The 48,446-nt window shown below is 63.0% G+C and carries 38 protein-coding genes; 26 read left to right on the top strand and 12 right to left on the bottom strand.

Going from position 1 to position 48,446, the window contains the following annotated elements; translation table 11 throughout:
• The 4 genes from CN311_RS04330 to CN311_RS04315 form a co-directional block, all read left to right on the top strand.
• On the top strand, positions 1-731 hold a 731-nt coding region (locus tag CN311_RS04330), incomplete at its 5' end, for a chloride channel protein (RefSeq protein WP_133117131.1).
• A gap of 560 nt (positions 732-1,291) precedes the next feature.
• Entirely contained in the window at positions 1,292-2,308 is a 1,017-nt protein-coding gene (locus CN311_RS04325; protein ID WP_097572159.1) for an aminopeptidase, read from the top strand.
• Between the two features lies 1 nt (position 2,309).
• Positions 2,310-2,516 (top strand): hypothetical protein, encoded by a 207-nt coding sequence (locus tag CN311_RS32880; RefSeq protein WP_245440724.1) that lies wholly within the window; start codon positions 2,310-2,312, stop codon positions 2,514-2,516.
• Between the two features lie 463 nt (positions 2,517-2,979).
• Positions 2,980-6,498, top strand: a complete 3,519-nt coding sequence (locus CN311_RS04315; RefSeq protein ID WP_133117130.1) for a YobI family P-loop NTPase — start codon at positions 2,980-2,982, stop codon at positions 6,496-6,498.
• A gap of 206 nt (positions 6,499-6,704) precedes the next feature.
• Here CN311_RS04315 and CN311_RS04310 read toward each other — a convergent pair whose 3' ends face one another.
• The 8 genes from CN311_RS04310 to CN311_RS04275 form a co-directional block, all read right to left on the bottom strand.
• Entirely contained in the window at positions 6,705-6,950 is a 246-nt protein-coding gene (locus tag CN311_RS04310; RefSeq protein ID WP_097572157.1) for a MoaD/ThiS family protein, read from the bottom strand.
• A gap of 68 nt (positions 6,951-7,018) precedes the next feature.
• Positions 7,019-9,277, bottom strand: a complete 2,259-nt coding sequence (locus CN311_RS04305; protein ID WP_097572156.1) for a xanthine dehydrogenase family protein molybdopterin-binding subunit — start codon at positions 9,275-9,277, stop codon at positions 7,019-7,021.
• 2 nt (positions 9,278-9,279) lie between these two features.
• Positions 9,280-9,756, bottom strand: coding sequence for a (2Fe-2S)-binding protein (locus CN311_RS04300; protein ID WP_097572161.1), 477 nt, complete (start codon positions 9,754-9,756; stop codon positions 9,280-9,282).
• Positions 9,756-10,616 (bottom strand): FAD binding domain-containing protein, encoded by an 861-nt coding sequence (locus CN311_RS04295; protein ID WP_097572155.1) that lies wholly within the window; start codon positions 10,614-10,616, stop codon positions 9,756-9,758. Before CN311_RS04295 ends, CN311_RS04300 begins: the two co-directional genes overlap by 1 nt.
• Before the next feature lie 214 nt (positions 10,617-10,830).
• On the bottom strand, positions 10,831-12,474 hold the full coding sequence (locus tag CN311_RS04290) for an MFS transporter (RefSeq protein WP_097572154.1): 1,644 nt from the start codon (positions 12,472-12,474) through the stop codon (positions 10,831-10,833).
• Positions 12,475-12,622: 148 nt separating this feature from the next.
• Positions 12,623-14,491: an asparagine synthase (glutamine-hydrolyzing) gene (gene asnB, locus CN311_RS04285; RefSeq protein WP_097572153.1), complete on the bottom strand. Its 1,869-nt coding sequence runs from the start codon at positions 14,489-14,491 to the stop codon at positions 12,623-12,625.
• Positions 14,492-14,645: 154 nt separating this feature from the next.
• Positions 14,646-14,993, bottom strand: coding sequence for a flagellar biosynthesis regulator FlaF (gene flaF / locus CN311_RS04280; protein ID WP_097572152.1), 348 nt, complete (start codon positions 14,991-14,993; stop codon positions 14,646-14,648).
• Positions 14,994-15,362: 369 nt separating this feature from the next.
• Positions 15,363-16,394, bottom strand: a complete 1,032-nt coding sequence (locus tag CN311_RS04275; RefSeq protein WP_097572151.1) for a histone deacetylase family protein — start codon at positions 16,392-16,394, stop codon at positions 15,363-15,365.
• Between the two features lie 142 nt (positions 16,395-16,536).
• On the opposite strand from CN311_RS04275, the gene CN311_RS04270 reads away from it, so the two are divergent.
• The 10 genes from CN311_RS04270 to CN311_RS04225 all read left to right on the top strand — a co-directional run bounded on the left by CN311_RS04270 (position 16,537) and on the right by CN311_RS04225 (position 27,944).
• On the top strand, positions 16,537-18,201 hold the full coding sequence (locus CN311_RS04270) for an amidohydrolase (RefSeq protein WP_097572150.1): 1,665 nt from the start codon (positions 16,537-16,539) through the stop codon (positions 18,199-18,201).
• A gap of 125 nt (positions 18,202-18,326) precedes the next feature.
• Positions 18,327-19,421: an ABC transporter ATP-binding protein gene (locus CN311_RS04265; protein WP_097572160.1), complete on the top strand. Its 1,095-nt coding sequence runs from the start codon at positions 18,327-18,329 to the stop codon at positions 19,419-19,421.
• Positions 19,421-20,341 carry an ABC transporter permease gene (locus tag CN311_RS04260; RefSeq protein WP_097572149.1) on the top strand — a complete coding sequence of 307 codons (921 nt, stop codon included), beginning with the start codon at positions 19,421-19,423 and terminating at the stop codon, positions 20,339-20,341. The genes CN311_RS04265 and CN311_RS04260 overlap by 1 nt, the downstream gene beginning before the upstream one ends.
• On the top strand, positions 20,334-21,137 hold the full coding sequence (locus tag CN311_RS04255) for an ABC transporter permease (RefSeq protein WP_097572148.1): 804 nt from the start codon (positions 20,334-20,336) through the stop codon (positions 21,135-21,137). Before CN311_RS04260 ends, CN311_RS04255 begins: the two co-directional genes overlap by 8 nt.
• A 28-nt stretch (positions 21,138-21,165) precedes the next feature.
• Positions 21,166-22,200 carry an ABC transporter substrate-binding protein gene (locus CN311_RS04250; protein WP_097572147.1) on the top strand — a complete coding sequence of 345 codons (1,035 nt, stop codon included), beginning with the start codon at positions 21,166-21,168 and terminating at the stop codon, positions 22,198-22,200.
• 238 nt (positions 22,201-22,438) lie between these two features.
• Positions 22,439-23,635 carry a serine hydrolase domain-containing protein gene (locus CN311_RS04245; protein ID WP_097572146.1) on the top strand — a complete coding sequence of 399 codons (1,197 nt, stop codon included), beginning with the start codon at positions 22,439-22,441 and terminating at the stop codon, positions 23,633-23,635.
• Positions 23,636-23,666: 31 nt separating this feature from the next.
• Positions 23,667-24,854 (top strand): serine hydrolase domain-containing protein, encoded by a 1,188-nt coding sequence (locus tag CN311_RS04240; RefSeq protein ID WP_097572145.1) that lies wholly within the window; start codon positions 23,667-23,669, stop codon positions 24,852-24,854.
• A 121-nt stretch (positions 24,855-24,975) separates the two neighbouring features.
• Positions 24,976-27,294, top strand: coding sequence for a Tex family protein (locus CN311_RS04235; protein ID WP_097572144.1), 2,319 nt, complete (start codon positions 24,976-24,978; stop codon positions 27,292-27,294).
• A gap of 87 nt (positions 27,295-27,381) precedes the next feature.
• On the top strand, positions 27,382-27,660 hold the full coding sequence (locus CN311_RS04230; RefSeq protein WP_097572143.1) for a type II toxin-antitoxin system ParD family antitoxin: 279 nt from the start codon (positions 27,382-27,384) through the stop codon (positions 27,658-27,660).
• Positions 27,660-27,944: a type II toxin-antitoxin system RelE/ParE family toxin gene (locus tag CN311_RS04225; protein ID WP_097572142.1), complete on the top strand. Its 285-nt coding sequence runs from the start codon at positions 27,660-27,662 to the stop codon at positions 27,942-27,944. The genes CN311_RS04230 and CN311_RS04225 overlap by 1 nt, the downstream gene beginning before the upstream one ends.
• Before the next feature lie 53 nt (positions 27,945-27,997).
• On the opposite strand, the gene CN311_RS04220 is transcribed toward CN311_RS04225, so the two are convergent.
• A complete protein-coding gene (locus tag CN311_RS04220) occupies positions 27,998-28,969 on the bottom strand; it encodes an AraC family transcriptional regulator (RefSeq protein WP_097572141.1) in 972 nt (323 codons plus the stop codon).
• 127 nt (positions 28,970-29,096) lie between these two features.
• On the opposite strand from CN311_RS04220, the gene CN311_RS04215 reads away from it, so the two are divergent.
• Entirely contained in the window at positions 29,097-29,990 is an 894-nt protein-coding gene (locus CN311_RS04215; protein WP_097572140.1) for an SDR family oxidoreductase, read from the top strand.
• On the opposite strand, the gene CN311_RS04210 is transcribed toward CN311_RS04215, so the two are convergent.
• Positions 29,975-30,898 carry a LysR family transcriptional regulator gene (locus CN311_RS04210; RefSeq protein WP_097572139.1) on the bottom strand — a complete coding sequence of 308 codons (924 nt, stop codon included), beginning with the start codon at positions 30,896-30,898 and terminating at the stop codon, positions 29,975-29,977. The two genes, CN311_RS04215 and CN311_RS04210, sit on opposite strands and share 16 nt — an antisense overlap.
• A 108-nt stretch (positions 30,899-31,006) precedes the next feature.
• Between CN311_RS04210 and CN311_RS04205 the strand changes: the two genes are divergently transcribed.
• The 8 genes from CN311_RS04205 (at position 31,007) to amaB (ending at position 43,649) form a co-directional block, all read left to right on the top strand.
• Positions 31,007-32,197 carry an acyl-CoA dehydrogenase gene (locus tag CN311_RS04205; RefSeq protein WP_097572138.1) on the top strand — a complete coding sequence of 397 codons (1,191 nt, stop codon included), beginning with the start codon at positions 31,007-31,009 and terminating at the stop codon, positions 32,195-32,197.
• 123 nt (positions 32,198-32,320) lie between these two features.
• Positions 32,321-35,680: a transglutaminase family protein gene (locus CN311_RS04200; RefSeq protein ID WP_097572137.1), complete on the top strand. Its 3,360-nt coding sequence runs from the start codon at positions 32,321-32,323 to the stop codon at positions 35,678-35,680.
• A 6-nt stretch (positions 35,681-35,686) separates the two neighbouring features.
• Positions 35,687-38,098, top strand: a complete 2,412-nt coding sequence (locus CN311_RS04195; RefSeq protein ID WP_097572136.1) for a circularly permuted type 2 ATP-grasp protein — start codon at positions 35,687-35,689, stop codon at positions 38,096-38,098.
• 2 nt (positions 38,099-38,100) lie between these two features.
• Entirely contained in the window at positions 38,101-38,985 is an 885-nt protein-coding gene (locus CN311_RS04190; RefSeq protein WP_097572135.1) for a transglutaminase family protein, read from the top strand.
• A 78-nt stretch (positions 38,986-39,063) separates the two neighbouring features.
• Positions 39,064-40,203, top strand: a complete 1,140-nt coding sequence (locus tag CN311_RS04185) for a DNA topoisomerase IB (RefSeq protein WP_097572134.1) — start codon at positions 39,064-39,066, stop codon at positions 40,201-40,203.
• A gap of 112 nt (positions 40,204-40,315) precedes the next feature.
• A complete protein-coding gene (locus CN311_RS04180; protein WP_097572133.1) occupies positions 40,316-40,690 on the top strand; it encodes a YciI family protein in 375 nt (124 codons plus the stop codon).
• Positions 40,687-41,961: an RNA polymerase sigma factor gene (locus CN311_RS04175; protein WP_097572132.1), complete on the top strand. Its 1,275-nt coding sequence runs from the start codon at positions 40,687-40,689 to the stop codon at positions 41,959-41,961. The genes CN311_RS04180 and CN311_RS04175 overlap by 4 nt, the downstream gene beginning before the upstream one ends.
• A gap of 176 nt (positions 41,962-42,137) precedes the next feature.
• Complete coding sequence (gene amaB, locus CN311_RS04170; RefSeq protein WP_097572131.1) at positions 42,138-43,649, top strand: L-piperidine-6-carboxylate dehydrogenase; 1,512 nt, start codon at positions 42,138-42,140, stop codon at positions 43,647-43,649.
• Here amaB and CN311_RS04165 read toward each other — a convergent pair.
• Complete coding sequence (locus CN311_RS04165) at positions 43,646-45,142, bottom strand: HAL/PAL/TAL family ammonia-lyase (protein ID WP_097572130.1); 1,497 nt, start codon at positions 45,140-45,142, stop codon at positions 43,646-43,648. The two genes, amaB and CN311_RS04165, sit on opposite strands and share 4 nt — an antisense overlap.
• Positions 45,143-45,384: 242 nt before the next feature.
• Positions 45,385-45,612 carry a hypothetical protein gene (locus CN311_RS32155; RefSeq protein ID WP_133117129.1) on the bottom strand — a complete coding sequence of 76 codons (228 nt, stop codon included), beginning with the start codon at positions 45,610-45,612 and terminating at the stop codon, positions 45,385-45,387.
• 186 nt (positions 45,613-45,798) lie between these two features.
• Between CN311_RS32155 and CN311_RS04160 the strand changes: the two genes are divergently transcribed.
• The 3 genes from CN311_RS04160 to CN311_RS04150 all read left to right on the top strand — a co-directional run.
• A complete protein-coding gene (locus tag CN311_RS04160) occupies positions 45,799-47,334 on the top strand; it encodes an FGGY-family carbohydrate kinase (RefSeq protein ID WP_097572129.1) in 1,536 nt (511 codons plus the stop codon).
• Positions 47,331-48,107: a DeoR/GlpR family DNA-binding transcription regulator gene (locus CN311_RS04155; protein WP_097572128.1), complete on the top strand. Its 777-nt coding sequence runs from the start codon at positions 47,331-47,333 to the stop codon at positions 48,105-48,107. The genes CN311_RS04160 and CN311_RS04155 overlap by 4 nt, the downstream gene beginning before the upstream one ends.
• Positions 48,108-48,187: 80 nt before the next feature.
• The coding region (locus CN311_RS04150; RefSeq protein WP_115504233.1) for an FAD-dependent oxidoreductase at positions 48,188-48,446 on the top strand (259 nt) is incomplete at its 3' end.

Genomic DNA, 48,446 nt, shown 5'->3' with positions numbered 1-48,446 from the left:
CCTCGCTGTTCCTTGGCGCCCTGCTCGGCAAAATGTTCGCCGGGGTCATGGCCGTCGCCTCGCCGGCAACCGGCATCGATCCCGCCGTCGCCGCCGTCGTCGGCATGACGTCGCTCGCCGTCGGCGTCGTCGGCGGCCCGCTGACGATGACGTTCCTGGCGCTGGAATCGACCGGCGACCTGACGCTCACCGGCGTGGTGCTGGCGGCCTCGATCATGGCGGCGATCCTGGTGCGCGAAACCTTCGGCTATTCCTTCTCGACATGGCGCTTCCATCTGCGCGGCGAGACGATCCGCAGCGCGCATGACGTCGGCTGGATGCGCAGCCTGACGGTCGGCTCGATGATGCGCAAGGATGTCCGCACCATCGATGCCTCGAAAACGCTGGCCACCTTCCGCAAGGAGGTGCCGCTCGGTTCGGCCCAGCGCGTCATCGCGGTCGATGCCGGGCACTATGTCGGCGTGCTGATCGTCGCCGAACTGCACAGCGACCTGTCCGACGGCGAGACGCCGGTGCTGTCGCTCGCCAAATACAAGGACGCCGTCCTGGTGCCGACCATGAACGTGCAATCGGCGGCCGAGACTTTCCAGCGCGCCGGCGCCGAGGAATTGGCCGTGGTCGAGGATTTCACCGACCGCGTCGTCGTCGGGCTCCTGACCGAAGGTCACCTGATGCGGCGCTACGCCGAAGAGCTCGACAAGGCGCGGCGGGCTCTTTCGGGCGAGGGGTAGGGCGCGTGACAGGCCAGGTCCTGGTCATCGATGGTCGTGAGACTGTTTGTCCAGCTGGCCGCAAGACGCGGCATCAACGCTGCCTCGACACGGCGAAGTCCTCGGCGAAGACGATGAGGCGGAAGAGCCGCTGGCGGTGAATACGGAGCCGACGCTGGGGGCGTAGCAGGACAATCGCATAGGGTGCTCCCCCTCTCCGTCTCGGCTTCGCCGAGCCACCTCTCCCCCATTTCATGGGGGCGAGGAACCCAAGCTTCCCAAGGCCGCGACCTCGACGGTTTGGCGTTTCCTCGCCCCCATGAAATGGGGGAGAGGTGGCTCGGCGAAGCCGAGACGGAGAGGGGGCTGCGCCCTATGCGATTGCCCTGAAAGCGCGAATGAGCGGGACACGCGGCGGCTTAAGGCCGGCGGCGGTTCGATTAGCCGAAGACAACTTGTCCGCTTGACGAAAATCGGTGCGCCTGTTTGAGAGCGGAGGGCGAGACATTTGCTCCATGGGCACGCAAGCAGGGGGTGGGCAAACTGTGAGGCGCGTTCTTCGAATACTGGCCGCGCTGACCATGGCGCTCGCAGTGGCCGGCTGCACAAGCATCTCCTACTACGCGCAGTCGCTGGAGGGACATGCGCGGATCATGGCCGCGCGCAAAAGTGTCGGAAGACTGATCCGTGATCCTTCGACGCCCAAGGCATTGCGCAGCAGATTGACGTCGGCGAGCGCCATAAGACGGTTCGCGACGGATGAACTGGCCCTGCCTGACAACAGCAGCTACCGCTTCTATGTCGACATCCATCGCGACGCTGTGACGTGGGCCGTTTTTGCCACGCCGCAATTCTCGCTCGCGCCACGCACATGGTGCTTTCCGATTTTCGGCTGCGTTCCCTACCGGGGTTACTTCTCCTGGAAATCCGCGACCGAAAGCGCTGTCGAGTTTCAGAGACAGGGGCTCGACGTCTACGTTACAGGCATCACCGCCTATTCCACACTGGGCTGGTCCAGTGACCCGCTGCTCAGCACCATGCTCCGTCAGGACGACACTTATCTCGCAAGCCTTGTCTTCCATGAACTGGCGCACCAGCGCCTCTATGTGAAGGGCGATTCCACATTCAACGAGGCTTTCGCGGTTGCCGTCGAAACCACCGGCACAAGGAAATGGCTCCGCGCCGCCGGCGACCGGGCCGGATTGAGCCGCTACGAAACCGCTCGCAAGCGCAAAGCCGATTTTCTCAAACTGGTGACGCAAACGCGCGACGAGCTGGCCCAGGTCTATGGAAGTCCCCGCACCCCGCGGCAGATGGCGGCCGCCAAGGCAGCCGCGATCGACAGGCTGCGGCTGCGCTACCGGCACATGCGTGACAGGCGCTGGGCCGGATACCGGGGATACGACCGCTGGTTCGATACGCCGATCAACAACGCAAAGCTCGCGGCGACTTCCGTTTACGGCGAACAGGTTCCGGCGTTTCTTCGCTTGTTTGATTTGTGTGGCGGGGATTATCCGAGGTTCTATGCTGCTGTTCGACGGATTGCGGATAAGCCGCACCGTGGAGAAGCGCTGAAGGCGGTGAGGAGCTGTGATTGAGTTGAGCGGGCGCGGCGGGCTGAACATCCTCAACCACCCTAACGCGACCAACCCCAGGCGCGACCCTCTGGTCGACCGACCTGGATCGGCGAGCGTTGGGGTGCACGTCGAGGTGCTTGGCGAGGAGCATGAGGCGGAAGAGGCGCTGGAGGTGAATACCCAGCCGACGTTGGGAGCGGAGGGGGGCGGGGTGCCCTTCGGTATGTGAGGTTCGGCGTCTGAAATCGCATGTGCTTGCAGTGCAGTTCAGGCGGGCATGACGGGCCGCTTTGCGCCCCCTTTTCGGTCCTTCACATCACCCCCTCGCTCTATTGAAAGCGGTCGGTCTCTTGCACCAAATACAGACCTTACCGACTTGCGTCGCCGACCTATCTCTTTTCGCGTTTCCAGCCTGCGATTGACGCGGCAGAAATAAGTTTATGATTTATACTGCGCAACTGGTTTAGCCGGTCTGTCGACGGCCGCGATCATAAAGCCTCAAATATCGCGGGAAAGTTGAAATCTCTATTCAATAAGGCGTTGCCACCTCACCGACTTCCTATACACCTTCTTCAAAGGCCGCACGTTCGCGGCTAGCGATGGGATGTAAACCGAGCCACGGATTTTTTTCAGTGTATTCTTTACTACGCATGTGGAAACGCCACTTCTGGAAGTCTCCTCAGAAAATCCCCGTGAGCAGATTTGTCGATCTGGCGCCGACAAGCAACGCCGATCAGACGGGGATCTACCACGAGGCATTAGAGTTCGCTACGAACAACGACGAGGTGCTGAACATTGCATTAACCGGTCCCTACGGCTCCGGAAAAAGCAGTGTTATCAAGTCTTTCCTGTTGAAATACCCACGACCTAAGCTGGAACTGTCGTTGGCATCCTTCTTGCCGGAAGGCGAGGTTCCTGGGGTGCGGGTCAGCAAACAGGAAATCGAACGAAGCATCCTGCAGCAGATCCTATACGGCGCGGGCGCAAACAAGCTGCCGCTATCGCGCTTCAAGAGGATTCAGATTCCAGAGAAATGGTCCGCAGCCAGTTCTTTGGCAGTATGCCTAGGGGTGTTCTGCCTTTGGTATATCGTCACCAATCAATCCGACGTGATTTCCGGGAAGTTCTTCAAGCCATTCGAGCTGTCCAACTGGTTCAACATCGTATCATTCGCTGTTGCAGCGCTGTTCGTATGGCGGCTGGTTCACACCGCATATTTGAAAAGCCTGGGGCTTTCCCTGAAAAGCATTTCCCTCAAGGACATTCAGATCGCTCCGAAGGCTGCGGACGAGGAATCGATCCTCAATCGGCACCTCGACGAGATTATCTACTTTTTCCAGTCCACCAAATACGACCTGGTCGTCATCGAAGACTTGGATCGGTTCGATAATCCCGACATCTTTGTGACGTTACGCGAAATCAATGCGCTGGTGAATGAGAACGCCGACATACATCGGCGCATTCGATTCCTTTACGCTCTCCGCGACGACATATTCATCAACACGGACAGGACCAAGTTCTTCGAATTCATCGTTCCCGTAATTCCGGTGATCAACCATTCCAATTCAATAGATAAGGTCCTCGAACATACTCAGCGTATCGATCTTGATCGGCGGCTTGACCGACGTTTCGTTCGCGAGGTTTCCCGATATCTGAGTGATCTGAGGCTAATTGCGAATATCTTCAACGAATACGTGATCTACGCGTCCAATCTCCGGGCAGACGGAGATGGCGCATTGGATCCAAACAAGCTGCTCGCCGTTTTGATATACAAGAACGTCATCCCAAAGGACTTCGCTGCGCTGCACCGTCAGGAAGGTGCGCTATCCAAAGTGCTGAACAGGTACGATGAATTCGTTGAGAAGTCGGGAAACAAGATACGCTCTGAGCTGGATCAGATCCAAGCAGACCTAGTCCGCAGCGATGAGCAGTACGCTAGGGATCTCGCTGAACTCCACCGTATCTACGCCATGGCGATCGTAGAACGCGTTCCACAATACTACACACATTTGCACCCAAGTTTCGGCCAGATAGCGCTTGCTGCGCTCCCTCAGCATCCCCAGTTCGAGGCTCTCTTCTCACAACCGCCAGTGAGGGTCACGAATAGCGCTGGCCAACAATCGAGTGTGGATCTTCGTGGGATAGAAGCGGCGGTAGATCCAAATTGGTCCTTCGCCGAACGCAAGACGCAAATCGAGCACAAGTCTACTGAGCATAGGGGGAAGATGGAGAAGAAGGCTCAGGAACTTAAGGCTGAGCTGCCTTTGCTTCGGACAAGAAAATTCCATGTGGTAGTGAGGGAAAGCTCCGCGCTGATAGAAGAGGTTTTTGCAGAGGTCGGCGAAAGCCGGGATCTCCTGAAATTCCTCATTCTGGAAGGCTACCTGGACGATACCTACTATCAGTACACATCACTGTTCCACAGCGGGCGCCTGTCGCGCAAAGACAACAAATTCCTGATTCAGATCCGCAGTTTCAACAATCCTGACCCCGATTTTCAATTGGATAGCATCTCGGAAGTAATTGCCTCTATGCGCGAGGATGATTTCGGGAGAACCTATGTTCTCAACCGATTCATTATGGATGGCTTGCTGGAAAATCCCCAAGAGTACGCGGCCCAAATCACTAGCGCATTCGAATTCATCGCCAGCCACGTCGACGACTGCAAGGACTTTTTCCAAAGCTACTATGCTCGAGGTGCGTATGTGGATCGATTGGTTTCCACCCTGATCCGGAGATGGCCAACTTTCACAGTGGCCGCCTTGAGAAGTGATTTGGCAGTCTCACACGCGGCAAGAATCCTTGCGCACGCTCCAAATGGTGAGATCAAGCAAGGAACTCCCGCTGGCTTCACATTGGCGCGCTTTGCGTCTCAAGAACTGAGCAGGATTCTCGCCGAACGCGTTGAATTCGATCTGGGCATCCTGAAGTCCCTTCAGGTCGAAATAGCCGATATTCGAGTCATCGCTGATCATCAAGATGTGGTCTCGTACGTCGCAGCGGAAGGGCTCTACCGGATTTCCGTTGGCAACATTCGACTTATCATGGAACAGGTTGTTAAGTTCCCAACACTTGGCGATCTGGATACCAATCATTTCTCCTCACTGCGTGAAGCCAACTACAGTCCGCTGCTAAAGCATGTCGGCTCCGGTTTCGAGGCCTACGTCCGAGACGTCTTGCTGAAACTCGAAAACAACACTGCCGAAGATCCGTCCGCGATCATCGAGGTGCTGTCCCACGATGAGGTAGGTATCGAGCTTCGTTCGGAGTTCCTCAGTATGCAGACGGCGACTTTCCCGTCGTTCGAAGGGGTTCCGGCCGCGTTTCACTCCTCTCTGGTTAAGGAACAGAAGATCGGCAGCACTTGGGAGAATTGCTTGGCATTTCTCACCAGCGAGGCTTTCAGCCCCGACGTTCTCACGGCCTTTCTTCAGAGTGAAGCAAGCGAGGCTCTCTCTCGGAAGGCAATCCCGAACGGCAAAAATGCTTTTGCGTTGCGGAAATTCGTGATTGAGAATGACGCGCTGCCGGACGAGATCTATAGGTCTCATGTCCGTCAATTGCCGTTGGCCTTCACGGTTCTGCCGGAGGTTGGACCCACAAAAATCAGGATATTGATCGAGGAGCGCAGAGCTGCTTTCTCAGTCGACAATTTCGTAAAGCTCGAGGATGATGAGCATAAGGCCCTATTCATCGAATTGAATTTCGAGGACTACAGGATCAAGCGAAACGAGTTCTCGATCGACGCCAAAGTCATCGAAAGGTTACTGAATTCCAATCTCGCCGACAGTCAAAAAATGGCAATCATCGGCGATATTGACCCAGACGTTGTTTCAAAAAATCCGTCGCTTGCTACCGCCATCGGTCCTGTCCTCGATCGGTCAAAGATCGTGGCAAAAGATTACGGATCGGATTTCGTTCGCGCGGTCATTCTCAACTCTTACCCTGAATCGCTGCAACTATCGTTGTTCAATAAGTTCCACGCTGTGCTGACCATGGGCGAGGTGCGCGATGTGCTCCGAGGTTTGCCCGTGCCATACCGCGACATAGCCACCTACGGAAAATCTCCAAGAATCGACAGAGATCTGATCAATGAACAATTCGTCTTATGGCTGAGTGAGCGGAGGATTATCTCGTCATTTGCGCCAACGTTGTTTGGTGACGGTATCCGGATCAGCACTTTTAGAAAGGAGCCCTCGACCGATGAGTAAGCAAACCCGTAGGTGCTCGTCGAGATAGTTAGAAGACGATCTGAGCTGAGCTGCGGGCGATGTTGAGCGCCAGTGGATGTTTGGAAGGCCTCGCAGGATTCAAGGTCCACTTTTCGAGCTGTTAGCTTGTCAGCAGACGGTCGGCTTCCGGCCCAATCAACGACGTTCGAGACATTGACGCTAGTTGATGGCGGCGGCTCTCCCACCTACCCCCCCGCCAACCGCGGCAGCAAAAAAATCTCCGCCCCCGGCGGTAGCTCTTTTGACCACGTATCGCGATAGATCGTCCCGTCGATAGCGACGGCAATTCCCTTCTCGATCAAGGGCTCGAGGCCGGGATACTGTTCAGCCAGTTTTCTGAACAGCTCCCGTATGTCCTTGGCCTCGATTTCGACCTTGCTCTTGCCTCCGGCGAGCGCGCCAAGCGATCCCCAGAGCGTCACCTCGACCATCAGCGCGGGGCCCTTATTGGAGCATGATGTTTGTCCGAAAACCGCTGCGCACTTTTCGGCATCATGCTCTAGCGTTCAGCCTCGATCGCCGCCAGGATGCGCGGCGGCGACATCGGGATGTGCGTCATGCGCACGCCGACCGCGTTCGACACCGCGTTGGCGATCGCCGCCAGTGGCGGTACGATCGAGGTCTCGCCGACGCCGCGCACCCCGTAGGGGTGGTTGGGGTTGGGGATCTCGAGGATCTGCGTGTCGATCATCGGCAGGTCCGAGCACACCGGGATGCGGTAGTCGAGAAAGCCGGAGTTCTGCAGGCGCCCGTCCTTGCCGTAGATATACTCCTCGTTGAGCGCCCAGCCGATGCCTTGCGCGGCACCGCCCTGGTACTGGCCCTCGACATAGGTCGGGTGCACCGCCTTGCCGGCGTCCTGCACGACCGTGTAGCGCAGCACTCTGGTGAAGCCGGTCTCGGGATCCACCTCGATATCGCAGATATGGGTGGCGAAGGAGACGCCGGCGCCGTCGGCGACGAGTTCGCTGTGGCCGGCGATGGGTCCGCCCGTCTTGCCCGAGGCGGCCGCGATCTCCTTCAGGGACAGCGCAGCAAGGTTGCCGTACTTCTCGCCCTTGGCAATGGCGTGGCCCTTTTCCCAGACCACGTCGTCGACCGGGATGTCCCACGTCTGCGCGGCGCGCTCGCGCAGGGTCAGAATCGCGTTGCGGGCGGCCGAGATCGTCGCCATTGAGGAGGAGAAGGTGCCGCGGCTGCCGTCGGTCATGTCGTTGTAGCCGAGGCTGGAGGTATCGGCGACCACCGCCTTGAGCTGGGCATAGTCGATGCCGAGCTCCTCTGCCGCCACCAGTGACAGCGACGCGCGCGAACCGCCCACGTCCACCGTGCCGACGGCGAGCGACACCGAGCCGTCCATGCCGATGTTGAGGTCCACGCAGGTCTGGCCGCCGAAGTTGAACCAGAAGCCGCAGGCCATGCCACGGCCCTGGTTCTTGCCGAGCGGCGCCTTCATGTGCGGGTGGCTCTTCACCGCCTCGAGCGTCGGGCCGATGCCGATCGGGCCGTAGACCGGGCCATAGGAGGCTCTGGTGCCTTCCCGCGCGGCGTTCCTGATGCGGAACTCGACCGGGTCCATGCCGATTTCCTTGGCCAACTCGTCGACCGCGCTTTCCACGGCAAAGGCTGCCATGGGGGCAGAGGGCGCGCGATAGGCCGCGGTCTTCGGCCGGTTGACCAGCACTTCGTAGCCGACAGTCTTGACGTTATCGAGCTTGTAGCAGGCAAAGGCGGTCATGGCGCCGAGCTCTGCCCACATGCCGGCATAGGGGCCGCTGGTGTAGCGCAGCGTCGCCTCGGCGGCGGTGATGGTGCCGTCCTTGCGGGCGCCGATCCTGACGTCGATCGAGGTGGCGCTGGTCGGGCCGGAGGCGCGGAACACCTCGTCTCGCGTCATCACCAGCTTGACCGGGCGGCCGGCCTTGCGCGACAGCGCCAGCGCCACCGGCTCGGCCCAGACATGGGTCTTGCCGCCGAAGCCGCCGCCGATCTCCGAGGAGGTGACGCGCAGCTTCGAGGCTTCCAGCCCGAGCAGTTGGGCGCAATGCTGGCGATAGACGAAATGACCTTGCGTGCAGACCCAAAGGTCGGCTGTGCCGTCGGAACTGACATTGGCCACGCAGGCATGCGGCTCGATATAGCCCTGATGCGTCTGCTCGGTCTTGAATGAGCGTTCGACGACGAAATCGGCCTCACCGAAGCCCTGATGGATGTCGCCATGGCCATACTGGGTGCGCTTGGTGACGTTGGAAGGCTTGACGGGCTTTTCCTCAAGCCCCTCGGTGAAGATGGCGTCGTTGATCAAGGGGGCGTGGTGCTTCATCGCCTCGTCGACATCGGTCACATGCGGCAGCACCTCGTAATCGATCTCGATCAGCTTCAGCGCCTGTCTTGCGGTGCGGGCGTCGACCGCGGCCACCGCGGCCACCGCATGGCCGTCATAGAGCGCCTTCTTGCGCGCCATGCAGTTGTCGAGGATGTCGTACATGGCGGAATCGCCATCGGTGAGGTCGGGCAGGTCGGCCGCGGTGATCACCGCCTTCACGCCGGCGAGCTTCTCCGCCTTGGACGTGTCGATCTTCCTGATGAGCGCATGGGCGTGCGGGCTGCGCAACACGCGGCCCACCAGCTGTCCGGCCATGTTGAAGTCCGCGCCGTAGCGTGCGCGGCCCGTCACCTTGTCGACGCCGTCGGGACGGATGGGACGCGTGCCAACCGAGGTGAAATTGCGCCCCGCGAAACGTGGATCGAAATTCATCGTCAAGCTCCCTTCATCACGCCGGCGGCGTCCTGGACGGCGCGCACGATCTTGTCATAGCCGGTGCAGCGGCAGAGGTTCCCGGCGAGGCCGAAGCGGATTTCCTCCTCGGTCGGATCGGGGTTCTTGGCCAAGAGGTCCTTGGCCGCGATCAGGAAACCGGGCGTGCAGATGCCGCATTGCAGGGCTGCGTGCTCTAGGAACTTCTGCTGCAGCGGATGCAGCGTGTCGCCATGCGCCATGCCCTCGATGGTCTCGACGCGCCGGCCCTCGGCCTCGGCGCCGAGCACCAGGCACGAGCACACCAGCCGGTCGTCGAGGATGATGCTGCAGGCGCCGCAGTCGCCGGTGCCGCAGCCTTCCTTGGCGCCGGTCAGTCCCAGGCGATCGCGCAGGACGTCGAGCAACGTCTCATCGGGCTGGCAAAGGTACTCGACGTCGTCGCCGTTGATTGTCGTTGAAACTGCTACACCAGCCATCATTTGCCTCCTGCACGCTTATAGGCGGTGATGGCGGCCCGCTTGGCCAGCACACCCGCAACTTTCCTTCTGAATTCGATGGTGCCCCGTTTGTCGTCGATGGGGCGGCAGGCGCCAGAGCAGACCTTGGCGAGCCTCTCCAATGTGGCTTCGTCAAGCTTGGAGCCAATGAGAACCTCCGCAGCTTCCTCGACCAGAATCACGGTCGCCGCCACGGCGCCCAGCGCCAGTCGGGCCGATTTGACACGACCTTGCTCATCGAGCGTCAGGTTCACGCCGGCGCTCACCACCGCGATATCCATCTCCGTGCGCGGAATGAAACGCAGATACGCATCGCCCGAATGCGGCTGACGCTTGTCGAGCAGGATCGCCTCGATGATCTCGCCCTTGGCCAGCGACGTCTTGCCCGGCGCGGTCGGCACTGCTTCAACGGCGATCGTGCGCCTGCCTCCCGGACCGACGATCACCGCCCTGGCGCCGGCGGCCACCAACGCCGGCACGCTGTCGGCGGCCGGCGAGGCGTTGCATAGATTGCCGACGATGGTGCAGCGTCCCTGCACCTGTTTCGAGCCGATCAGGTTCGCGGCTTCGACGACGCCCGGCCACGCCTTCTTCAGGGCCTTGCTCTCGCCCAGCACGGCGCACGGGACCGCAGCACCTATGCTAAAACCTTCCGACGTTTCCCGGATTTCGCTCAACCCCTCGATCGCCTTGATGTCGACGATCAGGTCAGGTTCGATAAAGCCGCCTTTCATTCTCACCAGGAGGTCGCTGCCTCCGGCAAGTATGGCGGCCGTGCCGGTCGACCCGGCCAGCAGGCCGGCGGCATCTTCAATTGAAAGCGGACGTATGTAACGCATCGTCTCCCCTTGGCGGTGATAATCAGATCGCCCGTTATAAAGGGTCTCTTCATAATGGCCATCCCGTTCGTGCATTTGCGGATTGGGCCAGGTGTCGCAGCTTCAGTCTCAAATCGAACCGGGACTGACGTACGTTCCTGGGGGGCGTAGTGTCCTCCGGATCAATCGTTGTCGTCCAGCCATTTGGTCGTCCGACCGAACGCGCCGCTGGCCTCTAGTGCTCAATGGGCCCTTTCGGCATGACCAAGGCTGTGCCGGCGGTAGTCGGGCGCTCGATCATGCGGCGGACGCGGGGCGGCTCGGCGCCGCTGTGCAGCGCCCTTACGCGCTCTCCGACGACGGCGTCGGCGTGGGTCGCCCGCTTGTTGTGGCGGATATATTCGAGCCATGTCGGCGTGTGGTAGTGCTCGATCCAGACGGATGGGTTCTCAAGGTCCCGCGCGAGCGTCCAGTTGCGGGCGCCGTCCCTGCGGCGGATGCGGCCGCGTTCGGCCATGGCGGCCAGGAATTCCGGCACGTCGTCGTCGCGGATGATGTACTCGATCATGATGGCGATGGGACCGCTGCGCAGCTTGAGGTCAAGCCCGAGATGCGGCTCCTTGAAGCGGTTCAGCGGATCGAGGTTGAGCACCGCATGCTGCGGCAGCGGCAAGAGCAGGCCTATGGCGCCGCCCGCCAGCATCGCCACGCTTGCCGCCATCAGCGCGGTTTCGGCGCCATGCGCATCGGCGACAACGCCCCAGATCCAGCTGCCGAGCGCGATGCCGCCGAAGGTCGCGGTCTGATAGACCGAGAGCACCCGGCCGACCACCCAGCGCGGCGTCGACATCTGCACCGTGACGTTGAAATGCGACAGCGCGAGCACCCAGCAGGCGCCGCCGACAAGCAGCCCGAGCGAGGTCTGCCAGGCATGGTGGCTGATGGCGGCATTGAAGGCGCAGAGCGCGAAACCGGCGAATGCCATGCGCACCATCGTCTCGCTGGATAGGAGCTGGCGCAGCCGGACGCTGATCAGCGCGCCGCCGACCGCGCCGATGCCGAAAGCGCCGAGCATGATGCCGTAGGTCAAGGCATCGCCCTTGACGACGTCGCGCGCCACCAGCGGCAGCAGCGCCAGGACCGCGCCGGCGCTGAAGCCGAACGCCGAACCCCTGACCAGCACCTTGCCGATATTGGGCGACATGGCGACATAGCGCAGGCCGGCGCCCATTGCCGCCCCCAAACTCTCACGCGGCAAGGTCGAGACCGGCAGTTCCGGCTTCCAGCGGGCAAGCACGATGATGAGGCCGATATAGCTCACCGCATTCGCGGCAAAGGCCGCGGCCGCACCTGCGGCGGCGACGATGATGCCGCCTATCGCCGGGCCGACGCTGCGCGTCAGGTTGAAGCCCAGCGAGTTGAGCGCGACGGCCGCCGGCAGCTTGTTGCGCGGCACCATGTCGCCGACGGAAGCCTGCCAGGACGGGTTGTTGAGCGCCGTGCCGCTGTCGATCAGGAAGGTGAAGGCAAGCAGCGTCCACGGCGTTATCAGGCCAAGGTAGGTGAAGACGGTCAGCAGAGCCGAGACGACCAGCATGAAGGTCTGGGCAACCAGCATGACCTTGCGCCGGTTGAAACTGTCGGCGATGGCGCCGGCGACGAGCGCAAACAGCATGATCGGCAAAGTGGTCGAGGCCTGGACCAGCGCGACCTGATAGGACGAAGTAGCAATCGTCGTCATCATCCAGGCGGCGCCGACGCCCTGGATCAGACCGCCGAAATTCGAGACCAGGCTGGCCGACCAGACGGCGCGAAAAATCCCATGCCGGAACGGCGCCAGCGCCGAGACGCGTTCGCTGTCCGGCTCGTCGTCGATCATAAATGCTTTCCCGACTTCAAATGCGCTTCTTCCGGTGAATCGGTCCCCTCACACCGTCCCGTCAAAGTAGAACATCACATCGCAAAGGGCGAACGCATTCTCGAAAAAGATGATGGTCCAACAACAAGATAGCGGAAGGCGGAGCGGGTTAGCCGGCATCCCTGCAGGCTGTGTGAAGGGCTTCAGTGAGGTTCTCAATCTTTTGCCCGCCGACGTGAAGGCGCAGGAAAAGCTCCATGCCGACGAGCCGCAGCCTGGATGGCTCATCGCGCCTCGCCAGGTCGATGAGATCTTCAAGGGAGGATGCCGGCCATTTCATGACATCGCGCAAGAAGCCGCCGTGCAGAAGGGTTTGTGTGCCTGCGGTGAAATCGGACGACATGTCGAAGCCCATTTTCGCCGCATGGACGTTCTGGTGGGGAAGATGTTTTTCCGCGACTTTCTTCAGCAGCCATTTTCCGGTCTTCCTGCGATATTTTTGCTGTCTTGGCAGATGGATCGCGAAGTCGATCAGCCGGTTTTCGAGGAAAGGAACCCTGAGTTCCACCGAAGCCGCCATGCTCAGCCGGTCATGCCTGTGCAACAAGTCCTGCAGGTGCGAATAGAGATCGTAGAGGCAGCTTCCCAGAAAAGCGCGATCGGCCAGCGGTGTTACGGGCTCCAGCCGCTCGAAGATCTTCATCTGCAGGAAATTCAGCTCCGGCGCCAGCGCGCGCAGGACCATGTTGCGGTCCCGCCCATAGCCGTTTGCGAGTGACGTCCTGTAGGGAGCGTAGCGCAGCCGCTCGAATTTCCGGTCGAGCGAGCGCCTGGAGCGGAGCAGGCGCCCCGGCCATGACCAGGGGCGCCACATCCGCATGCTCGTCGCCTGCCAAAGGTAACCGCCAAAAAGCTCGTCGGCGCCTTCACCGGTGAGCAGCACCTTGACGCCATCGGCCCGGCACTGTTCGGCCAGCGCCAGCAGCCCGACCTGGCTGGCATGCCAGCCGTCGCTTTCCAGATGCCAGACCACCCTTGGCCAGAGTTCGAGGAACCGGTTCTTGTCGACCGGCACGCGGCGCAGGTTCACGCCGACATGGCGAGCGGTCCGCTCGGCGTTGGCAGCCTCGCTGCGGCCAAGTTTGGGGTCTACGACATAACCATGGATTTCCGGCCTGAAGCGTTTCGCCAGCGCGGTGATCAGGCCGGAATCGACGCCGCTGCTGCAAGCCGAGGCGATACTGGTGTCGGCGATGCAATGAAGCCCGACACTGTCCTCGAGAAGGGCCTGGAGCGTCGCCAGGTGCTCCGCGTCGGACGATATGTCGCCGGTGATGCGCGCCGGTTCAAGCACGTCGAGGACATGCCAGAAGCAGCGCTTCTCGATGCCGTCCCGGGTGATCTTCCAAAGGCCGGCCGGCGGCAGCCGCTCGATCCCGTCGAACAGGCTGTAGCTCGAATCGCGGCTCTGCCAGGCGAGGCGCAGCGTGAGCTCGCGTGCGTCGACATTACAGGGGAAACCGTCGCAGGCAAGGAGCGCCTTGTCCTCAGACGCGAAAATGAGGCGCTCGCCCGTCTCAGCCACCGACATCGGCTTGATGCCGAGGCGATCGCGGGTAAGCCACAGCGCTTCGTTGCGAGCGTCGAAATAGGCCAGCGAAAACATTCCGTCGAATTGCGGTACGGCTTTTTCGGGCCCCCAATGATGCAAGGCCTGGAGAACCACTTCGGCATCCGAGGCGGTTCGAAAGACCCTGCCTTCCGCCTCGAGGGTCTGGCGCAGCGCTCGGTAATTATAGACCTCGCCATTGTAGACCAGAACGCCTTGGCCACATGCGGTCAGCATCGGCTCGCGGGCGGCCGGCGACGGATCGATGATGGTAAGCCGCCGGTGACCCAAGGCGAGCCGGCCGTTGTTCCAGCTGTCATGGTCGTCCGGGCCGCGGTGCGCCAGCGCCTGCATCATGCGGGCTATATCGGACAGATCAAGCGCGCCGACCGGATTCCGCTTACGCCAGATGCCGGCTATTCCGCACATGGCCCGCCGCTCGGTCTTGCCTTGTTCATGGTCTTCCGAAAAATCATCGAGACGACACGCTGCTCACAATCCAGAGTCTGCAACTTTTCGGGATCATGCTCCAGCCGGAGCCTGCCCGGCCGCAACCTCGACGTTCACCGGTATTCTCAGCCGTTCATTGAATGCCGTCCCTGATTATCGCCGACACTTCGATCAACCCCTCGAAATTGTCCGTGCGGCCCTGGCTGATATCCTCGGTCTCGCGCAGCAGCCACAGGCCAACGGAGAGGAGGTTGGTACGCAATTCCCTGGGCAAGGCATTGTCACTGGAGCCAAGATCCTCGACGAAGGCTGTCCAGACGCTGTTGGTGAAATGCAGCGCTTCGATCGCTTCCGTCGAGCCGTGGCCGGCGAGTGCGGCGGCCGACAGCATATTGATGGAGCGGGTGAGAAGGTGCCTTTCGCGGTTCCTTACTTCGGCCACGGAACCGTTCGGGATGTCGGCGTGGGAGAATTGATACATCGTTGGCGCTCTATCGTTCCGTTGGGAGTTGTCGCGTCAGGTTCATTGCCGCAGACTCGATGCTGATGCCCGGCTGCTGGTGTCGCCCAGCGGCCTGACCCGAATACGCATCACTTTCACGAAGGCACACGCAAAGACACGGGACCGCGTCCAATCGGACCCTTTCAGGGAACGCGAAGCTATCCGCATCCGGCCCCGGAATGGCTCCGAGGCATAAGACTTTGGGTGTTCGCCGCGCCCCCCGAGGAACGGCTGATTCGGGTACAATCTAGCCGCAGACGAATCCGACTTCAAACGCGATTTAACACAGCGGGTTCTTGTGGGTTCACGGCTGACCGAACGGCTGATCGCGAGCCGGTGGGTTTCTTCCTACCGGTCCTCGAAGCCGGTCAGCACACCGACGGCGTTGACGCCGATCTCCTCGACGGCATAGCCGCCTTCCATGACAAACAGCGTTGGCAAGCCAAGCCTGGCGATGCGGCGGCCGATCTTGGGATAGTCGGCGCTTTTCAGCTTGAACTGGCTGATCGGGTCCTTCTCGAAGGTGTCGACGCCGAGCGAGACGACGACGACATCGGGTGCGTAAGCGGTCAGCTTCGCACAGCCATCTTCCAGCGAGGCGTTCCAGCCATCCCATGAGGTGCCGAACGGCATGGGATAGTTGAGGTTGAAGCCTTCGCCGGGGCCGGCGCCGCGCTCGTCGGCATGGCCGAGGAAGAACGGATATTCGGTCATCGGATCGGCATGCAGGTTGATGACCTGGATGTCGCCGCGGCTATAGAAGATCTCCTGCGTGCCGTTGCCGTGATGGTAGTCGACATCGAGGATCGAGACACGCCTGGCGCCCTGGTCGCGAAACCATTGCGCAACGACGGCAGCGTTGTTGATGAAGCAATAGCCGCCCATGAAGGCCGCACCTGCATGGTGTCCAGGCGGTCGGCAGAGCGCGAAGGCCGACGGCTCGCCGGCCTTGACCAGGGCCGCCGCCGTCAGCGCCACGTCAAAGGAGGACTTGATCGCCTCCCAGGTGCCTTTGACGAAAGTCGCGCCGCCGTCGAAGGAGTAGAAGCCAAGCTGTGCGTCGATGGTTCTCGGGCGCACATCACCGCGCAGGCCGCGCGTCGGCCAGGTGAAGGGCATCGCCGAACCGGTCCGGCCCGATGCTTCCCAGAGCGGCCACACCGTCGGCAGGAAATCGATGTAATCGCCCGAATGCACCTTTTTCACGGCAGCCAGATCGTGGCTCTCTGGCGGCAGGATCGGGCCGAGCTTCTCGCTTTCCACGCGGGCCTTGATGAACTCCGCGCGCGACGGCTTTTCGAAGGCGGGCACAATGGCACCCGAAATCAGTTCCACATTGCCGGCGTGGCCGGCGTGAAGCGGCGAAAAAACAGTCTTCATGAAAATCCTTCCGTGGCGAAACGGAGCGACCGTAACCATGTGGCGCTATCTTTCACAAGTCGCTGGGCCAAGCGGCTACGGCTTGCTGGCACGGTGGCTGGTCGTCTAGCGTGCCGGAATTGCAGTCAACCCGCAGGCAATCATGAGTTCAACCGCCGATCTGATCGTCATCAATGGCCGCGTTTTGACCATGGATGAGGACGACCCGGTGGCTGAGGCGGTTGCGATCGGCGGTGGCGTGATCCTAGCGGTCGGCGAGCGCAAAAAGATCGAGGCCCTGAGGGGCTCCTCCACCAGGATTGTCGATGCGCAGGGTGGCTCGGTCGTGCCGGGCTTCATCGAAGCGCATATGCATCTGTTTTCGGGCGCGGCTGAACTTGCCCATCTGCAACTCGCCGGCGTTGCCGGTTTCGATGCGCTGCAAAAAGCGATCCGCGCCTATGCGCAATCCCGGCCTGACGCAAGAATGCTGGTCGGGCAAGGCGTCGACTATACCGTGCTCGGCTCCGAGCGCGTGACGCGCCATCATCTCGACGCCATCCTGCCCGATCGCCCCTTCTGCATGGCGGCGCCCGACCATCACACGATGTGGGCCAACACCAGGGCGCTGGAGATGGCCGGCATCCTGCAGGGGCGTGTGCTCGGTCCAGGCAACGAGATCGTCATGGGTGCCGATGGGCTGGCCGAAGGCGAATTGCGCGAGGGCGAGGCGTTCGGTCCGGTGCTCGATCTTGCCGGCGAAAGCCGGGTCCGGTTGGGGCTGGCGACCGGAGGCGAGCCGGATCCGATGCCGACGCCGGCCGAACGCGCGGCCGATCGCGACATCATGCGGTGCGGGCTCGCCTGGTGCGCGCGTCACGGCATCACCTCGATCCAGAACATGGACGGCAATCTTTACCAGCTCGAACTGCTTGCCGAGATCGAAGCCGAGGAAGGCCTGCCCTGTCGTGTGAAGGTGCCGTTCCACTACAAGAACTTCATGACGCATGACATGCTCGACAAGGCGTCGGTCATGACCGAACGCTATCAGGGCGAATGGCTGTCGTCGGGCATGGTCAAGGTGTTCTATGACGGCGTGCTCGATTCATGGACGGCTGTCATGGTCGAACCCTATGCCGATCGGCCGGATTGGGTGGGCGAGCCGCTGTTCACACCGCAACAGTTCGCCGACCTCGCCGTGGCGGTTGACAAGCGTGGGTTGCAGATCGCGGTGCACGCGATCGGCGACGGCGCGGTGCGCGCCGTGCTCGACGGCTATGAAGCGGCGATCACGAAAAATGGCGGACGCGACAGCCGGCATCGAATCGAGCACATCGAAGTCATTACCGCTGCCGACGTGCCGCGTTTCGCCGAGCTAGGCGTCATAGCATCCATGCAGCCGCCGCATCCGCCGGGCGCGATGGACTTTCCCCTGGAGCCGACCATATCGCGCATCGGGCCTGCGCGCTGGCCGTTGAGCTATGCCTGGCGGACGCTGAAGAATGCCGGCGCGCGCGTCGTCTTTGCTTCGGACTGGCCAGTGGCGCCGATCGATCCGATCCTAGGCATGCAGGCGGCGATCTTGCGCAAACCTTGGGCAGAAGGCGATCCCGACCAGAGTTTCTCGCTGCATGAAGCGCTCGCCGGCTACACGATCGAGGGCGCCCATGCGGAATTCACAGAACATCGCAAGGGCCGCCTGAAGTCAGGCTACCTCGCCGATCTGGTGGTGCTCTCCGCCGATATCGAGACGACCGAGTCGGAAGCGCTGGATAGGGTACGGCCGGTGACGACCATCTGTGGCGGCAAGCTCACTTATCAGGCATGATGGTGGCACGGGAATTGCGTTCTGAATCGGGATTCAGATGTATGCTTGCCAAGCTATGCGCCGTGTGCTGACAATTGAGTGGGAACTGGATCCGCCTGAAGAGCGGACGCAAGAATGGGGTAATCGTGCCGGAACAACCGGGTAAAAGTGCAATTGACGTTCGTGGCGTCCGCAAGGTATTCGGTACCGGGGAGTCACAGGTCGCCGCTCTCGACACGGTTTCGGTGTCGATCCGCGAAAATGAGTTCTTCACGCTGCTCGGGCCCTCCGGCTGCGGAAAGACGACGCTGCTTCGGCTGATCGCCGGATTCGATTTCCCGAGCGCCGGCGAGATACTGCTGCATGGCCAGGACATCGCGTCGCTGCCGCCGTTCAAGCGGCCGGTCAACACCGTGTTCCAGTCCTACGCGCTGTTTCCGCACATGACGGTGGCCGAAAATATCGGCTTCGGCCTGGAGATGCTCGGCAAGCCGAAGGCCGAGATCAAGGCGCGCGTCGCCGAGATGCTGAAGCTGGTCAAGATGGAGGCGCTGAGGGGCCGTCGCACCAGCCAGATCTCCGGCGGCCAGCAGCAGCGCGTGGCGCTGGCGCGGGCACTGGCGCCGCAGCCGAAGGTGCTGTTGCTCGACGAGCCGTTGTCGGCGCTCGACTTCAAGCTGCGCAAGGAGATGCAGATCGAGTTGAAGCGGCTGCAGCACGAGACCGGCATCACCTTCATCTTCGTCACCCACGACCAGGAGGAAGCGCTGACGATGTCCGACCGTATCGCAGTGATGTCGTCGGGCAAGATCCTGCAGGTTGGCACGCCCTGGGATATCTACGACAAGCCGGCGGAGCGTTTCGTCGCCGACTTCATCGGCGAGACCAATTTCCTGACCGCTGCCATCGCCAGTATCGGCAAGGGTAAGGTGCGCGCGACGCTCAAATCCGGTGCGACGATCGAAGCAACCGTGGCCGAAGGCTTTCAGCCGAAGGACAATGCTACCGTGGTGGTCAGGCCCGAACATGCCAAGCTGACCAGCGGCAAGGGCGACCTGTCGGGCACCGTCGAAAACATCGTCTATTTCGGCACCGACACGCACATCCATGTTCGCCTGGACAGCAGCGAGGCCTTCACTGTGCGCCAGCAGAACACGCGCAGCGCAGGCTGCGGTTTCGAGCGGGGAGACAAGGTCGGCATTTCGATCGGCAACGATGCCGCACAAGTGCTGAGGGACTGATGGCGAGCGCGGAAGAAGTCGCCAAGGAAGCCGAACGCAGAGATATCCGCGATCGGTGGCTGCTGTCGGCGCCGGCACTGATCATCATCTTTCTGGCCGCGACCGGCCCGCTGCTGATCGTCGTGATCTATTCCTTCCTGACGCCGGGGCCCTATGGCGGCGTGGTGTGGAAATTCTCCACCGATGGCTGGCTGTCGGTGCTGATGCAGCGCGACATCTTCGACGACACTCTGGCCTTCGCCGATGCGCATTTGTCGATCTTCTGGCGTTCGATAAGCCTGTCGTTCTACACCACCGTGCTGACGTTGTTCTTCGGCTTCCCCACAGCCTATTTCATCGCCACGCGACCGCCTAAGACGCGCGAGGTCTGGGTTTTCCTCGTCACCATTCCGTTCTGGACGAATCTCCTGATCCGCACCTTCGCCATGCAGCAGGTGATCCGCAACGAAGGGCTGGTCAACACGGCGCTGATGGCGCTCGGCATCATCAAGCAACCGCTGCAGATCATGAATACCGACGCCGCCATCTTGCTGGGCATGATCTATGTCTACCTGCCTCTGATGGTGCTGCCGATCTACGCCTCGATGGAGAAGCTCGACTTCCGGCTGGTCGAGGCAGGATATGACCTCTACGCCGGTCGCTGGCAGGTTCTGCGCCGCATCATCTTCCCGTTGATCAAGCCCGGCGTCATAGCCGGCTCGATACTGGTCTTCATTCCCTCGCTTGGCGCCTATGTCATTCCGAGGGTGCTGGGCGGCGGCAAGAACATGATGCTCGGCAACCTGATCGAACTTCAGTTCGGCGCGGGCCGTAACTGGCCGCTTGGCGCGGCCATCTCAATTACGCTCATGGTGCTGGTGATGATCGCGCTCCTGTTCTACGTGCGCAACGCATCCGGGTCGGAGGGCGCCCATGGCTAAGCGTCCGTTCGACATCCAGGCGCAACCCGGCTTCGGGTTCATGGCGCTTCTGACCTTCTTCGCGCTCTATCTGCCGATCGCGGCGCTCGTCACCTATTCGTTCAACGCGGCGGATTCGCTTTCGCGCTGGGATGGCGTCTCACTGCGCTGGTTTATTTCGGCCTGGCACAATTCGGCTGTGCAGGACGCCTCCGTCCGCTCGCTCGTGCTGGCGGTCTCGGCCGCCGCGCTGTCGACGATCGCCGCCACTATGGCTGCTCTGGCCACGACTCGCACGCGGTCCTATCCCGGCCTTACCTTCAAATACGCCTTCATCAACCAGCCGCTGATGGTGCCGGAGATAGTCACCGGCGTCGCGCTCCTGATCGTGTTCTCGCGCATCAAGGTCTGGACCGGTTACTCAGGACTCGGTTACCTGATCGCCGCGCACACCGCCTTCTGCATCCCGTTCGCTTACCTGCCGATCCGGGCGCGGCTGGACAGCATGGACCTGACGCTGGAGCGCGCAGCCGCCGACCTATACGCCACGCCCTGGAAAGCCTTCCGTTTCGTGACGCTGCCGCTCTTGAGGCCGGCCATCATCGCGGGCTTCATGCTCGCCTTCGTTATTTCGCTCGACGATGTGGTCATCACCGAATTCGTCAAGTCCGGCGGCCAGGATACGCTGCCCACCTACATGCTCGGCCAGTTGCGGCGCGAAACGAGCCCGGAAATCAATGCGATCGCCACGGTATTCCTGGCGCTGTCGGTGGTGCTCGTAACCGCGTTCTACTTCGTCAATCGGCGCAAGCCATAACCAACGATTGCCAAACGGGAGAATAGCAATGAGATGGAAGACCACGGCTGCCACGGCGGTACTCGCGATGTTTGCCTTTGCGGGCAGCGCGTATGCGGAAGGCGAACTCAACATCTTTAATTGGGGCGACTACACTAGCGCCGAGATGATCAAGAAGTTCGAGGATACCTATAAGGTCAAGGTGACGACCACCGACTACGACTCCAACGACACCGCGCTAGCAAAGGTACGCGCCGGTGGTCATGGCTTCGACATTGTGGTGCCGTCGGCCAACTACGTGCCGATCTGGGTGAAGGAAGGGCTTCTGCTTGAGGCCCGGCCCGACCAGATGGAGAACTTCAAGAATGTCGACGAGCGCTGGGTGAACGTTCCCTGGGATCCGGGCCGTCATTATACGGTTCCGTGGCAGTGGGGCGTGACCGGCATCGGCGTCAACACAAAGGTCTATGACGGCGACATCAACACCTCGGCCATCTTCCTCGATCCGCCGAAGGAACTGGTTGGCAAGATCAATGTCGCGCCGGAAATGAACGACGTGCTGTTCGCCACCATCAAGTATCTGGGCGGCAACTGGTGCACGGACGACAAGGAATTGCTCAAGAAAGTGCGCGACAAGCTGGTGGAGGCCAAACCGAAATGGCTGGCCATGGATTATAGCGTGACCGAGAAGCTACCGGCCGGCGACTATTCGGCCGTCTACTACTGGAACGGCGCCATCATGCGCTCGCGCATCAAGAACCCCGACATCAAGTTCGGCTACCCGAAGGAGGGCTTCCCCTTTTTCATGGACAGTGTTGCCATCCTCAAGGATGCCAAGAATGTCGACAACGCCAAGCTGTTCATGAACTTCATCATGGATCCCGAGAACGCCGCCATGATCTCCGCCTTCGCCAAATATGCCAATGGCATCAAGGGCTCGAAGGCATTCATGCCAGCCGACATGAAGGATGCGCCCGAACTGGTGGTACCGCCAGAACTGGAGAAAGCGGGCGAGTTCCTCACCCCTTGCTCGCCCGAGGTGCAGCAACTCTACACGCGCATCTGGACGGACGTTCAGAAATAGCGGCACTCCGCCTTCTTCCGCGCGAGCGGGAAGACGGCGGGTCAAGGGCCGGATGAGGGGTAGCGCTGAATTCGCAGCGTTCGCGCCGCCCCTCACCTGGCCTGCCGGCACTGCCCTTCGCCATGGCGTCGGGCGTTCGTCACTCGAAAGGCCCAATCGGGGGCTTTTTCGTCCGCTGTGCAGACCGCTCCTCATCCAAGTGAACGGAAGAGCGGCATGCGGCGGCAGGGAAATTCTCATGCAGTCATACCGCAACAGCGAACCGGTGCCGCCGATCATGCATGGCTCGCCGCCCAAGATGGTGCCTCCGAAGCTCGACTGGGACAGGGGCCCCTGGAACCGGTGGGCGTTCCAGCACATCCGCGAAATTCTGCCGACCGTCGAGGTCTGGCGCGGCAACGGTCATCGCCGCCGGCTCGAGCGGGACGAGGTCGATCTCGATCAGCTGCCGGTCAGCGACAGTACCGGGGCGCCGACGACGCTGGCCGGGCTGCTCGATGAAACCTACACGGACGGCTTCCTGGTGCTCCGCGACGGCAAGGTCGCCTATGAGCACTATTTCAACGGCATGACCGAGCGCACCCTGCATTTGTCGCAGTCGATGGCGAAGTCGGTCACCGCATCTGTATTCGGTATATTGGTCGGGCGCGGCCTGATCGATCCGACCTTGCCGGTGACGACCTATCTGCCGGAGCTTGCCGCAACAGGCTGGGCGGGCGCCAGCGTGCAGCATGTGCTCGACATGACGAGCGGGGTGCGTTTTTCCGAGGAATATACCGATCCCTCTTCCGACGTCGGCCAGGTCGACGTCGCCTCCGGCTGGAAGCCGGTGCCGCCAGGCAGCGATCCGGCTTTCCGGTGGCCATCGCACATGTTCGAATTGATCCTAGGACTCAAGGAGACAAGCCGGCCACACGGTGCTGCCTTCGAATATCGCTCGATCGAGACCGACGTGCTGGCCTTCATCATGGAGCGGGTGAGCGGCAAGCGGCTGCCGCAACTGATTTCCGAAGAACTCTGGCAAAAGCTCGGCGCCGACGAAAGCGCCTGCTTCACCGTCGACAGTGCCGGCTATGCGCTGGCCGATGGCGGCTTCAACGCCACGCTGCGCGACTATGGTCGCTTCGGCCAGCTGATCCTCGACAATGGCGGCGGCGTGGTGCCGTCCGACTGGATCGAGGCGACGCGCAACGGCAGGCACGGGCCGGATTTCAACGACAGCCTGCCGGAAGGCAGCTACCGCAACCAGTTCTGGATCGAGGATCCGCGCTCGCGCGCGCTGATGTGCCGGGGCGTGTTCGGGCAATTGATCCATATCGATTGGAACGCGAGAATTGTCATGGTGAAGCTTTCGACCTATCCGGATTTCAGCAACATCGCTTATTCGGTGGCGACGCTGAAGGCCGTGCACGCCATCGCCAAGGCGTTGGCCTGAGTCTCAGACAAAGAAATCCGGAAGGACCATCATGACCGGTAAGACCGCGTTCGAGACAAGATATGGCTTTGCCCGCGACCAGGTGCTGCTTTCCAATTGGCGGGAAAGTCCGTTCAGCCGATGGTCGTTCCAGAATGTCGGCGAGCTGGTGCCGAGCGCGCCGGTTGCAGCGACTGCGGGTGGAGGCGAGGCGCCGGCGCAAGATTTGACAGGGCTGCTCGGCGAGAAGGTCGCCTTGGCGGGCGGACCGGAGAGCGTTGCCGCTTTCCTGAAGCGCTCCAATACCGACGGGCTGACGATCATGAAAGGCGGCAGGATCGTCGGCGACTGGTTCGCGCCGCATATGGATTTCGGCGCCGGCCATATCGTCTTCTCGATCAGCAAGTCGCTCACCGCTATTGTCGCCGGCATATTGGAGGGCGAGGGGATTTTCGATCCGGACGCTCCGGTGACGCAGTACATCCCGGAAGCCACCGGCTCGGCCTACGGTGAGGCCCGTGTGCGACATGTGCTCGACATGAGCGTCAGCCTCGATTTCGAGGAGGCCTATCTCGACCCGGAAAGCGCCTTTGCCCGCTATCGGCGCGCGACGCTGTGGAACCCGGGTGGCGGCAATGAAAGCCTGGCTGCCTTCATCCTGACGCTGCCACGTCTCGCCGAGCCGCACGGCCAGACCTTTCGCTACCGCTCGCCCAATTCCGACCTGCTCGGCATCCTCGTCGAACGCGCGTCCGGTCAACGCTTCCCCGAGCTGATGCGCGAGAAATTGTGGTGGCCGCTCGGTGCGGTGAGCGACGCTTCGGTCACGGTCGATATGGAAGGCACCGCGCGCGCCGCCGGCGGCGTTTCGGTGACGCCGCGCGACCTCGCCCGTGTCGGCGAGATGATGCGGCAAGGCGGTACGGCCAATGGTCGCCGCGTCGTGCCGGAAGCCTGGGTGCGCGACACTGTCGAAACAGGCGGCAGTTCCGAAGCCTGGCGGCGCGGCACGATGGCGTTCCTGTTTCCGCGGGGTCGCTACCGCAACAAATGGTACCAGACGGGCGCTGAAACCGGCGCCTTCTGCGGCATCGGCATTCATGGCCAGTGGCTCTATGTTGATCCAAAGGCCGAGGTCGTTATTGCAAAGATGTCGTCGCAGCCGCTGCCGGTCGACGATCCACTCGACCTCGATATGGTGGCCTTTTTCGAGGCGCTGAGCCGAATGGTCTTACTCTGACGGGCAGCCTGGCAGCACAGCTTTCCTGTGGACCCGCCGCGTTGGTGAAAACGTCGCGGTTGGCGCAGCCATTGTCTGCGCCTATGGTCGCCGCTCTTTTCGGCACAGCGGCAGGAATGACATGGCATCCGACATCAAGCGCATTGCAACGATCATTGCGGCCGAGATCGGTGCCCGGCCCGAGCAGGCCGCAGCGGCGATCGGCCTGCTCGACGAGGGCGCGACGGTGCCGTTCGTGGCGCGCTACCGCAAGGAGGTGACCGGCGGGCTCGACGATACGCAATTGCGCGACCTTGCCGAGCGGCTCGCCTATCTGCGCGAACTCGACGCGCGCCGCGACACCATCCTCGGCTCGATCCGCGAGCAGGGCAAGCTGACCGAAGAGCTTGAAGCCAAGATCGCTGCGGCGGTCACCAAGGCGGAACTCGAGGACATCTATCTGCCCTACAAGCCAAAGCGCCGGACCAAGGCCGAGATCGCGCGTGAGCGTGGGCTGGGACCGCTGGCCGAGGCCATCCTCGCCGACCGCGCATTGGCGCCGGCGGAACTGGCGCTGGCCTATGTCGGCAACGAGATTGCCGACGCCAAGGCGGCGCTCGAAGGCGCGCGCGACATCCTCTCCGAGCAGTTCGCCGAGAATGCCGATCTGGTCGGCAAGCTGCGGAGCTACATGAAGGAACGCGCCTTCCTGCGCGCCCGCGTCGTCGATGGCAAGCAGGAGGCCGGCGCCAAATTCTCCGACTATTTCGACCATGTCGAGCGTTGGGCCACTGTGCCCGGCCATCGCGCGCTGGCGATGCTGCGCGGCCGCAATGAAGAGGTGCTGGCGCTCGACATCGAGGTCGATGCCGACGACGCTTCGCCGGTGAAGCCCGTCGAGCGCATGATCGCCAATGCCTATGCCATTGGCGGCAGCCTGCCGGGCGACCGTTGGCTGATGGAGGTGGCGGGCTGGACCTGGCGCATCAAGCTGTCGTTGCACCTGACGCTCGACCTGATGCGCGACCTGCGCGAGCGGGCCGAGGAGGAGGCAATCCATGTCTTCGCCCGCAATCTGAAGGATTTGCTGCTGGCAGCACCCGCCGGCTCGCGCGCCACGATGGGGCTCGACCCCGGCATCCGCACCGGCGTCAAGGTGGCGGTGGTCGACGGCACCGGCAAGCTGGTGACGACGACGACGGTCTATCCGTTCCCGCCGCGCAACGATGTGCGCGGGACGCAGGCCGAACTGGCGAAGCTCATCCGCCTGCACAAGGTCGAACTGATCTCGATCGGCAACGGCACCGGCAGCCGCGAGACGGAAAGGCTGGTCGCCGACATGCTGTCAGACATGCCGGGGGATGCCGGTCCCAAGCCGCTCAAAGTGATCGTCAGCGAGGCGGGCGCGTCTGTCTATTCGGCCTCAGCGACCGCGGCGGCGGAATTTCCCGGTCTCGACGTGTCGCTGCGCGGCGCCGTGTCGATCGCCCGGCGGCTGCAGGATCCGCTCGCCGAACTGGTCAAGATCGAACCGAAATCGATCGGCGTCGGCCAGTATCAGCACGACGTCGACCAGTACCGGCTCGGCCGCTCGCTGGAGGCGGTGGTGGAGGATGCGGTCAATGCCGTCGGCGTCGACCTCAACACGGCATCGGCGCCGCTGCTGGCACGCGTGTCAGGTCTTGGCGCATCGCTGGCCGAAGCGATCGTTGCGCATCGCGATGCCACCGGACCTTTCGCCAGCAGGAAGGATCTTCTCAAAGTCTCTCGCCTTGGACCTCGCGCGTTCGAGCAATGCGCCGGCTTCCTGCGCATTCCGAATGGCAGCGAACCGCTTGATGCATCGGCGGTACATCCGGAAGCCTATGGCGTGGCCGAGAAGATCGTCACCGCCTGTGGCCGCGATGTGCGCTCGCTGATGGGCGATAGTGCTGCGCTGAAGGCGCTCGATCCGCGCGTTTTCGTCGATGAGCGCTTCGGCCTGCCGACGGTGCGCGACATCCTGGCGGAGCTGGAAAAACCCGGCCGCGATCCGCGTCCCGGTTTCAAGACGGCAACCTTCGCCGACGGCGTCGACGACATCAAGGATTTGAAGCCCGGCATGCTGCTCGAAGGCACCGTCACCAATGTCGCGGCCTTCGGCGCCTTTGTCGATATCGGCGTGCACCAGGATGGGCTGGTGCATGTCTCGCAACTCGCCGACCGTTTCGTCAAGGACGCGCATGAGGTGGTCAAGGCCGGCGACGTGGTCAAGGTGCGTGTCGTCGAAGTCGACATCAAGCGCAAGCGCATCGGTCTGTCGATGCGCAGGGATGGTGACGGTGGTGCTTCGAGAGGCGGGCCACGCGACAATGGTGGCAAACCCGTGCCGCGTTCGCCGGCACCACAGCGTCAGCCGGAGCGGCCGGCGCAGCAAGGCGCGTTCGGCGCCGCACTGGCCGAAGCGTTGAAGCGGAAATAGCCGGAAGACGTCTCGAAGCGATGCGGCACTGTCCTTGCAAACGGTAGTAAGGCTGCCTACCATGTGTACGTAAGGAGACCATACGGTATGGCGAATGTCGAGAAAGTGAGTGTTGCCCTCACCCCTGAAATGGCAACGATGATGCGCGAGGTTGTCGCGGCGGGCGAATACGCTTCTGCGAGTGAAGTGATGCGTGAGGCGTTGCGCGATTGGAAGTTTCGCCGGACGCAGCGTGATCAGGCTATCAACGAATTGGGCCGGCTATGGGATGAAGGCATGGCAAGCGGCGCCGCGGTCGATGGCAGCCAAGCGTTCGCCCGGATCAAAAGCAAGCTCGATGCGAGAATAGCCGAACGCAAGGCGTGATGACGCTGCGCTTACGGCCAGAAGCTGAGAGGGACATCGAGGCTATCGCGCTCTATATCGCCGAAGATAGCCCGTCAGCGGCATTACGCTGGTACGAGGAAATATACGCCCATTGCCAACGCATCGCCGACATGCCGGGAATGGGTGTTGCGCGGCCGGACGTGCGAGCGGATTTACGCACGTTCCCTGCAGGAAATTACCTCATCCTCTATCGCCAGATCGAGGACGGCGCGGAGATCGTGCGCGTCGTTCATGGCGCGCGGCAGTGGCAAGAATTGCTGTAGCTGGATGGGTTTGAGCGGAGGCGGGTTGTTTTCTTGCCCGGCGCAACGAAAAGTCAGCTGGCGATGGGTTCGAGCCGATTGGCGTTGGCTGCTTCCGCCTCGCCATGGGGAGGGGATGCAGAACTGCGGCCACGGCCATATTGCCGTGGCGAACAGCCCATGATCCGCTTGAACGCCGTGCTGAAGGCGCTTTCGGATTCGTAGCCGAGCGAGAGCGCGATGACGGAAACGGGATCGCTGGAATTCGCCAGCCTGTCGCCTGCCAGCAGCATTCGCCAGCGTGTCAGATAGTCCATGGCCGATGTGCCGACCATTTTCTTGAATTTCAGGGCAAAGGTCGATCGCGACATGCCAACGCGCTCTCCCAGTTCCTGCAATGTCCAGCCATGCGCCGGATCGTCGTGCATGGCGCTGATCGCAGCACCCATCTGCCTGTCGGCCAGGGCGAAGAGCCAGCCGACCCGCAACCCTTCCGCCATATGCAGCCGCAGGGCCTCGATCAGGATCATGTGGGCAAGATGTTCCACCACCAGAAAACCGCCCGGTTGCGGCTCGCGCAGTTCCTGCATCATTCGCTCGACGGGCCAGCGCAAGGCGGACCGGTCGGATTCCCGGCGGATATGCACGATGGGCGGCAGCATGCGCAACAGGATGCCGGCATGGTCGCCGGAAAGGGCAAAGCGGCTGCTGACGAGAAGAAAATCGCCGCCGCCATTGTACGCGGTGACGCCACCGGTGCGGGCGGGCGAAAAGATGGTGCGGGCATCGACCGGCGGCAAATTCAAGTCGCTGGCAAGACGGAAAGGCCGCCCGCGCGGCAGCAGGAAGCAGTCGCCCGTGTCCAGGCGCACCGCGTCGGACACACCCTCCATCGACAGCCAGCACTGGCCGGAGACCACCGCGCCGCATTTGATGGCTGCCTGCTGGTCGGGGAACTGGATCGACCAGTCCCCACCTGCCTCCAGGCCAGCGGACAAGTAATTGCGCGGCTTCAGCAGAGCCAGCACGTCTGAGAGTGGATCCATAGTCGTTCCAGGACGATTGCGAAGGTAATACGGACTTTACAGCATAGATCGTATTTCGTCGATCGCTTATCTCCTCCGCCAACGCGGCGGCCGATGCGGCCCTCGCACAAAGCAAGGAGACATTGCGATGCGTGTGTTCGTTACCGGTGCCACCGGTTTTGTCGGCTCCGCCGTTGTGCGGGAGCTCGTTGAGGCGGGCCATCAGGTGCTCGGCCTTGCTCGCTCGGATGCGGGTGTGAAATCCGTTGTCGCCGCAGGTGCTGAGGCGCTGCGCGGTGATCTCGAAGATTTGGAAAGCCTGCGCAGTGGCGCGGCCATGGCCGACGGCGTGATCCACACCGCCTTCAATCACGACTTCTCGAAGTTCGCGCAAAATTGCGAGACGGACCGTCGCGCCATTGAGGTGCTTGGCGCTGTACTCGAAGGCTCCGGGCGGCCATTGCTGGTTACCTCCGGTCTCGCGCTGCTGACAAAGGGCGGTATGGCGACCGAGGACGACGCGCCCGTGCCGCCCTCCGCCTCCTATCCCCGCGCCTCGGAAGTGACGGCCGAAGCGCTGGCGGCGCGTGGCGTGCATGCGTCGGCAGTGCGTCTGTCGCCCTCAGTCCACGGCGACGGCGATCACGGCTTCGTCCCGATGCTGATCGCCATCGCGCGCGAAAAGGGCATTTCGGCCTATGTCGGCGACGGCCTCAATCGCTGGCCGGCGGTGCACCGGCTCGACGCGGCCCGCCTCTTCAGGCTGGCGCTCGAGAGGGGAGCCGGTGGCGCCAGGTATCACGGCGTCGCCGAGCAGGGCGTGCCATGCCGGGAGATCGCCGAAGTCATCGGCCGGCGGCTGAACCTGCCGGTCGTATCCAAAACCCATGAGGAGGCAGCCGGCCATTTCGGCTTTCTCGGGCATTTCTTCAGCATGGACTGGCCGGCCTCGAGCGAGCAGACCCGCGACATGCTGGGGTGGCAGCCGAAACAACCCGGGCTCATTGCCGATCTCGACCGCCCCAGCTACTTCGAAGGCTGAGCGGAAACCGCTTCGCCCTTCTCGCTGATACTTGTGAGCAGCCAATCGCGAAAACTGGCGACCGGCGGATGGCCAAGCTTGTCGTGCGGCACGACCAGATAATAGGCGCTGCGGCTCTGCATCGGCCGGCCTGGCGCCGGCACGAGCTGACCGCGCAGCAACTCGCCGGCGATGAGGATCAGCGGCAGCAGGGCGACGCCAAGCCCGGCCATGCAGGCTTGGGCGGCGGTGCCGAACTGCTCGAATTGCATGCCGGGTCCGGTCGGCGCGCTCAGGCCCTGGTGCTCGAACCATTCGGTCCAGGCGCCGGGCCGCGTCGTCATGTGCAGCAGCGGCAGGCGGCCGATGTCTGCCGGTGAGGCAATGGCGCGGCCGGCCAGGAATTCGGGCGAGACGACAGGCGCCACTGTCTCGCGCACCAGCAGCGTGGAGTCGGCCTCCGGCCAGTCGGGCAGGCCGTAATGGATCGCGGCGTCGAGCCTCTCGCGCGCGAAGTCGAAGCGGCCGACGCGGGTGACGAAGTTGATGGTGATATCAGGGTTGTTTTCGACGAAATCGGGAATGAGCGGCATCAGCCAGCGCGTGCCGAAGGTCGGCAATATGGCGAGGTTCAATATGCCACTATGCCGATTGCTCATCAATCCGAGCGCCGCGTCGCGCAACTGGCCAAGAGCTGAACGCACCGCTTCGGCATAGATATCGCCAGCCGTTGAAAGCCTGACATTGCGGCTATCGCGTTCGAACAGCCGTCTCCCGAATTGCTCTTCCAGCAATGCTATCTGCCGGCTGACCGCACCTTGGGTCAGATCGAGCTCGCGCGCCGCGGCGGTGAAGGAGCCGAGACGCGCCACCGCCTCGAAGGCGGCAAGGGCGCCGATGTTCGGCAGGAGGCGGCGCTGGACACTCATGACCTATTACTAACGCTCATTGATCCGGGATGCAATTTCGTTTGATTTTTTCGAGGCGGGGGTCGATAAGCCGGACACTTCAAGATTTTATTGTGGGAACCGAGAGCCATGGCCGCCGAAAAGAACGTTTTCGTCTGGAACGATCCTTTCCTGATCGAGGACCAGCTTTCCGAGGACGAGCGCATGGTGCGCGACGGCGCGGCGGCGTTTGCCGCCGACAAGCTCGCGCCGAGGATCGAGGAAGCCTATCTCGAGGAAAAGACCGACGTCGGCATCTTTCGCGAGATGGGCGAGGCCGGTCTGCTCGGCATCACCATCCCCGAGGAATATGGCGGGCTTGGCGCCAACTATGTCACCTACGGGCTGGTGGCGCGCGAAGTCGAGCGCATCGATTCCGGCTATCGCTCGATGATGAGCGTGCAGTCGTCGCTGGTGATGTACCCGATCCATGCCTATGGCTCGGAGGCGCAGCGCAAGAAATACCTGCCAAAGCTGGCATCGGGCGAATCGATCGGCTGCTTCGGGCTGACCGAGCCGGATGCCGGTTCGGACCCTGGCGGCATGAAGACCCGGGCCGAGAAAACGGCGAACGGGTACAGGATCTCCGGCTCCAAAATGTGGATTTCCAACGCGCCGATCGCCGATGTGTTCGTCGTCTGGGCGAAATCGGCTGCGCACAACAATGAGATCCGCGGCTTCGTGCTGGAAAAAGGCATGAAGGGGCTGTCGGCACCGAAGATCGGCGGCAAGCTCAGCCTGCGCGCATCGATCACCGGTGAGGTGGTGATGGAGGGCGTCGAGGTCGACGAGGACGCCCTGTTGCCCAACGTTTCCGGGTTGAAGGGACCATTCGGCTGCCTCAACCGGGCGCGCTACGGCATCTCCTGGGGCGCGATGGGCGCGGCCGAGGATTGCTGGCACCGGGCGCGGCAGTATGGCCTCGACCGCAAGCAGTTCGGCAAGCCACTGGCCGGCACGCAGCTTTTCCAGAAGAAGCTCGCCGACATGCAGACCGAGATCGCATTGGGCTTGCAAGGCTCGCTCAGGGTCGGGCGGCTGATGGACGAAGGCAGGATGGCGCCGGAGATGATCTCGATCGTCAAGCGCAACAATTGCGGCAAGGCGCTCGATATCGCCCGCCAGGCGCGAGACATGCATGGCGGCAACGGCATTCAGATCGGCTACCACGTCATGCGCCACGCGCAGAACCTGGAGACCGTGAATACCTACGAGGGCACGCATGACGTGCACGCGCTGATCCTCGGGCGGGCACAGACCGGGTTACAGGCATTTTTCTAGACGGCGTTGGACCGTTCGGCGCTGCTTAAATTAGGTGCACCGCAACATCTCTGCTTGGAGAATGGCCAGCATTTGTGTCAGGGTTCGGCGAACTCGTTTTGAAACGCCGACTTCCGGGGCACCATGGCAATTCTGGCCGCCGTCTACCACCTGACCCATTACAAATACGACCGGCCGGTGGTGCTTGGTCCCCAGGTCATCAGGCTGCAGCCGGCGCCGCATTCGCGCACCAAGGTGCTCAGCCATTCGCTAAAGGTCGAGCCGGCAAACCACTTCGTCAATCTGCAGCAGGACCCGTACGGCAATTTCCTCGCCCGCTTCGTCTTCCCGGAGCCAGTGAGCGAACTCAAGATCGAGGTCGACCTCGTCGCCGACATGACGGTCTACAATCCGTTCGACTTCTTCGTCGAGCCCTCGGCCGAGACGTTTCCGTTCGAGTACCCGGAAGAGATCAGCGACGATCTCGCCATTTACCGGACGCCGGAGCCGGCTGGGCCACTGCTTTCGTCCTTTCTCGCTACCGTCGACCGCAGCCCGAGGAACACAGTCGATTTCCTCGTCGACCTCAATGCGCGGTTGCAGCGCGAGATCGCCTATATCGTGCGGATGGAGACCGGCGTCTTTTCGCCGGAGGAGACGCTTGCCGCCAGGAAAGGCTCATGCCGCGACTCGAGCTGGCTGCTGGTGCAGATCCTGCGGAATCTCGGCATCGCCGCGCGCTTCGTGTCCGGCTATCTGATCCAGCTCAAGCCCGATCTCGTCGCGCTCGACGGGCCGCCCGGAACCGCTGTCGACTTCACCGATCTGCATGCCTGGTGCGAGGTCTATCTTCCAGGCGCCGGCTGGATCGGCTTCGATCCGACCTCCGGCCTGCTCACCGGCGAAAGCCATGTGCCGCTGGCGGCGACACCGCATTTCCGCAACGCTGCACCCATTTCCGGCATGGCAAGCTTCGCCAATGTCGAGTTCGGCTTCGATATGCGGGTCGACCGCATCGCCGAGCACCCGCGTATCACCAAGCCGTTCTCCGACGAAAGCTGGCAGGCGCTCGATGCGCTCGGCAACAAGGTCGATGCGGCGCTCCAGGCCGGCGATGTGCGACTGACCATGGGCGGCGAGCCGACCTTCGTGTCGATCGACGATTTCGAGGCGGACGAATGGAACACCGCCGCCGTCGGCCCGACAAAACGCGAAAAGGCCGACGCGCTGATCCGCCGGCTGCGCGAGCGCTTCGCGCCAGGCGGTTTTCTGCACTATGGCCAGGGCAAATGGTATCCGGGCGAAAGCCTGCCGCGCTGGACCTTCTCGCTCTACTGGCGCACCGACGGTGAGCCGGTGTGGAGCGACCCGTCACTGATCGCGCGGGAAAAGAGCGAGGCGGATGTCGGGCCGAAGCAGGCCGAAAGCCTGCTGACGGCTATCGCCGGCGAGCTCGGCATCGACAAGGCGATGGTCAGCGAAGCCTATGAGGATCCGGCCGAATGGCTGCTCAAGGAAGGCAAGCTGCCGGACAATGTCGACCCATCCAATTCAAAGCTGGAGGACCCCGAAGAGCGCAGCCGCATGGCACGCGTGTTCGAGCGCGGCCTGACCAAGCCGTCGGGTTATGTGCTGCCGGTCCAGCGCTGGAACAGCCAGGCCTCGGGACCGCGCTGGCGCTCGGAGAAATGGAAGACGCGGCGTGGCCGGCTTTTCCTGGTGCCGGGCGATTCACCGGTCGGCTACCGTTTGCCGCTGGGCACGCTGCCCTATGTGCCGCCGGCGCAGTTTCCCTACATCGTGCCCGTCGACCCGTCGCTGCCGCGTGGTCCTTTGCCGGCGCGCGAGGCCATCTTGCCCCAGGCTGCTCCGGCCGAACCGGAGGGCGCCGACGAGATGGCGCGCCGCCAGCAGGCGGCGTCGTTTACCGCCGCGACCGCACAGCAGGATCGTGTCGAGCAGGAGATTACCGAGATCGGCGGCGCGGTGCGCACAGCACTTTCGGTCGAGCCGCGCGAGGGGCGGCTTTGCGTCTTTATGCCACCTGTCGAGGCCCTGGAGGACTATCTCGAACTCATCGCGGCGGCGGAAAACGCGGCAAGGGCGATCGGGGTGCCGGTGCATATCGAAGGCTACGGCCCGCCACACGATCCGCGCCTCAACGTCATCAGGGTGGCGCCCGATCCCGGCGTCATCGAGGTCAACATCCACCCGGCCGCCAACTGGCAGGATTGCGTGGCGACGACCACGGCGATCTACGAGGAGGCGCGGCAGACGCGGCTTGGCGCCGACAAGTTCATGATCGACGGCCGCCACACCGGCACCGGCGGCGGCAATCATGTCGTCGTTGGCGGCGCGACGCCCGACGACAGTCCGTTCCTGCGTCGCCCGGATCTGTTGAAGAGCCTGGTGCTGCAATGGCAGCGGCATCCCTCGCTGTCCTATCTGTTCTCGGGCCTGTTCATCGGCCCGACCAGCCAGGCGCCGCGCTTCGACGAGGCGCGCCACGATTCGCTCTACGAGCTCGAGATCGCGATGGCGCAGGTGCCGCAACCGGACAGCGGCAGCGCGCCGTTGCCGTGGCTGGTCGACCGGCTGTTCCGCAATCTTCTGACCGATGTGACCGGCAATACGCACCGCTCGGAAATCTGCATCGACAAATTGTTTTCCCCCGACGGCCCGACCGGACGGCTGGGGCTGGTCGAGTTCCGCGGCTTCGAGATGCCGCCCAATGCGCGCATGAGCCTGGCGCAGCAATTGCTGGTGCGCGCCATTATCGCCCGCGCCTGGAAGAGCCCGCTCGACGGCCGTTTCGCGCGCTGGGGCACGTCGCTGCACGACCGTTTCATGCTGCCGCATTACGTCTGGGCCGACTTTCTCGACGTGCTCGACGACCTCAAGCTGAATGGCTTCGAGTTCCGCCCCGAATGGTTCGACGCGCAGCTCGAATTCCGCTTTCCCTTCTGCGGCGAGGTCCGGCATGCCGGGATCAAGCTGGAACTGCGGCAGGCGCTGGAGCCGTGGCACGTCATGGGCGAGCAGGGCGCGATCGGCGGCACCGTGCGCTTCGTCGATTCCTCGGTCGAACGGCTGCAGGTGAAGACCGAAGGCCTCAACCCGGAACGGCATGCCGTCGTCTGCAACGGCCGTATCGTGCCGCTGAAAGTCACTGACAACAGGGAGATCGCGGTGGCGGGCGTCCGCTTCAAGGCCTGGCAGCCGGCATCAGGCCTGCATCCGGCGCTGCCGGTCAACACGCCGCTGGTCTTCGACATCTACGATCGCTGGTCGGGCCGGGCTGTGGGCGGCTGCGTCTATCATGTCGCGCATCCCGGCGGGCGCAATTACGACACTTTCCCGGTCAATGGCAACGAGGCGGAGGCGCGGCGGCTTGCCCGCTTCGAGCCGCGCGGCCATACGCCCTCCGGCTACGTGCTCAACAATGAAGAAGCCGCTGAAGATTTCCCGATGACCCTTGACCTCAGGCGGCCACCAAGACTCTGATCAGCCATGGCAAAGGGGAATCAGAGAAAGCTACGCAGCAAGCCGCTGGTGCACAGTCTGCTGGAGCACTACCAGCCGATCGACGGCGTCGTCGACGAGATGGTCGATGCCTCGGGCAGTCCCCGCCCGGTCTGGAAGGACTTCATCGAGGCGCTGGAAGAACTGGGGCCGGAAAAGCTCGCCCAGCGCTTCGCCCGCGCCGACCAGTATCTGCGCGACGCCGGCGTCTATTACCGCGTCTACGACAAGGCCGGCGCCAATGAGCGGGAATGGCCGCTGGCGCATGTTCCCCTGCTGATCGAGGAGAAGGAATGGGCCGACATCAGTGCCGGCCTTGTCCAGCGGGCCGATCTATTCGAGGAAACGCTTGCCGACATCTACGGGCCGAACCGGCTGGTCGAGAAGGGCATCCTGCCGGCGGGGCTGATCGCGGCGAGCCCGGAATATTTGCGGCCGGTGGTCGGTGTCAGGCCTGCCAGTGGGCATTTCCTGCATTTCTGCGCCTTCGAGCTTGGCCGCGGTCCTGACGGCCGCTGGTGGGTGCTGGGCGACCGCACGCAGGCGCCGTCGGGCGCAGGTTTCGCGTTGGAGAACCGCGTCGCCACCACGCGGGCGCTGTCCGACATCTATGGCGAGATGCATGTGCACCGCCTTGCCGGCTTCTTCCGCCGCTTTCGCGACGCGTTGAACGGCATGGCCAACGTGTCCGGTGGCCGCGTCGCCATCCTGACGCCGGGGCCGCTCAACGAAACCTATTACGAACATGCCTATATCGCGCGCTATCTCGGCATCATGCTGCTTGAAGGCGAGGATTTGACCGTCTCCGGCGGCAGGCTGATGGTGCGCACCGTTTCGGGCCTGATGCCGGTCACCGTGCTGTGGCGGCGGCTGGACGCCGCCTTCGCCGACCCGCTCGAACTCAGGCCGGAATCGCAGATCGGCACGCCGGGGCTGGTCGAGGCGATCCGGCGGGGAGCCGTTTCGGCGGTCAATGCGCTCGGTTCCGGCCTGATGGAAACGCGGGCGCTGCTCTCCTTCCTGCCGAAGGTTGCGCGCGAATTGCGGGGCGAGACGCTTTTGTTGCCCAGCGTCGCCACCTGGTGGTGCGGGCAGGAGAACGAACGCCGGCACGTGCTCGCCAATTTCGACCGTATGGTGATCGGTCCGGCGCTGTCGACGCGGCTTGCCTTCGAGGACGACAATTTGACCAAACTCGGCTCGGCGCTGTCCGACGAGGAGCGGGCCGAACTGATCGCGCGGATCGAACGCGACGGCGGCGATTTCGTCGGTCAGGAAGCGGTGACGCTTTCGACCACCCCGGTCTATGTCGGCGGCCGACTGGAGCCACGGCCGGCAAGCCTGCGCGTCTATCTGGCGCGCACGCCGGAAGGCTGGACGGTGATGCCGGGCGGCTTTGCCCGGGTCGGCTTTTCGCTCGATCCGACGGCGATCGCCATGCAGCGCGGCGGTCAGGCGGCGGATGTGTGGGTGATCAGCGACAGGCCTGTCGAGCGCGAGACGCTGCTGCCGCAGGAGCATGACAGCTTCACCCGCACCATGCCGGGCAGCCTGCCCAGCCGCTCGGCGGAGAACCTGACTTGGCTCGGCCGTTATATCGAGCGCTCGGAAGACACGGTGCGCATCCTGCGCGCCTATCATGTGCGGCTGGCGGAGACCTCCGATCCGGAGATTCCCTTGCTTGCCGATATCAGGGACTATCTCGAACCTTTCGGCATCGACGTTCAATCGGCAATCCCTTCGGGGCTGATCTCGACGCTGGACAGCGCCGTCTATAGCGCCGGGCAGATCCGCGACCGGTTCTCGCCCGACGGCTGGCTGGCGCTGAAGGATCTGTCGAAGACCATTCACCAGTTCGCGGAGACGGTGGCGCCGGGCGATGATGCGACGCGAGCGATGACGGTCATGCTGCGCAAGCTCGCCGGGTTTTCCGGCCTGCTGCATGAGAATATGTATCGCTTCACCGGCTGGCGTTTCCTGGAGATCGGTCGGCGCCTGGAGCGCGGCATCCAGATCGCCCGCACGCTTGCCCGGCTGACCGGGACGGCGGCGCCGGACGGTGCGCTCGACATGATGCTGGAGATCGGCGACAGCGTCATGACCCACCGGCGGCAGTATCCAGTGCAGGCCGGCCGGCGCACGGTGATTGATCTCCTGGTGCTCGATCCGCTCAACCCGCGTTCGATCCTGTTCCAGCTCGAACGGCTGAAGGCCGAAATCGCGCTGTTGCCCGCTGTCGGCGGGGAGGGGCACATGTCGCTGGCGGCGAAAGAGATATTGCAGCTCAACACGGCCATCGCCATCAAGGAGCCTTCGGACATGACGGCACAGGCGCTCGACGATCTCGCCAATGAGATAGGCGGTCTCTACAGCAGCCTTGCCAAAGCCTATTTCGGGTAAGCATGCTTTACGACATCAGGCTTCATCTCAGCTACGACTACGATGCGGCGGCCGGCGGCGGCCGCCATCAGGTCCGCGTGCTGCCGTCGACGATATCAGGCGTGCAGCGCGTGATCGCCGCTTCGCTGTCGTTTGCGCCGGCGCCGGGCGAACGCTCGGATTTTTCCGATTTCTTCGGCAACAGCGTCACCTCGATCGCCTTTCGCGACGTGCATGATGCGCTCGACATCAGGATGAGCGCGCGGGTTTCGGTCTCGCGGCCGGAGATTGGTCTGGACGTGTCGCCCGACATTCGCCGGCTGAGAGAGGAACTCGATGCGGTGCGATCGCTCTCGCCCGGATCGCCGCATCACTTCCTGGCTGCCAGCGATCACGCCGGCATCGACGCTGCTATCACGGCCTACGCACGCGGTAGTGCCGGCAGCTCGGCTGTCAGCACGGCGATGAACCTGTGCAACCGCATCCACCACGATTTCACCTATGACGGGGAGGCGACCACGGTGCGCACCCGGGCCAGCGACGCTTTCGGCCTGAAGCGGGGTGTGTGCCAGGACTTTTCCCACATCATGATCGCCGGCCTGCGAGGGCTCGGCATTCCGGCCGGCTATGTCAGCGGCTTCCTGCGCACCATCCCGCCGAAGGGCAAGCCGCGGCTTGAGGGCGCCGACGCCATGCATGCGTGGGTCAAGGTGTGGTGCGGGCGCGATGCCGGCTGGCAGGAATTCGATCCGACCAACGGGATGCGGGCCAGCAATGACCACATCACCGTCGGCCATGGCCGCGACTATTCGGATGTGGCGCCGATCGTCGGCGTGCTGAAGACGACAGGCGGGCAGGTCGGCGAGCAAGCTGTCGACGTCATCCCCGTCGTGCTCGAGAAGGCCTGACAGCAGTCCAAAAGCCAGGAGCCGGAACCAGCGGCCGGTCCGGCGCTTATCTATGGGAAAATTTTCCATGGAGAGGACATGCTGGACAAATCGGAGTCGCCGTCAGGCCGATTGGCCGCCATATCGGGCAACGCGTCGAAGAATGGAGCGTCGAAGAATGGAGCGTCGAAGAATGGGGCGCCGAGGAACGGCGGCGAAGCCTCCGCCGACCGAGCTTCGCTCACCTATGTCAGCGACGCCGAGCCCGGCATCCGTCGTGCCAGGACCGGCAAGGGATTTTCGTACAAGGGGCCGAACAGACGAGCCGTGAGTGAGGATGCCGTCGCGCGCATCAAGGCGCTCGCAATACCGCCAGCCTGGACCGATGTATGGATTTCGCCAGACGCCAACGGCCATATCCAGGCGACGGGCCGGGACCAGCGCGGACGCAAGCAATATCGCTACCATGCACAATGGGCCGAGGAGCGGGACGGCGTTAAATATTCGAGCCTGATTGCTTTTGCAGAAAGCCTACCTGAACTGCGACGCCGGATCGACGCCGATCTGCGCCGTCACGGCCTGCCGCTGGAGCGGGTTGTCGCCGCTGTGGTCTGGCTGCTCGACAACACTATGATCCGCGTCGGCAATGCCGCCTACGCTCGTGACAATAACAGCTTTGGGCTGACCACGCTGCGCGACCGGCATGTCGAGATCAAGGGCTCAAGCCTGCGCTTTGCTTTCAAAGGCAAGTCCGGCAAGGAATGGAAGCTGAAACTCGTCGATCGCCGGATCGCGCGCATCGTGCGCGGCGCCCAGGATTTGCCGGGCCAGAAGCTGTTCCAGTATCTGGACGAAGACGGAAACAGGCGGCCGATCCGCTCCGACGACGTCAACCGCTACATCAGGGACGAGGCCGGAGCCGATTTCAGTTCAAAGCATTTCCGCACGTGGGGCGGCACCATCCATGCCGCGTCGCTGTTTGCGCAGACGGAGCGCCCTGAAAGCCAGGCACAACAGAAGCGGCTGATCAACGGCGTCGTCGACAAGGTGGCCGAGCGGCTTGGCAATACGCGCGCCGTCTGCCGCAAATGCTATATCCATCCGCAAGTTTTCAAAGCGTGGTCCGAAGGACGGCTGCTTACCGAAATGGCGGAGGCGAACAGAGGGAAGCGGTCGATACAAGGCCTCGATGACGAGGAAGCGCTCGTCCTGAGATGGCTGAAAGCGCGGGAGGGCTGACGCCAGGTACGGCTGTCGCCGGCTGGCGTGTCCACCGCAAGGCATTTTTTTATCGACGCACTGTCGGGATCAGTCCTACTGTTTCGTCCTTTGACGGAGAAAAGGACATCCCATGCTCTACGCTATCCTCTGCTACGCTTCTGAAGACGTCGTCTGCTCCTGGAGCAAGGAGCAGGACGACGACGTCATGGCGAAAATTCTCGACGTGCAGGAAAAGTATGCCAGGGCCGGCCGGCTTGGCCCGGTGGCGCGGCTGCTGCCGACGACTGCCGCGACGACGCTGAGGAAGGTCAAGGGCGAATCCGTCGTCATCGACGGGCCGTTCGCCGAGACCAAGGAACAGTTCCTCGGCTTCTACACGCTCGAATGCAATGATCTCGATGAGGCGGTGGACTTCGCCCGCGAGCTTTCCGAGGTCAATCCCAGCGGCGGCTCCTATGAGATACGGCCGGTTTCGCTCTTCAATCCCAGCAAGGTTCCCGCATGACTGAACTCGCCTGGATCAGCACGGCGATCAGCACCGCCCGCCCGCAGGCGATGGGCGCGCTGTTGCGCTACTTCCGCGATCTCGATGCGGCGGAGGAAGCTTTCCAGGATGCTTGCCTGAGAGCGCTGAACAACTGGCCGAAGAATGGCCCGCCGCGCGACCCGGCGGCTTGGCTGATCTTTGTCGGCCGCAACAGCGGCATAGACGCGGTGCGCAAGCGCGCCAAGCAGGCGCCGCTGCCGGAGGAAGACCAGATCTCCGACCTTGAGGATGCCGAAACCGATATCGCCGAGCGGCTGGACGGCGCTCATTACCGCGACGACATATTGCGGCTGCTGTTCATCTGCTGCCATCCCGATCTGCCGGCGACCCAGCAGATCGCCGTGGCATTGCGCATCGTCTCCGGCCTGACGGTCAGGCAGATCGCCCGCGCCTTCCTTGTCGGCGAAAGCGCCATGGAGCAACGCATCACCCGTGCCAAAGCGCGCATTGCGGATGCCGGCGTGCCGTTCGAGACGCCCGGTGCGGTCGAGCGTTCGGAACGGCTCGCCGCGGTCGCCGCCATGGTCTATCTGATCTTCAACGAAGGCTATTCGACCAATAGTGGCGAGGCTCCGGCCCGCGCCCCACTCTGCGAAGAGGCGATCCGGCTGGCAAGGTTGCTTCTGCGGCTGTTCCAGACCGAACCGGAGATCATGGGCCTGACGGCGCTGCTGCTGCTCCAGCATGCGCGTGCGCCGGCGCGCTTCGACGAGAATGGCGAGATCGTGCTGCTCGAGGACCAGGACCGCAGCCTGTGGAGCCGCAAGATGATCGACGAGGGGCTGGCGCTGGTCGACAAGGCGCTGCGCCACCAGAAGCCCGGGCCTTACCAGGTGCAGGCGGCGATCGCCGCGCTGCATGCGCGGGCGGCAAAGCCCGAGGATACCGACTGGACCGAGATCGACCTGCTCTACAGCCTGCTCGAGCAAATGCAGCCGTCGCCCGTGGTGACGCTCAATCGCGCCGTCGCGGTCGCCAAGGTGCGCGGACCGGAAGCGGCGCTCGCCATGATAGAGCCGCTGGAGCAGAGGCTCTCAGGCTATTTCCACTTCTTCGGCCTCAAGGGCGGCCTGTTGATGCAGCTTGGCCGGGGCGACGAGGCCCGCACCGCCTTCGACCGCGCCATCGCGCTTGCCAATACGGCCGCCGAGGCCGCCCATATCCGCATGCATATCGACCGGTTGATGAAGGAAGGCGCGGTCCCGGGCGTTGCCCGGAAAGCGCACTGATCCGACCGCCTGCCTGGTTCAACGGTCCGAGCCTGGCTTGGACCATGCCGGGGTGGTGGTTTTTTCCCGAAACGAGTAATGCCACGCCATGACAACGCCCGAGGTGCCGATCGGCACGGCATGGCGGCAGGCCTGGGCCGACGCCATACGGGCGAAGAAATCTGAAAGGGACAAAAATGACGATTGCGAAGGAAACGGCCGGGCTTCTGGCGAAACTGGGCGTTGCCAAGGACGCGCTTGTCGGTGGCGACCTCATCGTGCGCAGCCCGGTGACGGGCGAGCAGATCGCCGCGCTGAAGACGATCTCGCCGGCCGATGCGGCCAAGACCATCGAAGCCGCCCACAAGGCGTTCCAGGCCTGGCGGCTGGTGCCGGGGCCGAAGCGCGGCGAACTGGTGCGGCTGCTCGGCGAAGAACTGCGCGCGCACAAGGCCGAGCTTGGCCGGCTGGTGTCGATCGAGGTCGGCAAGATCCCGTCCGAAGGGCTCGGCGAAGTGCAGGAGATGATCGACATCTGCGATTTCGCCGTCGGTCTCTCCCGTCAGCTTTATGGCCTGACGATTGCCACCGAACGCCCTGGACATCGCATGATGGAGACCTGGCATCCGCTCGGCGTGGTCGGCGTCATCTCGGCCTTCAATTTCCCGGTCGCGGTGTGGTCGTGGAACGCGGCACTGGCGCTGGTCTGCGGCGACGCGGTGGTGTGGAAGCCGTCGGAAAAGACGCCGCTGACCGCGCTTGCCTGCGAGGCGATCTTCAAGCGCGCGGCCAAGCGTTTTGGCGATGCTCCCGAGGGCCTGGCGCCGGTGCTGATCGGTGATCGAGCCGTCGGCGAAATCCTGGTCGACCATCCCAAGGTGCCGCTGGTCTCGGCCACCGGCTCGACCCGCATGGGCAGGGATGTCGGGCCGCGTTTGGCGAAGCGGTTTGCGCGCGCCGTGCTGGAGCTTGGCGGCAACAATGCCGGCATCGTCTGTCCGACGGCCGATCTCGACATGGCGCTGCGCGCCATCGCTTTCGGCGCCATGGGCACGGCCGGCCAGCGCTGCACGACGCTGCGGCGCCTGTTCGTGCATGACAGCGTCTATGACGCCTTGGTGCCGCGGCTGAAGAAAGCCTATGAGAGCGTTTCGGTCGGCAATCCGCTGGAAACATCAGCGCTGGTCGGTCCGCTGATCGACAAGGCCGCTTTCGACAATATGCAGAAGGCGCTGAAGGAAGCGGTTTCGCATGGCGGCAAGGTGACTGGCGGCACGCGGGTCGAGAACGGCCACCCCGACGCTTACTATGTGCATCCTGCCTTGGTCGAAATGCAAAGCCAGGTTTCGCCGGTGACCGAAGAGACCTTCGCGCCGATCCTCTATGTGATGAAATACTCGGATTTCGACGCCGTGCTCGACGAGCACAATGCGGTCGGGGCGGGGCTTTCCTCGTCGATCTTCACCCGCGACCTGCAGGAATCCGAGCGCTTCCTCGGCGTCGACGGCTCGGATTGCGGCATCGCCAACGTCAACATCGGCACGTCGGGAGCCGAGATCGGCGGCGCCTTCGGCGGCGAAAAGGAAACCGGCGGCGGCCGCGAGTCGGGCTCCGATGCCTGGAAGGCCTATATGCGCCGCGCCACCAATACGGTGAATTATTCCAAGGCGCTGCCGCTTGCCCAAGGCGTGTCCTTCGACATCGACTAGGAACAGGATTGCGCGATCATGGCGGCGATGCTGGCGACATCGCAGCCGAGTTCCCGGTCCTCCTCAAGAGGCGCAACCCGTTCGCGCACCGTCCTGTAGGCCTCGTCGACGCCGCGACCCAATGTGTCCGCCACTCCCCGGATATCCGCGGCGTAAGCCGCAGAGATGAGTTCCATGGCGACGAGGTAACGGAACCGCTCGACGATCTGGTTGATCTTGGCGATGACCGCCGGCGCCATCGACGACTGATCCTCGACCCAGTCCGACACCGCGATCGGGGTCAAAGAGATCGGGCTGGCGAGAAAGCGGATTTCAGCTTCCATCGCTGAAATGGGTTTCTGCAAAATGGCAAAGCCCATGCGGTTCTGGCCGTTTGCCGCCAGGAAACGCGGCAGGCCGGCTACCGCAGGGGACATGAGTTTGATCGTCCGGTTGGCGATGCCCGCCGCCGCATGCGCCAACGCCTGGCTCAGCCGCTCCCAGGACAGGACGAAAGCGGTCATGTCGAAATTGCCATGCGAGACAATCCGGTCCTCCCCGGCCAGGACGACCGGATTGTCGCCGGAACTGGCCAGTTCAATCTCGGTCGCGGCCCTGGCCTCGTCGATCGCGTGGCGAAGCGCGCCCCAGACCTGCGGCACGCAGCGATAGCTCAGCGGATCCTGGATCCGGCGGGCAGCGCCTTCCTTGAACAGCGTGCTGCCCGACAACAGCTCACGCAACCGTGCCGCCACCGCTCTCTGGCCGAAGGCGGGCCGTGCCGCCATGGCCGAATCGTCGAGCGAACTGACATTGGCGCGGAACGCCTCCAAATTCAGTGCGACAGCCTTGAGCGACCACTCGAAGGCTCGCTCGATGTCCTCCAGCGCCAGGCAGGCCTGGGCGACAGACAGGCTGTTGGCGACGATGATGGCATGGCCGTCCTTGGCATGGATGTCGAGCGGCTTCAGCCCGGCACGTTCGAGCGCCTCGGCCGCCGGCATGGTCTCGCCGCCATATTCCGCCTGGCCGTGGCCAAGCAGGCCCAGCGTCATGTGCGCGAGCGGCGCGAGATCGGCCGCGCCCAGCGAGCCGAGCGACGGCACCACGGGGTGCAGGCCGGCGTTCAGCGCGGCGACAAGTCCCTCGAACACGGCAGACGAAATGCCGGTGCCGCCGGCGGCCATGCCGGCGATTCGCACCGCCATCATCGCGCGCACCGCCTCCCGCGGCAAAGCCGCCCCGAAACCGACCGCATGGCCGAACGAAACCCGCCGCTGATAGGCGATCAGATCCTCACCGCTCAGCGGCGTATCCACGGCAGCGCCCAGCGCGGTGGTCAGTCCGTAGACCGGACGGTTTTCTGCCGCATGGCGTTCGATCACCGCGCGGCTGGCCCGGATCAGGGCGTCCGCCTCGGGCGAGACCTCGACCAATGCGTGGCGGCGGGCAATGGCGGCAATGTCCTGCGTCCGCAGTGGCGCGGCGGTCAGTCGGACGGGCGTCGATGTCATGGATGCTTCCCCAATTCGGCAATGCAGTCCCTCGGTGTACCCGAGTAGCCCGTTGCTCGGGTAGTGTCCCGTTCATGCCAGCCTGAAGATAGGTTCAAAAGTGGGAACCGGGATCTGGGCCCAGCTTTTCGCTGGCTGTATACAAGACCGCCAGCGAGACAAGCCCTGTTGACAGCCGCTATCCATGCAAGGAGGCCCCGGCTGGTTGCAATAGCCTGTCGGACACCACCGTCGGGATGCTATCAAAGACGCAATAAGCTGTTTTTGCGAATGGATTCCAGGAAAATCACATCCATTGACGTTAATTTAACACGATAGTATGGTCGATTCTGTTGGTTCGGTATCTCGTCGCTGTGTTCAGCCACGGCTTGTTCGCTGCCTCTGTGTTTACAGGGCATCGCAACGAAAAGGGAATCCATGCCATCGACAGGGATGAAGCGGCAGCCTTCTCCGCCGGCGTCAAAGCGCATCGGGATCCCGCCTCTTGTGGCGGGGGGGCAGTAGTGATGTTGCGGTCGCCGGGCGGCTGCACGACGAGGGATGGTTTCCATGATGTCCACCGGCACGCAGTTGGTTCAACTTGAACATCCCTTGCTCTAGCCAGCCCGGGGACGAGTTCGCGATGCATATCGGCACGCGCTGAGTCAGAGGGAGTCATGTCCAGCCTGCTTGGGATCGACAACGGCCTGACGGTGACGAAGGCGGTGATCTTCGACGCCGACGGCTCGCAATTGGCGGTGGCGAGGCGGCGTGTGCCGCAATCGATGCCGCATGCGCGCTGGGTCGAACGCGATATGGCGGGCCTGTGGCAAGCGACCGCCGAGGCGATCGGCGAGGCGATTGCCTTGAGCGGCAGGCCGGCCAGCGACATCAAGGCGGTGGCGGCGACCGCGCATGGCGACGGCGTCTACCTGCTCGACACGGAGCGTCGGCCGCTGGGTCCCGGCATATTGTCGCTGGACAGCCGGGCAGGCGAAATCGTCGACAGATGGTCGCAAGGTCCGGTCTTCGCCGAGGCGCTCGCCGTGACGGGCCAGGTACCGCACGCGTCCTCGCCGTCGTCGCTGCTGGTCTGGTTGCGGGAACACGATCCGGAACGCTTCAACCGGATAGCTCACATATTCGCCTGCAAGGACTGGCTGCGTTTCTGCCTGACCGGCACCATCGGCACCGACCTCACCGAGGCGAGCACCTCCTTCACCAATATGCGCACGCAAAGCTTTGCGCCGGAAGCGATGCGCATCTTCGGCCTTGAGGCATTGTTCGACGCCTTGCCGCCGGTGGCGCATCCGGCCGATATCGTCGGCCACGTCACCGCCGAGGCAGCGGCGCTTACCGGACTAGCCGAAGGCACGCCGGTCGCCTGTGGCCTGCACGATGTCACTGCCTCGGCGCTCGGTATGGGCGGCCACGAGGAGGGCGTGGTCAGCATCGTCGCCGGCACCTATTCGATCAACGAAATCGTCTCCACCGAGCCGCGTGTCGACCGGCGCTGGTTCTGCCGCAATGCCATCGACCGTGGGCGTTGGAACAACATGTCGATCTCGCCGGCCTCGACGGCGAATTACGACTGGTTCCTCGACACGCTCTGCCGCTCGGAACAGGACGAAACCGAGAGGATCGGCGGCTCGATCCACGAGATGCTGGCGACAGAGATCGACGCAGCACTTGGCAAGCCGTCGACCATCCTCTTCCACCCCTATCTGTTCGGCTCGCCCTACGGCAATGCCGCCAGCGCCAGCTTTCTCGGCCTGCATGGCTGGCACGATCGCGGCGACATGCTGAAGGCGGTGCTGGAAGGCATCGTGTTCAATCATCGCACGCATGTCGAAGCGCTGCGCGACGGCTTTGCCGTTCGCGAGGTGCGGCTTACCGGCGGCGGCTCGCGCAACCCTGCCTTCGCGCAGATGTTTGCCGACGTGCTCGACGTACCGGTCATCGTCACCTCGACCGACGAGGCGGCGGCCTTCGGCGCAGCCCTTTGTGCGGGTGCGGCGGTTGGCCTGTTTGCGTCGCCGCAACAGGGGGCGCGGGCCGTCAGCAAGGTGAGCCGCGAATATCTGCCCGACAGAGCGCGCAACGCTGTTTTCGAGCACCGGTTTTCTCTTTACTGCCGCATCGTCGAATCGCTCAAGCCGCTATGGCCTGCGATCGAGAGGCTGGCAGGGCAAGGCATCGGGGGACCTGCATGATCAAGGCGGACGAACGGCGCGAGGAAATCGCCGATTATGTCATCAAGCTTGGCCAGGTGCGGATCGACGATCTGGTCGAGCATTTCGGCGTGTCGCGCATGACCATCCATCGACACATCGATCAGCTCGCGCATCAGGGCGTGCTGCGCAAGCTGCATGGCGCTGTGACCGTGCAGCCTTCCGGCCTCTATGAAAGCGCTTTCCGCTATCGGGTGACGGTCGGCAGGGCGGAGAAGGATGCGCTGGCGCATGCGGCGCTGGACTATGTCGAAGCCGGCCAGGCGGTCATGCTGGACGATTCGACGACGGCGAACGCGATCGCGCCGCTGTTGCTCGACATCAAGCCATTGACCGTGATCAGCAACAGCGTGGCGACCGCGGCACTGCTGACCAATGTCGACGACATCGATTTCATCTGTCTCGGCGGTCAGTATCACCGCACCTACAATGCCTATATCGGCCTCGTCTGCGAGAATGCCGTGGCGCAGCTGCGCGCCAATCTTTTGATCTGCTCGGCCTCGGCGATCTCCGGCACCACAGCCTTCATCCAGGATCAACATGTGGTGCGGGTCAAGCAAGCGATGTTTGCCGCCTCGACCAAACGCATTCTTGCCGTCGACCATTCCAAGTTCGACAAGGTCGCCCTGCATGTCTTCGACGACCTGACCCGCTTCGACGCGGTACTGACGACCCACGGCATAAGCGATGCGCAGGCGCAAAAGCTCGAACAGGCCGGCGTAAAACTGCGTGTCGTCACCATGGCCCGGTCATGAACCCTGCCGACGACGCCGGCCTGTCGCACTCCGCTGTACCGGACCACTCCTTGCCGGACCACAGTGGGCGCATCGCCGCCATGGCCAGGACGGGCGACATCGACGTGGTCATTCTTGGCGCCGGCATCAATGGCGCCGGCCTGTTTCGCGATCTGTGCGCGCAAGGCGTGAGCTGCCTGATCGTCGACAAGGGCGATTTCGGATCGGGCACCAGTGCGGCACCCTCGCGGCTGATCCATGGCGGTCTCAAATATCTCGAAACCGGCGAGTTCGGACTGGTGGCGCAGTCGACGCTGGAGCGCAATCTCTTGCTGAAGAACGCGCCGCACTATGTCAGCC

Origin of the sequence: Mesorhizobium sanjuanii (genome assembly GCF_002529485.1) — a bacterium.
GTDB lineage: Bacteria > Pseudomonadota > Alphaproteobacteria > Rhizobiales > Rhizobiaceae > Mesorhizobium > Mesorhizobium sanjuanii.
Note: the sequence above shows the minus strand (reverse complement) of the source record. Positions and strands in the feature narration are given on the sequence as shown.

Excerpts from the sequence above, each read along its gene's own strand:
- CN311_RS04325 (WP_097572159.1), top strand. The coding sequence starts at position 1,292 with ATGGCGCTCGCAGTGGCCGGCTGCACAAGCATCTCCTACTACGCGCAG.
- CN311_RS04310 (WP_097572157.1), bottom strand. The coding sequence starts at position 6,950 with ATGGTCGAGGTGACGCTCTGGGGATCGCTTGGCGCGCTCGCCGGAGGC.
- CN311_RS04305 (WP_097572156.1), bottom strand. The coding sequence starts at position 9,277 with ATGAATTTCGATCCACGTTTCGCGGGGCGCAATTTCACCTCGGTTGGC.
- CN311_RS04300 (WP_097572161.1), bottom strand. The coding sequence starts at position 9,756 with ATGGCTGGTGTAGCAGTTTCAACGACAATCAACGGCGACGACGTCGAG.
- CN311_RS04295 (WP_097572155.1), bottom strand. The coding sequence starts at position 10,616 with ATGCGTTACATACGTCCGCTTTCAATTGAAGATGCCGCCGGCCTGCTG.
- CN311_RS04290 (WP_097572154.1), bottom strand. The coding sequence starts at position 12,474 with ATGATCGACGACGAGCCGGACAGCGAACGCGTCTCGGCGCTGGCGCCG.
- asnB (WP_097572153.1), bottom strand. The coding sequence starts at position 14,491 with ATGTGCGGAATAGCCGGCATCTGGCGTAAGCGGAATCCGGTCGGCGCG.
- flaF (WP_097572152.1), bottom strand. The coding sequence starts at position 14,993 with ATGTATCAATTCTCCCACGCCGACATCCCGAACGGTTCCGTGGCCGAA.
- CN311_RS04275 (WP_097572151.1), bottom strand. The coding sequence starts at position 16,394 with ATGAAGACTGTTTTTTCGCCGCTTCACGCCGGCCACGCCGGCAATGTG.
- CN311_RS04270 (WP_097572150.1), top strand. The coding sequence starts at position 16,537 with ATGAGTTCAACCGCCGATCTGATCGTCATCAATGGCCGCGTTTTGACC.
- CN311_RS04260 (WP_097572149.1), top strand. The coding sequence starts at position 19,421 with ATGGCGAGCGCGGAAGAAGTCGCCAAGGAAGCCGAACGCAGAGATATC.
- CN311_RS04255 (WP_097572148.1), top strand. The coding sequence starts at position 20,334 with ATGGCTAAGCGTCCGTTCGACATCCAGGCGCAACCCGGCTTCGGGTTC.
- CN311_RS04250 (WP_097572147.1), top strand. The coding sequence starts at position 21,166 with ATGAGATGGAAGACCACGGCTGCCACGGCGGTACTCGCGATGTTTGCC.
- CN311_RS04245 (WP_097572146.1), top strand. The coding sequence starts at position 22,439 with ATGCAGTCATACCGCAACAGCGAACCGGTGCCGCCGATCATGCATGGC.
- CN311_RS04240 (WP_097572145.1), top strand. The coding sequence starts at position 23,667 with ATGACCGGTAAGACCGCGTTCGAGACAAGATATGGCTTTGCCCGCGAC.
- CN311_RS04235 (WP_097572144.1), top strand. The coding sequence starts at position 24,976 with ATGGCATCCGACATCAAGCGCATTGCAACGATCATTGCGGCCGAGATC.
- CN311_RS04230 (WP_097572143.1), top strand. The coding sequence starts at position 27,382 with ATGGCGAATGTCGAGAAAGTGAGTGTTGCCCTCACCCCTGAAATGGCA.
- CN311_RS04225 (WP_097572142.1), top strand. The coding sequence starts at position 27,660 with ATGACGCTGCGCTTACGGCCAGAAGCTGAGAGGGACATCGAGGCTATC.
- CN311_RS04220 (WP_097572141.1), bottom strand. The coding sequence starts at position 28,969 with ATGGATCCACTCTCAGACGTGCTGGCTCTGCTGAAGCCGCGCAATTAC.
- CN311_RS04215 (WP_097572140.1), top strand. The coding sequence starts at position 29,097 with ATGCGTGTGTTCGTTACCGGTGCCACCGGTTTTGTCGGCTCCGCCGTT.
- CN311_RS04210 (WP_097572139.1), bottom strand. The coding sequence starts at position 30,898 with ATGAGTGTCCAGCGCCGCCTCCTGCCGAACATCGGCGCCCTTGCCGCC.
- CN311_RS04205 (WP_097572138.1), top strand. The coding sequence starts at position 31,007 with ATGGCCGCCGAAAAGAACGTTTTCGTCTGGAACGATCCTTTCCTGATC.
- CN311_RS04200 (WP_097572137.1), top strand. The coding sequence starts at position 32,321 with ATGGCAATTCTGGCCGCCGTCTACCACCTGACCCATTACAAATACGAC.
- CN311_RS04195 (WP_097572136.1), top strand. The coding sequence starts at position 35,687 with ATGGCAAAGGGGAATCAGAGAAAGCTACGCAGCAAGCCGCTGGTGCAC.
- CN311_RS04190 (WP_097572135.1), top strand. The coding sequence starts at position 38,101 with ATGCTTTACGACATCAGGCTTCATCTCAGCTACGACTACGATGCGGCG.
- CN311_RS04185 (WP_097572134.1), top strand. The coding sequence starts at position 39,064 with ATGCTGGACAAATCGGAGTCGCCGTCAGGCCGATTGGCCGCCATATCG.
- CN311_RS04180 (WP_097572133.1), top strand. The coding sequence starts at position 40,316 with ATGCTCTACGCTATCCTCTGCTACGCTTCTGAAGACGTCGTCTGCTCC.
- CN311_RS04175 (WP_097572132.1), top strand. The coding sequence starts at position 40,687 with ATGACTGAACTCGCCTGGATCAGCACGGCGATCAGCACCGCCCGCCCG.
- amaB (WP_097572131.1), top strand. The coding sequence starts at position 42,138 with ATGACGATTGCGAAGGAAACGGCCGGGCTTCTGGCGAAACTGGGCGTT.
- CN311_RS04165 (WP_097572130.1), bottom strand. The coding sequence starts at position 45,142 with ATGACATCGACGCCCGTCCGACTGACCGCCGCGCCACTGCGGACGCAG.
- CN311_RS32155 (WP_133117129.1), bottom strand. The coding sequence starts at position 45,612 with ATGCGCTTTGACGCCGGCGGAGAAGGCTGCCGCTTCATCCCTGTCGAT.
- CN311_RS04160 (WP_097572129.1), top strand. The coding sequence starts at position 45,799 with ATGTCCAGCCTGCTTGGGATCGACAACGGCCTGACGGTGACGAAGGCG.
- CN311_RS04155 (WP_097572128.1), top strand. The coding sequence starts at position 47,331 with ATGATCAAGGCGGACGAACGGCGCGAGGAAATCGCCGATTATGTCATC.